General features: G+C 56.8%; 66 protein-coding genes, 5 tRNA genes and 1 pseudogene (2 of these 72 only partly in view). 16 read left to right on the top strand and 56 right to left on the bottom strand.

The annotated features are described in order from the left end of the window. The 6 genes from AC07Y9_RS00355 to AC07Y9_RS00380 all read right to left on the bottom strand — a co-directional run. Positions 1–533: the 5' portion of a helix-turn-helix domain-containing protein gene (locus tag AC07Y9_RS00355; protein ID WP_102680182.1), read on the bottom strand. It extends 328 nt beyond the left edge of the window; 533 of the gene's 861 nt are visible here — the first part of the coding sequence; the start codon lies at positions 531–533; the stop codon falls past the left edge of the window. Continuing rightward, positions 530–721, bottom strand: coding sequence for a hypothetical protein (locus AC07Y9_RS00360; protein ID WP_102680183.1), 192 nt, complete (start codon positions 719–721; stop codon positions 530–532). Before AC07Y9_RS00360 ends, AC07Y9_RS00355 begins: the two co-directional genes overlap by 4 nt. Beyond that, on the bottom strand, positions 718–978 hold the full coding sequence (locus AC07Y9_RS00365; protein WP_102680184.1) for a hypothetical protein: 261 nt from the start codon (positions 976–978) through the stop codon (positions 718–720). The genes AC07Y9_RS00360 and AC07Y9_RS00365 overlap by 4 nt, the downstream gene beginning before the upstream one ends. Then, a complete protein-coding gene (locus AC07Y9_RS00370) occupies positions 975–1,523 on the bottom strand; it encodes a hypothetical protein (RefSeq protein ID WP_146021773.1) in 549 nt (182 codons plus the stop codon). Before AC07Y9_RS00370 ends, AC07Y9_RS00365 begins: the two co-directional genes overlap by 4 nt. A 62-nt stretch (positions 1,524–1,585) precedes the next feature. Beyond that, positions 1,586–2,008: a phage regulatory CII family protein gene (locus AC07Y9_RS00375; RefSeq protein ID WP_102680186.1), complete on the bottom strand. Its 423-nt coding sequence runs from the start codon at positions 2,006–2,008 to the stop codon at positions 1,586–1,588. 123 nt (positions 2,009–2,131) lie between these two features. Next, on the bottom strand, positions 2,132–2,377 hold the full coding sequence (locus AC07Y9_RS00380; protein WP_016704879.1) for a transcriptional regulator: 246 nt from the start codon (positions 2,375–2,377) through the stop codon (positions 2,132–2,134). Between the two features lie 99 nt (positions 2,378–2,476). Here AC07Y9_RS00380 and AC07Y9_RS00385 point away from each other — a divergent pair, with 99 nt between their 5' ends. Further along, the gene (locus tag AC07Y9_RS00385) at positions 2,477–2,902 is read left to right on the top strand and encodes a helix-turn-helix domain-containing protein (RefSeq protein WP_102680187.1); all 426 of its coding nucleotides are present in this window, start codon (positions 2,477–2,479) and stop codon (positions 2,900–2,902) included. A gap of 51 nt (positions 2,903–2,953) precedes the next feature. Here AC07Y9_RS00385 and AC07Y9_RS00390 read toward each other — a convergent pair. The 5 genes and pseudogenes from AC07Y9_RS00390 to AC07Y9_RS00410 form a co-directional block, all read right to left on the bottom strand. Further along, positions 2,954–3,200 (bottom strand): annotated as a pseudogene (locus AC07Y9_RS00390) (helix-turn-helix domain-containing protein). A gap of 287 nt (positions 3,201–3,487) precedes the next feature. Next, positions 3,488–4,237 carry a zeta toxin family protein gene (locus AC07Y9_RS00395; RefSeq protein WP_102680189.1) on the bottom strand — a complete coding sequence of 250 codons (750 nt, stop codon included), beginning with the start codon at positions 4,235–4,237 and terminating at the stop codon, positions 3,488–3,490. A gap of 108 nt (positions 4,238–4,345) precedes the next feature. After that, a complete protein-coding gene (locus tag AC07Y9_RS00400) occupies positions 4,346–5,152 on the bottom strand; it encodes a phage antirepressor KilAC domain-containing protein (RefSeq protein WP_102680190.1) in 807 nt (268 codons plus the stop codon). After that, a complete protein-coding gene (locus tag AC07Y9_RS00405; RefSeq protein ID WP_102680210.1) occupies positions 5,149–5,460 on the bottom strand; it encodes a DUF3077 domain-containing protein in 312 nt (103 codons plus the stop codon). Before AC07Y9_RS00405 ends, AC07Y9_RS00400 begins: the two co-directional genes overlap by 4 nt. A gap of 74 nt (positions 5,461–5,534) precedes the next feature. Continuing rightward, the gene (locus AC07Y9_RS00410) at positions 5,535–5,708 is read right to left on the bottom strand and encodes an Arc family DNA-binding protein (RefSeq protein WP_146021774.1); all 174 of its coding nucleotides are present in this window, start codon (positions 5,706–5,708) and stop codon (positions 5,535–5,537) included. A gap of 120 nt (positions 5,709–5,828) precedes the next feature. On the opposite strand from AC07Y9_RS00410, the gene AC07Y9_RS00415 reads away from it, so the two are divergent. Continuing rightward, positions 5,829–6,308, top strand: coding sequence for an Arc family DNA-binding protein (locus AC07Y9_RS00415; RefSeq protein ID WP_102680191.1), 480 nt, complete (start codon positions 5,829–5,831; stop codon positions 6,306–6,308). 11 nt (positions 6,309–6,319) lie between these two features. Here AC07Y9_RS00415 and AC07Y9_RS00420 read toward each other — a convergent pair whose 3' ends face one another. The 3 genes from AC07Y9_RS00420 to AC07Y9_RS00430 form a co-directional block, all read right to left on the bottom strand. Next, positions 6,320–6,670, bottom strand: a complete 351-nt coding sequence (locus AC07Y9_RS00420; RefSeq protein WP_371858220.1) for a helix-turn-helix transcriptional regulator — start codon at positions 6,668–6,670, stop codon at positions 6,320–6,322. A 21-nt stretch (positions 6,671–6,691) separates the two neighbouring features. After that, a complete protein-coding gene (locus AC07Y9_RS00425; protein ID WP_146021775.1) occupies positions 6,692–7,693 on the bottom strand; it encodes a hypothetical protein in 1,002 nt (333 codons plus the stop codon). Between the two features lie 913 nt (positions 7,694–8,606). Further along, positions 8,607–9,197 (bottom strand): Nmad2 family putative nucleotide modification protein, encoded by a 591-nt coding sequence (locus AC07Y9_RS00430; RefSeq protein ID WP_102680194.1) that lies wholly within the window; start codon positions 9,195–9,197, stop codon positions 8,607–8,609. Positions 9,198–9,315: 118 nt separating this feature from the next. Here AC07Y9_RS00430 and AC07Y9_RS00435 point away from each other — a divergent pair, with 118 nt between their 5' ends. Continuing rightward, positions 9,316–10,545: a hypothetical protein gene (locus AC07Y9_RS00435; RefSeq protein WP_102680195.1), complete on the top strand. Its 1,230-nt coding sequence runs from the start codon at positions 9,316–9,318 to the stop codon at positions 10,543–10,545. 296 nt (positions 10,546–10,841) lie between these two features. On the opposite strand, the gene AC07Y9_RS00440 is transcribed toward AC07Y9_RS00435, so the two are convergent. The 4 genes from AC07Y9_RS00440 to AC07Y9_RS00455 form a co-directional block, all read right to left on the bottom strand. Beyond that, positions 10,842–11,213, bottom strand: a complete 372-nt coding sequence (locus tag AC07Y9_RS00440) for a hypothetical protein (protein WP_146021776.1) — start codon at positions 11,211–11,213, stop codon at positions 10,842–10,844. A gap of 19 nt (positions 11,214–11,232) precedes the next feature. Further along, positions 11,233–11,817, bottom strand: a complete 585-nt coding sequence (locus tag AC07Y9_RS00445) for a hypothetical protein (protein WP_146021777.1) — start codon at positions 11,815–11,817, stop codon at positions 11,233–11,235. Between the two features lie 347 nt (positions 11,818–12,164). Continuing rightward, positions 12,165–13,085, bottom strand: coding sequence for a BstA C-terminal domain-containing protein (locus AC07Y9_RS00450; RefSeq protein ID WP_102680196.1), 921 nt, complete (start codon positions 13,083–13,085; stop codon positions 12,165–12,167). Positions 13,086–13,410: 325 nt separating this feature from the next. Further along, entirely contained in the window at positions 13,411–13,614 is a 204-nt protein-coding gene (locus AC07Y9_RS00455; RefSeq protein ID WP_102680197.1) for a hypothetical protein, read from the bottom strand. Between the two features lie 322 nt (positions 13,615–13,936). Here AC07Y9_RS00455 and AC07Y9_RS00460 point away from each other — a divergent pair, with 322 nt between their 5' ends. Genes AC07Y9_RS00460 through AC07Y9_RS00475 form a run of 4 tightly spaced genes read left to right on the top strand, consistent with a single transcriptional unit; the run spans position 13,937 to position 16,186 of the window. Continuing rightward, a complete protein-coding gene (locus tag AC07Y9_RS00460) occupies positions 13,937–14,125 on the top strand; it encodes a hypothetical protein (protein ID WP_102680198.1) in 189 nt (62 codons plus the stop codon). A 28-nt stretch (positions 14,126–14,153) separates the two neighbouring features. Next, positions 14,154–14,696, top strand: coding sequence for a hypothetical protein (locus tag AC07Y9_RS00465; RefSeq protein WP_256580958.1), 543 nt, complete (start codon positions 14,154–14,156; stop codon positions 14,694–14,696). A gap of 39 nt (positions 14,697–14,735) precedes the next feature. Further along, positions 14,736–15,137 (top strand): hypothetical protein, encoded by a 402-nt coding sequence (locus AC07Y9_RS00470; protein ID WP_256580959.1) that lies wholly within the window; start codon positions 14,736–14,738, stop codon positions 15,135–15,137. Next, the gene (locus tag AC07Y9_RS00475; RefSeq protein ID WP_256580962.1) at positions 15,059–16,186 is read left to right on the top strand and encodes a tyrosine-type recombinase/integrase; all 1,128 of its coding nucleotides are present in this window, start codon (positions 15,059–15,061) and stop codon (positions 16,184–16,186) included. The genes AC07Y9_RS00470 and AC07Y9_RS00475 overlap by 79 nt, the downstream gene beginning before the upstream one ends. 69 nt (positions 16,187–16,255) lie before the next feature. Here AC07Y9_RS00475 and AC07Y9_RS00480 read toward each other — a convergent pair. From AC07Y9_RS00480 to thrS, 9 genes are all read right to left on the bottom strand, one after another. Further along, positions 16,256–16,332, bottom strand: a tRNA-Pro gene (locus tag AC07Y9_RS00480). Positions 16,333–16,423: 91 nt separating this feature from the next. Next, positions 16,424–16,780 (bottom strand): MerR family transcriptional regulator, encoded by a 357-nt coding sequence (locus AC07Y9_RS00485; RefSeq protein ID WP_007920509.1) that lies wholly within the window; start codon positions 16,778–16,780, stop codon positions 16,424–16,426. Next, the gene (gene ihfA, locus AC07Y9_RS00490) at positions 16,761–17,063 is read right to left on the bottom strand and encodes an integration host factor subunit alpha (RefSeq protein WP_002553164.1); all 303 of its coding nucleotides are present in this window, start codon (positions 17,061–17,063) and stop codon (positions 16,761–16,763) included. Before ihfA ends, AC07Y9_RS00485 begins: the two co-directional genes overlap by 20 nt. Before the next feature lie 3 nt (positions 17,064–17,066). Continuing rightward, the gene (gene pheT, locus AC07Y9_RS00495; protein ID WP_102680200.1) at positions 17,067–19,445 is read right to left on the bottom strand and encodes a phenylalanine--tRNA ligase subunit beta; all 2,379 of its coding nucleotides are present in this window, start codon (positions 19,443–19,445) and stop codon (positions 17,067–17,069) included. A gap of 36 nt (positions 19,446–19,481) precedes the next feature. Further along, complete coding sequence (gene pheS / locus AC07Y9_RS00500) at positions 19,482–20,498, bottom strand: phenylalanine--tRNA ligase subunit alpha (RefSeq protein ID WP_007920512.1); 1,017 nt, start codon at positions 20,496–20,498, stop codon at positions 19,482–19,484. A gap of 109 nt (positions 20,499–20,607) precedes the next feature. Beyond that, positions 20,608–20,964, bottom strand: a complete 357-nt coding sequence (gene rplT, locus AC07Y9_RS00505; protein ID WP_007905879.1) for a 50S ribosomal protein L20 — start codon at positions 20,962–20,964, stop codon at positions 20,608–20,610. Positions 20,965–20,994: 30 nt separating this feature from the next. Continuing rightward, positions 20,995–21,189 (bottom strand): 50S ribosomal protein L35, encoded by a 195-nt coding sequence (gene rpmI / locus AC07Y9_RS00510; protein WP_002553160.1) that lies wholly within the window; start codon positions 21,187–21,189, stop codon positions 20,995–20,997. Positions 21,190–21,249: 60 nt separating this feature from the next. Continuing rightward, a complete protein-coding gene (gene infC, locus AC07Y9_RS00515; protein ID WP_169914426.1) occupies positions 21,250–21,801 on the bottom strand; it encodes a translation initiation factor IF-3 in 552 nt (183 codons plus the stop codon). Then, positions 21,801–23,723, bottom strand: coding sequence for a threonine--tRNA ligase (thrS, locus tag AC07Y9_RS00520; protein WP_009043059.1), 1,923 nt, complete (start codon positions 23,721–23,723; stop codon positions 21,801–21,803). The genes infC and thrS overlap by 1 nt, the downstream gene beginning before the upstream one ends. A 383-nt stretch (positions 23,724–24,106) precedes the next feature. Here thrS and AC07Y9_RS00525 point away from each other — a divergent pair, with 383 nt between their 5' ends. Together AC07Y9_RS00525 and AC07Y9_RS00530 are read left to right on the top strand one after the other, a co-directional pair. Further along, positions 24,107–24,406 carry a hypothetical protein gene (locus AC07Y9_RS00525; protein ID WP_007920518.1) on the top strand — a complete coding sequence of 100 codons (300 nt, stop codon included), beginning with the start codon at positions 24,107–24,109 and terminating at the stop codon, positions 24,404–24,406. Positions 24,407–24,699: 293 nt separating this feature from the next. Then, complete coding sequence (locus AC07Y9_RS00530; RefSeq protein WP_003179963.1) at positions 24,700–24,912, top strand: cold-shock protein; 213 nt, start codon at positions 24,700–24,702, stop codon at positions 24,910–24,912. 73 nt (positions 24,913–24,985) lie between these two features. On the opposite strand, the gene AC07Y9_RS00535 is transcribed toward AC07Y9_RS00530, so the two are convergent. Beyond that, positions 24,986–25,297 carry an I78 family peptidase inhibitor gene (locus tag AC07Y9_RS00535; protein WP_087088489.1) on the bottom strand — a complete coding sequence of 104 codons (312 nt, stop codon included), beginning with the start codon at positions 25,295–25,297 and terminating at the stop codon, positions 24,986–24,988. Between the two features lie 161 nt (positions 25,298–25,458). After that, complete coding sequence (locus tag AC07Y9_RS00540) at positions 25,459–25,764, bottom strand: hypothetical protein (protein ID WP_007920522.1); 306 nt, start codon at positions 25,762–25,764, stop codon at positions 25,459–25,461. Between the two features lie 163 nt (positions 25,765–25,927). Between AC07Y9_RS00540 and AC07Y9_RS00545 the strand changes: the two genes are divergently transcribed. Beyond that, a complete protein-coding gene (locus tag AC07Y9_RS00545; RefSeq protein WP_101337363.1) occupies positions 25,928–26,140 on the top strand; it encodes a hypothetical protein in 213 nt (70 codons plus the stop codon). Between the two features lie 34 nt (positions 26,141–26,174). Here AC07Y9_RS00545 and AC07Y9_RS00550 read toward each other — a convergent pair whose 3' ends face one another. From AC07Y9_RS00550 to AC07Y9_RS00585, 8 genes are all read right to left on the bottom strand, one after another. Further along, positions 26,175–27,203 carry a nucleoside hydrolase gene (locus AC07Y9_RS00550; protein ID WP_007920524.1) on the bottom strand — a complete coding sequence of 343 codons (1,029 nt, stop codon included), beginning with the start codon at positions 27,201–27,203 and terminating at the stop codon, positions 26,175–26,177. A 40-nt stretch (positions 27,204–27,243) separates the two neighbouring features. Further along, on the bottom strand, positions 27,244–27,648 hold the full coding sequence (gene rbsD, locus AC07Y9_RS00555) for a D-ribose pyranase (protein ID WP_102680201.1): 405 nt from the start codon (positions 27,646–27,648) through the stop codon (positions 27,244–27,246). After that, the gene (gene rbsK / locus AC07Y9_RS00560) at positions 27,645–28,562 is read right to left on the bottom strand and encodes a ribokinase (RefSeq protein ID WP_053260357.1); all 918 of its coding nucleotides are present in this window, start codon (positions 28,560–28,562) and stop codon (positions 27,645–27,647) included. The genes rbsD and rbsK overlap by 4 nt, the downstream gene beginning before the upstream one ends. Before the next feature lie 22 nt (positions 28,563–28,584). Next, positions 28,585–29,604: a LacI family DNA-binding transcriptional regulator gene (locus AC07Y9_RS00565; RefSeq protein WP_007920529.1), complete on the bottom strand. Its 1,020-nt coding sequence runs from the start codon at positions 29,602–29,604 to the stop codon at positions 28,585–28,587. A gap of 3 nt (positions 29,605–29,607) precedes the next feature. Continuing rightward, positions 29,608–30,585: an ABC transporter permease gene (locus tag AC07Y9_RS00570; protein ID WP_053278214.1), complete on the bottom strand. Its 978-nt coding sequence runs from the start codon at positions 30,583–30,585 to the stop codon at positions 29,608–29,610. Continuing rightward, positions 30,582–32,135 carry a sugar ABC transporter ATP-binding protein gene (locus AC07Y9_RS00575; RefSeq protein ID WP_101337359.1) on the bottom strand — a complete coding sequence of 518 codons (1,554 nt, stop codon included), beginning with the start codon at positions 32,133–32,135 and terminating at the stop codon, positions 30,582–30,584. Before AC07Y9_RS00575 ends, AC07Y9_RS00570 begins: the two co-directional genes overlap by 4 nt. 57 nt (positions 32,136–32,192) lie before the next feature. After that, complete coding sequence (locus tag AC07Y9_RS00580; protein ID WP_087088497.1) at positions 32,193–33,149, bottom strand: sugar ABC transporter substrate-binding protein; 957 nt, start codon at positions 33,147–33,149, stop codon at positions 32,193–32,195. Positions 33,150–33,376: 227 nt separating this feature from the next. After that, positions 33,377–33,838 (bottom strand): hypothetical protein, encoded by a 462-nt coding sequence (locus tag AC07Y9_RS00585; RefSeq protein WP_087088499.1) that lies wholly within the window; start codon positions 33,836–33,838, stop codon positions 33,377–33,379. A gap of 323 nt (positions 33,839–34,161) precedes the next feature. Here AC07Y9_RS00585 and AC07Y9_RS00590 point away from each other — a divergent pair, with 323 nt between their 5' ends. The 3 genes from AC07Y9_RS00590 (at position 34,162) to AC07Y9_RS00600 (ending at position 36,416) form a co-directional block, all read left to right on the top strand. Next, complete coding sequence (locus AC07Y9_RS00590) at positions 34,162–35,250, top strand: asparaginase (RefSeq protein WP_007920539.1); 1,089 nt, start codon at positions 34,162–34,164, stop codon at positions 35,248–35,250. A 235-nt stretch (positions 35,251–35,485) separates the two neighbouring features. Next, complete coding sequence (locus tag AC07Y9_RS00595) at positions 35,486–35,722, top strand: DUF1654 domain-containing protein (RefSeq protein ID WP_087088501.1); 237 nt, start codon at positions 35,486–35,488, stop codon at positions 35,720–35,722. Positions 35,723–35,726: 4 nt separating this feature from the next. Further along, positions 35,727–36,416 carry an endonuclease gene (locus AC07Y9_RS00600; RefSeq protein ID WP_102680202.1) on the top strand — a complete coding sequence of 230 codons (690 nt, stop codon included), beginning with the start codon at positions 35,727–35,729 and terminating at the stop codon, positions 36,414–36,416. Positions 36,417–36,518: 102 nt separating this feature from the next. Here the strand turns inward: AC07Y9_RS00600 and AC07Y9_RS00605 are convergent, their stop codons facing one another. After that, complete coding sequence (locus AC07Y9_RS00605) at positions 36,519–36,875, bottom strand: penicillin-binding protein activator LpoB (protein WP_102680203.1); 357 nt, start codon at positions 36,873–36,875, stop codon at positions 36,519–36,521. Between the two features lie 267 nt (positions 36,876–37,142). Here AC07Y9_RS00605 and csrA point away from each other — a divergent pair, with 267 nt between their 5' ends. Both csrA and AC07Y9_RS00615 read left to right on the top strand, forming a co-directional pair. Further along, a complete protein-coding gene (gene csrA / locus AC07Y9_RS00610; protein WP_007920550.1) occupies positions 37,143–37,337 on the top strand; it encodes a carbon storage regulator CsrA in 195 nt (64 codons plus the stop codon). Between the two features lie 350 nt (positions 37,338–37,687). After that, positions 37,688–37,936, top strand: a complete 249-nt coding sequence (locus AC07Y9_RS00615; RefSeq protein WP_062823043.1) for a hypothetical protein — start codon at positions 37,688–37,690, stop codon at positions 37,934–37,936. Between the two features lie 64 nt (positions 37,937–38,000). Here the strand turns inward: AC07Y9_RS00615 and AC07Y9_RS00620 are convergent, their stop codons facing one another. From AC07Y9_RS00620 to AC07Y9_RS00650, 7 genes are all read right to left on the bottom strand, one after another. Continuing rightward, on the bottom strand, positions 38,001–38,462 hold the full coding sequence (locus AC07Y9_RS00620) for a DUF2214 family protein (protein WP_087088506.1): 462 nt from the start codon (positions 38,460–38,462) through the stop codon (positions 38,001–38,003). A 135-nt stretch (positions 38,463–38,597) separates the two neighbouring features. Beyond that, on the bottom strand, positions 38,598–40,004 hold the full coding sequence (locus AC07Y9_RS00625; RefSeq protein ID WP_219734950.1) for a carbohydrate-binding protein: 1,407 nt from the start codon (positions 40,002–40,004) through the stop codon (positions 38,598–38,600). Positions 40,005–40,121: 117 nt separating this feature from the next. Next, the gene (locus tag AC07Y9_RS00630) at positions 40,122–40,751 is read right to left on the bottom strand and encodes a lytic polysaccharide monooxygenase auxiliary activity family 9 protein (RefSeq protein WP_087088510.1); all 630 of its coding nucleotides are present in this window, start codon (positions 40,749–40,751) and stop codon (positions 40,122–40,124) included. 322 nt (positions 40,752–41,073) lie between these two features. Then, a complete protein-coding gene (locus tag AC07Y9_RS00635) occupies positions 41,074–41,424 on the bottom strand; it encodes a hypothetical protein (RefSeq protein ID WP_007920558.1) in 351 nt (116 codons plus the stop codon). 156 nt (positions 41,425–41,580) lie between these two features. Next, positions 41,581–41,943 carry an NUDIX hydrolase gene (locus tag AC07Y9_RS00640; protein ID WP_102680204.1) on the bottom strand — a complete coding sequence of 121 codons (363 nt, stop codon included), beginning with the start codon at positions 41,941–41,943 and terminating at the stop codon, positions 41,581–41,583. Positions 41,944–42,114: 171 nt separating this feature from the next. Then, the gene (locus AC07Y9_RS00645) at positions 42,115–42,591 is read right to left on the bottom strand and encodes a DUF3757 domain-containing protein (RefSeq protein WP_173679787.1); all 477 of its coding nucleotides are present in this window, start codon (positions 42,589–42,591) and stop codon (positions 42,115–42,117) included. 423 nt (positions 42,592–43,014) lie between these two features. Beyond that, positions 43,015–43,091: transfer RNA gene (locus AC07Y9_RS00650), tRNA-Val, on the bottom strand. Positions 43,092–43,274: 183 nt separating this feature from the next. On the opposite strand from AC07Y9_RS00650, the gene AC07Y9_RS00655 reads away from it, so the two are divergent. Then, positions 43,275–44,558, top strand: coding sequence for an NAD(P)/FAD-dependent oxidoreductase (locus AC07Y9_RS00655; RefSeq protein ID WP_102680206.1), 1,284 nt, complete (start codon positions 43,275–43,277; stop codon positions 44,556–44,558). Between the two features lie 209 nt (positions 44,559–44,767). Here AC07Y9_RS00655 and AC07Y9_RS00660 read toward each other — a convergent pair. The 11 genes from AC07Y9_RS00660 to AC07Y9_RS00710 form a co-directional block, all read right to left on the bottom strand. Continuing rightward, positions 44,768–44,844, bottom strand: a tRNA-Asp gene (locus AC07Y9_RS00660). Positions 44,845–44,945: 101 nt separating this feature from the next. Further along, positions 44,946–45,022, bottom strand: a tRNA-Asp gene (locus tag AC07Y9_RS00665). 59 nt (positions 45,023–45,081) lie between these two features. Continuing rightward, positions 45,082–45,157: transfer RNA gene (locus AC07Y9_RS00670), tRNA-Val, on the bottom strand. A gap of 159 nt (positions 45,158–45,316) precedes the next feature. Further along, complete coding sequence (locus AC07Y9_RS00675; RefSeq protein WP_219734949.1) at positions 45,317–46,084, bottom strand: SDR family oxidoreductase; 768 nt, start codon at positions 46,082–46,084, stop codon at positions 45,317–45,319. Positions 46,085–46,089: 5 nt separating this feature from the next. Next, positions 46,090–47,301: an O-succinylhomoserine sulfhydrylase gene (locus AC07Y9_RS00680; protein ID WP_007921971.1), complete on the bottom strand. Its 1,212-nt coding sequence runs from the start codon at positions 47,299–47,301 to the stop codon at positions 46,090–46,092. 34 nt (positions 47,302–47,335) lie between these two features. Continuing rightward, positions 47,336–48,841 (bottom strand): amidophosphoribosyltransferase, encoded by a 1,506-nt coding sequence (gene purF, locus AC07Y9_RS00685; protein WP_007921973.1) that lies wholly within the window; start codon positions 48,839–48,841, stop codon positions 47,336–47,338. Between the two features lie 41 nt (positions 48,842–48,882). After that, a complete protein-coding gene (locus AC07Y9_RS00690) occupies positions 48,883–49,440 on the bottom strand; it encodes a CvpA family protein (RefSeq protein ID WP_007921975.1) in 558 nt (185 codons plus the stop codon). 98 nt (positions 49,441–49,538) lie between these two features. Then, positions 49,539–50,216: an SPOR domain-containing protein gene (locus AC07Y9_RS00695; protein ID WP_102678870.1), complete on the bottom strand. Its 678-nt coding sequence runs from the start codon at positions 50,214–50,216 to the stop codon at positions 49,539–49,541. Continuing rightward, positions 50,200–51,507 (bottom strand): bifunctional tetrahydrofolate synthase/dihydrofolate synthase, encoded by a 1,308-nt coding sequence (gene folC, locus AC07Y9_RS00700; protein ID WP_102678869.1) that lies wholly within the window; start codon positions 51,505–51,507, stop codon positions 50,200–50,202. Before folC ends, AC07Y9_RS00695 begins: the two co-directional genes overlap by 17 nt. After that, positions 51,504–52,424: an acetyl-CoA carboxylase, carboxyltransferase subunit beta gene (gene accD / locus AC07Y9_RS00705; RefSeq protein WP_007921980.1), complete on the bottom strand. Its 921-nt coding sequence runs from the start codon at positions 52,422–52,424 to the stop codon at positions 51,504–51,506. The genes folC and accD overlap by 4 nt, the downstream gene beginning before the upstream one ends. 268 nt (positions 52,425–52,692) lie before the next feature. Beyond that, positions 52,693–52,770, bottom strand: the 3' end of a protein-coding gene (locus AC07Y9_RS00710) for a phosphoribosylanthranilate isomerase (protein WP_102678868.1). It continues 546 nt past the right edge of the window; only the last 78 of its 624 coding nucleotides appear in the window; the start codon falls outside the window, past its right edge; it ends in the stop codon at positions 52,693–52,695.

Raw genomic sequence — 52,770 nt, forward strand, 5'->3', positions numbered from 1 at the left:
GCACGCTTCGCCTTTCGGATTTTCAAGAAGTCCTTGGCAACCTGCTCGCTCAGGCCTGGCACTGTGGAAATCATTTCCTTCACACCGACCAAATCTTTCGTTTTGGCGCTTGCGCCAATCTCTTCAGGTTTACCTTCCAGGTTTAATTCCTGTTTTATAGGTCTGTGTGACCCTACCCTCAGGTCTGTGTGACCTGACCCCTCAGGTCTGTGTGAACCCACCCTAGGTTCACTGTGAACGGGGTAGGGTCTGTGTGACCCTACCCCCCTGTCGAGTAAAAGCAGGTATTGGTTTGGGATTTTCACCCCCTCAACAGACCGGTTTTCGACAACGAGATAGCCATCCTCCTCGAGCTGTTGAATGGCACGTTTAACGGTCGACTGGCTCATACCGCAGTCTTCCGCCAAGCGCTTGTGCGAGGGGTCGCAACGACCTGTGTCGTGGTTCGTACGGTTCGCCAGCATCAGCAGAACAAATTTCTCCCGAGTTGGCAGCTTTTGCTCTACGGCCCAGGCCATTGCTTGAAAACTCATGCTCTCCCCCTCCCCCCTTCAGCAGCCTGCTCACGAGCCTCTTTGACGAGAATGCTTACGTGAGCCATGAACACCTCATGGAGCTCGGGGGTGAGCCGGATAACAGGCTCACCTTTATCGGGATCACAGATCAGTACGACGCCATCTGTGACTTTGAGCTGGTAGGGGTAGCTGGTGATCGTGCTCATACAGACTCCTTGTTCGCCTGCTTCTCCAGCAGGCCCTGCAGTTCTTCTGCCCGATACATCAACTCACTACCAACGATCCGAAGCCCTTCAGCAATCCCACCTACGGTGTAACCATTGAGGATCTTTTCGACAGAGCAAGGAGCCTCTGCTGCCAGGTCGAGAAAGAGACGGCCAAGAGCGTCGACGAAGTAGCCTGTGGAGCGCATCGACTCGGCCTCATCAGCGATGCGTTTCAGGGGTAGGTTTTGCCGGCTCATTGGTTGTCCTCCTGCTCCGATGGTTCAAATCGGGCTTCTCCAGAGCGCATAGCCCGAAGACCAAGCACAGCCGCTCTTGCCACCGACTCTGCGAAACCAATTTCCAGACAGGTGCATCGCCCCGCCATACCCGTGATCGCGAACTCAATTGCGTAAAAGGCTTCCGTCTCGTCAAATGCCGCCAACGCACCTATCTCTGACTCAAAGAAACCAACCCCTTTCCCCCAATCAGCTGTTACCCCAGGGTTGTTGCGCGGCCAGTTGATCATGCGGCCCTGCTCATCGCGCGACGTGAAACTCAGGTCGTCACGCGTACGAGTTGGCGGAAAACTCACTGCCATTAATGAGCGAACTTGTTCACTACGGATTGCGTGTGCCATTATTAGGTGCCTCTTCGAGATGTGTTGTCCTGGTTGCACAGGACGATTGATGAACCCGGTTCCCGCCGGGTTTGTTGCTTTTTGGACCGGGCGAATCTCATCATCCACCCTTTTGAAATAATGCAAGTCCTGCTCTGCCGAGCTGTTTCTGATGGGCAATCTCATGGTCACTGATGCGTTGAATCAGTTGAGTATCAGCGCCGTTTAAGAATTTCCTCGGCCCTTGCTTAGGCCGCCTTCACCGACTCCTCGAGCACCAGCAAACACTGCCGAACATGGCCGATTTCTTTCTGGATTCCCGCCTTCTCGATCTGAGTGACACGGCCATCAGCCATAGCGTCGTGAACTGCGCGAGAGACATCGCCTGACTCAGCTGCCAGGTGCACCAATGCCTGAACCAGGCTGACCCCTTCCGGCCTCACCTGAGGCACCAGCACATAGCCCAGGGCACCGGCCAGAAGCTGCAGTGGCTCAGGGTTCTTGCTGTGCACCAGAATCTGTAGAAACTGCTCCAGGTTCAGCCGGTGCGAATCGTCGTTTGGATTGCTGCGATTGAGCAGCGCGGTATGGCTCATGCCCATCAGGTGAGCCAACTGCTTAGGCCCCGCTTCCAGCACTGCCTCATGAATCGCGCGGTGTACTTGTTCCATTCGGGAAACCTCTTTGTGGTTGTCGTGGCAGTGCTTTCGCTTGGTGAGCACAATGGGCTCACCACCGCGGGAAGACTTTTAATCAAGTTTAAAGATTGAGTTTCAGAGCCGTTTCCAACCGTTTCAGGCAGCTGACTGCTTGGCCTCAGCCAATGAGTTCCGCAGATACGCCCAGTCAACATCAGGTCTAAGCTCCTCACAGGTCACCGCCCTCCCCGACTCGCGTTCAAGCTTGATCGCAAGAGCTGGATTAGCTCGGCGTACGTTGTAAGCAACCTGCTTGAGTTGGCCCACGCTGGTATCGCAACGCTTAGCCAGGGCATCCAGCGAAACGGCGTCCAGGGAGCGCATGAATTCGATTAGCGTCATGGTCATTCTCCTAAGAGCCCTAAGATTACTCTTTGCTAATTCAATAAACAATAGCAATTTATAATTTACTGTTTGCTAACGCAGGGACACTATTCGTCTATGGATATGAAAACCCTTCGGGTCGAAGCGCTGCGGCGTGTCATCGGCCCACTCAGCCAGAAAGACTTCGCCGACCAGCACGATCTGGACGCTTCCTATCTGTCCCAGATCCTCAACGGGCATCGCGGCCTGGGCGAGAAAGCTGCGCTCAATCTCGAGCAGAAGATCGGCTTGGCGCCAGGTGTCCTGGTCAACCCGAGTGGCTACGGCTCAAACCTCATCGAGGGAGAGTTCACCCGCCATGAAGTTCGAGATCAGCCATCCCCTGCCTACAAAGCCCTGCAGCAAACCGCCTCGCCCAGAGCGATCGCCGTGATCGAAAAACTGGCCAGAGCCGCGGCAAAGGGCAAGCTCAAGGAGTCTGACTTAGTGCTGCTGGAGGGCATCGCAGGCCTGCTTGAGAAGGCCAACGCCGAAAAACCTTAAGCCAGATGCAAAAAGCCCGGCACTAGGCCGGGCTTATGGATAATCAACGCTTCAAACAGTGTTAAAACGCTCGACCATATCAGGGAAACGCTGGACCAGCTTAATCAGCAATGCTGCCTGGGCATTCGGCTTTGACTGCTCCCAATTCTTCAGTGTGTCCGGACTGGTGCGAATTTTCCTGGCGAACACTGACTGTGCCCTCCATCCCGTACTGACGAAGAATGATCTTCCCCTTCCGGTGCTCGCCCATCTCCTCCACACCTTGCATCAGCTCAGCGAACAGATCGCGCTTTTTCATTTCCCACCTCGCTCTCTCCAGTTCTCCACTATGGGGTGAGAAGAAACGAAAAAGCCCAGCGGGCAGGCTGGGCTTCTACTGGGTACTCAAAAAACTAGGCGCCTGGTTTTTTGTTACTACCAGAGTCACCAGTGGACAGTGAGCATTTGATTTTTGCCGCGTGTGCAACCACCTCACGCTGAGAGGCGCTTGCCTTATGAAGCACCTCCCTGAAAACCTCACGCTTGGTTTCATAGGAGGCATTACTGAAGAAATCAGCCAACAGGCTAGAGTCTTCGGTGTCAGTTTTACGCATGACGATCAGCCTCAGTCAGTAGCTCAATGAGCTGCTGGTAATCATAGGTCTCAGGAATTAGGGCGTCAATCTGCTCCACAGTTACCCCTTCCTCATAGAACTCCTCGGCGCAATCAGTGTTTTTTACAAGCAAATCTATGTGCAAATCCTGCCCATAGGACCGCCTCAGCTCAACAATATTCCTCCGCACCGCCAGGTACTGTTGAGCAAATTTTTCCATGGGAATATTTCTTCCCTCAGTTATTTCTCGCGCCTTCACAAACTCCCAGGCGAGCTCTGGGCGCTGATAGACATACATTACTTGGGCCACTCGGTTCCCATTCAGAACCCTATCGATATTCCGCTTTGCTACACCAAGGTTCGACATCGTCCCATCAAGGATGAACGAAACACGCTTTTCAAAAGCTCTGTCCAAGACTTTTTCGAGGATTTTTGTCACAGCACGCTGGAAAAGATAAGAGTTTCCGCCTGAGTACCCTGGAATAAGCTCTCGGAAGTCGTCAGGGTCAATTCGCAATACTCGACGTCCCCCAACCTCCTGACGCCCCTTCTCCAGAGCCTCCACCATTGCCTTGGAAACCTCTGTTTTCCCTGCACCAGGTGAGCCCGCCATAAAAACAGTGAGCGGAGCACGCTCAGGGATAAAAACATCGGTATCGACAATTTTCTTTGCGAGAGGACGACGGTGTGCAATGGCGAACTGAAAAGCCGCTTCTTCTAACTCTATTTCTTCAGGGGTCATTGGGAACTCGAAATCCGTTTTCCAAAAACTAACATTTAGCCCCGCCCTAAACCACACAGCTTTGGGACAAAGCAAAGAGCCCGGCGCTAGGCCGGGCTCTCTTCTCTACTACTCAAGCAAGTCCGCTTCCCTGCTCTGCCACATGGCCTGCAGCTTGGTCAGCCCCTTGCCGGTGATCAGCGTCGAGCACGTTGGGATCGTGCCCTGAGTCGGATGATCGAAGGTACCCAGCTTCACATCGAGCAACCCGGCCTCGATCTTCGCCTGGTACGGCTCATTGGCCCTGGTCACCCAACCTTTCTGCCGCATGAACTGCAACAACCTGGTACGGCCAGTACCGATGATCTTCGCAGCCTGGGCAGCGTTGTACGTCTTGTGTGACACCACAACCATGTCGTGGAAGGCCACCTTCGGCGCGTCCTGCTCCACCTTCACTTCCAGAAGATGGTTCTCTTTGGTCAGCTCAGTGTTGTCAGCCTCCAACGCGACAACCTTCGTCACGTTTTCGGTGAGCAGCGCCAGGAGAGTTCGAGGATCACTGAGTGCCGCGGCGTAGTCGAAAGCCGGCTTGGCTACCTGCTCTTCCAACTCTTGCCAGCGGTCGACCAGGCGCGCTGTGAACTCAGGGCAGAGCTGCGCGACGACAATGAAGCTGTCGCGCTTGCAAACGTGGTAGACGGATTCAGTCCGCGGCCGGCCAATCGAGTCACGGAATTGTTCATCCCCCATTGGGGGTTGGACGATTACACCGCGCTCTACCAGGCGATCGATGGATTGTTTGACCTTGTCATGGCGAGAATCCACTAGATCGGCGATCTCGCGAGAGGACATGGAGCTATGCGACACACCTTGTTGAGGCTGAAAATGTGTCGCGATACCGAGTGGCTGACTATGTTGGCTGGAGGAGATATTCATTGACCTTTCTCCAAGCCTTCTTGGACCGAGTCGATTACGGCCTTCGCCGAATCTACTGCTCGGTAAAACGACCAAGCGTTGATTGGCGGTATGGAGTCTCTCCCCATTGCCATGAACTCGAGCTGCCCTTTGAGCTCGCTGAGGATGCAAGACGCCTCGCCAAGCGCATCTATTACAGAAATGCCTGAGCAAACAGCGAACAGTTCCTGACGCTCGCTATTGCAACGGGTGAATGAACTCTCAACGGTGACCGGCACCTTGCTAGCGCCAGCATTGAGTTTTTCGGTTACTTCGGTATGCTTACCCATGACGATTTCTTCCTCGAAGTTGATCTCGTTTCCTGAAGTCCTGACGACTCTCACCTCGTCGGGACTTCTTCGTTTCAGGCTATTGCCTGCTTGCTTTGAATTTCCCGCCACTTGAAACCCTCCTCAATCAACAGTCCAAGCTCTGCGTTCAGGCTTCGACGATGAGCTACCGCGGCCTCTCTTGCCTTTGTCTTAAGCTGTTCATCAATTCTCAAGCTGAACGGGGCCACCTTGTGCACATCTTTCATATTTTGCTCCTTGTCGTTTGTGGACTCATATTAACTCACAACAAAAAAGAGTCAAGTTAACTCATTGAGTCTTTTTGATTCATTTCGCATACTGCCCTTAATACAAAATTCAGGTCAGTCATGAACGATCGACACGCGATATCTCCCTATCCCATACGCATGCCGAGCGAGCTCCGTCAGCGACTGGACGAAAGCGCCAGACAAGGCTCTCGCTCTTTGCATGCTGAGATTATTTCCCGCCTTGAAGAAAGCTTCGCATCACACCGCGCCAAACCAATGGGTATGGGTGAACTCGTTGACACCTTGATAGAAATAGGTCGGCAAAAAGGGCTTTCTGTTGAGGTGAGCATCAGACAAGACGATGAAATTAATGACGACAACAACCCTCCTCCAATGCGGATGACGACCAGCATCAACAAAGACGCTCTGCTCATGGGTCTTCATGAGACTCATCGAATGAAGGATGGGAGCCAAGCCAATGAGAAAATCGGCGAAGCACTGAGGCGAGCATTCCAAGCACTTGGAGAGCTTGATCAAATGGTTGGTTTTACTGCTGCCCCAAAGGGCCCCAAGCCTCGGAAGCGTTATCCAAAGGAATAACCCCATTCCTCTCAGCTATTCTCAAAATTCCTGTGTGTCCTAGGCACTCCCCTCATTGTCATACGCTGCCCCACCCACTCTTGGACCTCAGCCAAAACGAATCCGACAGGCGAGCCACGAGTATTGGCGTTACTTAGAGGAACAGGCCGTGGAAATGTTGGATCGGCTTTCAAGCGCTTGTAGATCGTTGAACGCGCTAGGCCTGTAATCTTCTCGACCTCAGGCATGCGAATGATGATGTTGGCTGGCTCTAATAGAACTTGATCTTTCAATTCGGACATATCTGTTTCCTGCCATTGATTGGGACTGGAAACAGATTGAGGCTCAAGGTCTGATGTCAGACAGCCCTGACATACTGACATGACACTATGTCAGGTTGTTGGTTAGCTTTTAGGAAGATCGTCAGGCTTGATGGCCGCGGCCAACTCGGCGAGCTTCCGAGCATTCTCTCCAGTGCGAGCAGCCAGGAATGTTGCTACCGTCTTTTGAATACCATAGGGGGCCGGCTTGGATCTATCGTGAGCCACCCAGTGAGCGAGTGCTGCATCACGCATGGCTTCTAGCTGTTTAGTGGCGTAGGGAAAGGTCAAACCAGTAGATGATTTCCCGTGCTGGTTTTCGGGTTGTTCGCGACCATGAAGCTTCCGCACCTCCTGTGTCAAAGCTTTAAAGGCTTTATCATTAGCGCGCTTGCTCTCGCTCAACTCTGTCAGTTGCCGATCCAAAGCTGCAACCATTCGCTCAGCCTGTTCTGCACGCTCTTGCATGCTCCTAAATTCTTCATCGTCATGCACAAGCATGTTTCTAATGTCGACTAGAGTTCTTTTGCCGTCCTCAGCACGTCGCTTTAGAAGCTCGGCTTCGACAGCCTCTCGAGCGCTTTTTTCCTGCTTGAGTTGCTGCCTCAGATCTTCTAGCCGAGCTGAATCAGGTTGCTCGGGAGCATCTGTAATCTTTGCAGCTAAGGCCTGAATGTCAGTAGGTTTGAAATACAACGGAAACCCTTCCTCATCCTCAGTAATCGCCTCCCAATATTCGTAATCAGCTCTAATGGCTATTTCACGATCTAACGGGTTTGGCTCATATCTGACGCCTTCAAGGCTGAGACTGCGTTTTTCAGGTTTCCCATTTTTTTTGTCAGCCTTTCTAATGGTTTCGGTGCCGAGAACTAGCTGGAAGCCGCGCCCGATTACCTCTACTTCGTGACCTTCGTCATTGATGTAATGGCCAGCTAAACCGAGCGCCTGAATGTAAACGTCACACTGCTTTGAGAAGACCAGCCTCGATAACTCTTTCTCACCTATTGGGGATCCAGTGAGAGTGCTGAGCCAATCCACAGCCTGCGCCATGTCGAGCCAATCCAGAAGACGATAAATACGTTCCATTTCTACGCCCTCCCAAGCGCTCAGTATCGAAATAGGTTGATGGATCAAACGGTGGGGGCCCGCTCTCTGTTCAGTCTGGCTAGGCCAAACAAGGTTTGAACGCTCACACACTGTCTATCCAACCAGCAATAGCACTCAGTCTATCGCCAGTTAGCAAAAGGTAACAGCCAGCGCAGCACAGCCCAAGGACACAGCCAGGATGCCGTAATGGCATGAGCCCATGAGGTGGGTTATCGTCAACCAACACCGAGCAATGATCATCAGGGAAGGAAAAATGGGGCTGTTCACAAAATGGAAGCTCGCCCGATACCTCCGTATTCAAGAAAGCGAAATTTCGTCCTTCATTGCCCAGCTTAGCCAGATGGACGCTGATGAGATTGGCCTAGTCGTGGCGCTTGCGGCAGACACTCGGAATCGATTGGAGGACGCAGGCTTCCTTCTGAGTGATCCAATTGGGGCTTACACAGTTCAGCCGGAAACCCCTTCAGCTCTCAATAGGATGATCAGAACCCTCCAAACCGAAGGACGCCTTCAGGAGGCCGCGGCAGTGATGGTTTGGCTTCATACTTCACGGGTCGGCGCACGGCTAGAGCTAAGGCTACTGGCAAGACAAATGTGGGGGCAACTTGAGCGAGGTTTTCCTCATGCCGAGGAGGCATCAATGGCACTCATGAGGATGCTCTTCCGACCGATTCGACTAGATGGTTACGACCAGTTTCCGAAAGGCCTTTCCCCAGATCCCCTATGACGCAAACACTGCGCACCAGGGAAAACACTGACTGGGGCTATGGCGGGGTGACCCCGATCGATTAAAGGGGGGTGAAGGCTTTCTAGAAACACTGGATTTAGGTTCCAGCGCCGCAAGGTGTAAGAGTTCGAGTCTCTTCGTCTGCAGCACCGATCAGAGCGAGCCTCAGCAAGAGCCACACGATCCTAAGCCGGAGACTTCGGCCTCGCCAACGACACCCAACTCAAACTGCGACAGCCACTTCTCCAAGCGCTCCATGACTTCAGGAGAGTCAGTGCACTTGTGACCAGGCCCAGCCTTTATGATCAGTTGCAGACTCTCAGGCAGATCACGGGCTTTACTACCGAAGTACCAGAACGACTTCGCTATCAGGACGTTCTTACCACTCAAATCACGATCCATATGTGAGCAGTCATGATGATCGCTTTCCCGCTGGAACCAATCACCCTCCTCGTCCTTGAAATACAGATTGTCTCCTTGACGACTTGCATCATCTCCACTCACTGAAGGCCGCTTGAGGACGTACTGTGGATCCCTACCGTACTCCTCGAGCGTCAGCACCTTATCGATCTTGGCGGCGTATACGAGCTTGCCTCTCAGGCCACGAGAAGCCGATCCCGTACCAACTAACCAGTCCCCCATTTTTGCTGTGCGCCGAATTACAGGCTTACAGGTGGCCAGAGTTAGAACGCCTCCATAGGGATTCGGGGCAAAGCCAGTGTCGTGGGTGATGACATAGCCGTAGATTCGAGTCATGAGTGGTGCTCCCTGCTTGCCCCTAAAAGAAGGAACCTGCTGTACCCGTTGCTAATGGTGTTACAAACACTCCGAATGATACGGTCGTTCTCCTCGCCCCGCCTGCAGAGATGAGAGCATGGCCGCACTCGAAAAGCGTCATCCCCGTGAGTCGTTCACTAAAAAGCTGATCCGGATCTGCCAGAGGCTTGATGAGCACTCCATCCGTAGCATCACACACAAGCACATTTACCGTGAGTTCACTTGTGAGCTCGAAATCACATCGATCTGGGTTGTGGGGTCCTACGCCCGTGGCGCAATGACGTGTGGTGACCTGGATCTAGTTATAGGGCTGCAAAATAAAGGTGTCGTACCCTCAACTAGGAGCTGGGCCAAGGCCTTCTTTGGCTCTCCGTCTCTCGTGCGCTACTACCCTGGCAATCCGAGCGAGAACGCATCAGGCGTGGCCTTCCCTGAAGCAATCCTGATCTGGTCAGGCCCAGGATCTGATTGGAAAGCCGCGATCGATGCAATCAAGCCAGACATCCACGCCGGCAGAGCTGCTCGCGAAACAGACGCTATCCCGCTGCGAGATGAACAACTGCGCACCTACCATAACGAGTATCACATCGCGGTTGATATGCAACGTGACGGACTCTGGGAGTGGAAGTTTGTAGAGATCGGGAAGCAGATGCTCACCCCGATTCCATCCGAAGAAGTTGCAGAAGATGAGCGGTACTTAATGCGATGCGCCTCGATGATGGGGCGCAAGTCTCAGGAGCTGATCCCGGCGATTATCAAACTGATGAGAGAACAGGAGCCATCCGGGGCATGGTCTTCTGCAGACAGTCATCGATCGAAGTTTAGGTGTGGTAGCTCTGAAGTGCATCTAGGGCGCCCAGCCCTCCCCATCGACTTCTTCGACTACTCGCCGTGGGTCCGCCAGTTGATCCTGATCCCCCATATCAGCGCCAGAGGACCAAATGGAGCCTGGATTATTCGCCGCGGCCCAAAGCATTCGGATCACCAAGCACTTGAGGGGAAGCACGCCTACTGCCTCATGAGCTCTGGGTGCCCAGATACCATTATCTATTGTGATCGTTCCCAGTACTGGGCCCCTACAGCAATAGAACTTCTCGCGACCCGTGAGGAGGCTCAGGACCTCGCCGCTCAGTATGTTGATGAGGATGAATTCGAAGCCCCTGAGGTAGGGAGCGCCGAAGGATGCGATTTGTTTTCCCTGCTTGGGCTTGTGGACATCATAGACGTCGGAGGCGAACAACTGGCTATGACATACGCTGGATCTTCCTACCTGGAGACAGACATTATCTCCCTTGAGGAGCTGGTTGCCGCTCTCCCCTCAACCTAAAGCAAAAAGCCCGCTCAGTGGCGGTGGAGCGACTTTCGTCTAGGGGGAAGAGAAAGGCATTAAATGTGGGCAATTAGTTACTGCCGATATCCACTCTCATCTATCAGGACCGGGTACCTGCCTTCATCGATCAATGAACGTAGCTGTTGTGAACTACTAGATTGTCTGGACGCAATCTCGTAATGCTGCTTAAGCAGCAGAAGCTCCATCTACTGGTAACTATACTGCTTATCGACATAAAGGCGCCCTTGAGGTGCTGCCTGTTAAATAACTCTAATGCTAGGGCCTAATGTTTTTTAATTGTTGCAGGAAAGAGTACCTGCAATAGAGCCCATTGGCAAAGCACAAAAACAATCATCACCCTCTCTCATCCCATTTGGAAGAACCCTCATTGGACAACTCCCAGCTTGAGTGTCGCATTGAGGTCTTTCACAGGCGCCGCATTCGCTATCTATTGTATAGGAACTTTTATTTTGAAAAACGAGACTCAAAACCCGAGAAAAATTGCAGCGTGGAGCGTCGTCCACCTCTTCATCACAGTTCTCCTTTATGATAGAGCGGCCAGAGCCTTCTTTTTTCATTGTAATCATTTCCTTAACATTGCAACTTGCATAGCTAATACTGGAAAAGGAAAGTATAAGTATCAGGATTAAGCTCTTATGAAACATGATTGCGTCCTTATAAGAGTTAGATTCCGGACTTGCAAGTCGCTGTTATTGTCGAAGTGTAGGTTCTAGGGCTGCCGGTGGCCTTGGGACATGTCTCACTTGTAATTGAAATTAGTTTATCTCCGCACATCCTTGTTAGCTTTGGCCGTGCATCCTGAGTTGCTTGGTCGCAACCCTCATTTTGCATTTGCTCATCAGTAGTGTAATTACTCCTAATTAGTGGCGCGCTACTACCTGTGACACTGACCTTAATTGGCTCGAATCTAGCGTTATCCATAAACTGTTGTATGGTTTTGCTTACACAGTCCACATAGATTTGAAAAACTGGGCCAATATACTCATCACTTTTCACTTGCCCTAGAGCCCCAGTGAGGTCTTTCTTTGCGACTTCAGTTTCAGCAGTAACTGCAGCCTCCTTCCAGCTTTTAATTGCGGCGTCGACTTTTACCTTCGCTGATGCAGATTCAATATTTCCTGCGCCACATAGACGTTGTATTCCTAAAATCTCCTCCTCAGTAGGTAACATTGCCGAATTCGCCGTTCCTTGAAACAAATACCATCCAGCAATAATTGTTGAGCTTATAAGTACTCTTAATGCTGTCATGATCACTCCTCCATGCTCGATAGCTTTAAGCTTCTGTGCTTTAGGTGAACGCTAGATCGGTGTTTGGCATTGTCAAGCCTTAAGGAACAGATAGGAGCCTTCACCAAGCGCGTGAAGGTGAATTCTGATGCTTGGCGTACCTCTATACCTAGGCTCTGGAAGGCAAGAAGAGCGTGTAAATCGATAGGAGGCCCACGAGAGTGAGCGTCGTGATCTTTCTGTTCATTTTTCGCCCTCTGCACAGAATGATGTACTGCATTGGAAGGTAGGGAAGAGAGAGTATCGAACTGGCCTTCTGGTGAGAGGCAAAAATGGAAAAAGCCCGGCGCTGGGCCGGGCTTTGGGAGTTATTTCTTACCTGGCAGCAATTCCGGCCTGTACATGCCGGCGATGGCTTTAGCTTCTTCTGTTCCACCTCTCAAGACCTTAGCCTTGGAAAGAATATACTTTGGAAATTTTGTCGGCAGATACTCCTCTCTGAACCAGTTTCTGAAGGTAGGAAGCGCCGCATCAGGATATGCGAAAGGGCGCTGTGGGTTGCTCATTGATTGGGGGTAATAATTTGGGTAATTATGCTCGTACTCTGTCCTTTCGCCGTAAAGCTCAGCCAGGCTATTTTCTCTCCAGTATTTCCCCCAAGTAATACCTACACTGATATCCGGGATCGTCTTATCGTTCACTGGCAAGTCTGCGTTAATTAGGTCCACAGCTAAGCCATTGATTTCTGAAAAAATAGTGAAGTGCCCGATAGGGGCCGTATTATTTAAAATGGAAACCCTGTCATTATGGTATTTCCACTTGTCTCCTGGAGTATAACCGAGCGAATCATAAATAAAGCGCTGCAAACCATATGTAGCAAATCTACGATAATTGTCAGACGCTGACTTACTTGGGGATCTGGACTCAAAAGCGTAATACTCCAATACTGCCATGCAGACTATATCGGGATACGCATAGTGAGGACTCCCGTCTCTTACGGTCTCAATATACAGTTTCCGCTCGTTGTATCCTTTCTCATTAAGGTATTGCTTAATGAAGGAAATCCGGTCTTTCGAGAGGACGACATCATCGTAGTGCTCCTCCCACTCCTGCGTTATGTCCTGTATCGCGCTACGGGGGGCGCCTGCTACAAGCGCTAAACCACGTTGAGTTAGAAATGGAATGCCATTTTCTAGAACCCCCATCTCGACGCCATTGACGTCGCGCTGGATCTCCACTCCTAGGTCGAGCGCGAACTGTCTTGGGGTGGCCTTCAATAAACCCTTCATTTAATCTAACTCCTTGAAATAGAAAGAAATATAGGCGGCCTTCAAGCTCGCTTTTTAGCGAGCGATCCTATCGTAGTATTGCTTTAGAGACACGGCTACCCTTCATCTTATCCGCGCACGGCATAGAGCTGGTTCAGCACTATCAGCTCAATAACAGCCACCATCACGCAGAATGCAACAAAGCCTCGCGTGAAGACCCTGCGAGGCTTTTCGTAAGGCTGGAGATTAGCAAGACCGCCGAGAAGGTCGGATAAAAATCGAGCAGCCCCATCAACCATCAGCCTCACTATTTATGCACCCAGCCTTCAGCTGGGGCGTGTACGTTTCAATGAAGAACCCTGCGGCTCTCTCCAATCCTTATCCGATCTAGCGCCCGGTTTAGTGCGTCCAGGGCGTTAAGCAGGGCTTGCGCCTCAGTCTCTCGCCCATCGCCCCAGAGCCGCTCAGCCATTTTGTTGAGGGCCTGGATTGATCGCTCGATATCAGCAGCAGTCGCTGCTTTGGTATCTGCCGGCTGTTTCTTTGCCATTCAATAACACTTCCGCGGCGCTGGATGATCAGCGCGAACAACGCATTCAGAACATAGGTCGCCATCAAGCCTGACAGCCTTGAAGCAGGCCCCAACACGAATTCTTCGATACGAAATTTAGCACCATTACTTCGCCACTACGATTAGCAACGTCCCTGCCCTGCCGAGCTCAAAAATTAGCAAATTAAAATTTAGCAAAATGCATTGCATAAAAATTACATTATGCTAATTTAGCTAAACGCCAACCAAGGCGCTGAACCACCCCATCCATTTTTGCGAAAGCCAACAACGCGGCAGGCCCTCGGCTTGCCTGGAGAAAAGCATGCCTACATCCACGACCCCTTCTCAAGGGAATGAGTTCGCCAACCTTGGCGCTCGCCTGATTCGCTTCGGCCAGGCGCTACAAGAAGGCTCGACAACCGTCGGTGAACTCACCTCCCTGGCAGCAGCATGCGGTATCAGCTTCAAGCTGAAAGCTACTGCGGAACAGGGAGAGCCCCAGAATGGCTAGAACACTCCTTCGGGTCCGAAGTAAGGGAGTGGCCTTCTACCTGAACTCTGAAACCTCATCCCCCAATACCGGGCACCGGAATCGCTACCGCCTGTTCAAGACGGAGAACTACGGCCGCGAAAAGTCGGGCTGGATTCAAGTGGGTTCGATTGCTGGTAGGGAGTTGATGGCGATTCAGGGAGAGACAGCCTTGCTCGAAGCTTGTGAGGCGCTATTCAGCAGCAAGAAACCTCACCGCTATGACCGCCATGGTGCGATACGTGGCAAACCGGGCAAGTGGGAGGGAGAGGCATTCCCTTATCGGATGGACATGCCCATCAGCAGCTCAGGAGGAGTCCGCCACAGCCCACCGGAAAGTCGACGGATAGTCAGGACAACGGACTGGGCGAACGACTCAACGATAGCCGCGCGCAACGCCGGTAACTATCAGAGCTTTCCAAAATTCCCGCGCCCGAAATCTGAATTGGCGCTCGTCCCGGCCAGCACATTCGCCCCTTTACAAGTGCGCTGGGCCGGTCGAGCGGCGCAACTCTACAAACTGTCGCGACAACTGTCCCGAACACAATTCTGAATAAACCTGAAGCCTGCTGACCGCGGGCGAGGACACCCCATGGCAAATGCCACAGCAGCCAAGGTCACCAGTATTCAGCCGCGCTTCATTCGCTTCGGTGATGCGCCTGGCTACCTCGGCATGTGCAAGGACGAATTCAACAAAACGGTCAGGCCGAACGTGCGCGAATTCCCGATCGGGAAACAGGGCGTTGGCTTCGACCGGATCGAGCTCGACGAATGGGCAGACGCCTACATCGAGAGCAAGTCGATTGAAAAAGCAGCCAATCAGGACAACAATCGGCCTCGCAGCGAGCGCCAAGGAGCAACACAATGGCGCGAAAAACGATCTCCGGTCTCTACCAGAAAGGTGGCATCTGGCAAATCGACAAGGTCTTCCGGGGCGAGCGACTTCGAGAAAGCACTGGAACTGGTGACCGGCAAGAAGCAGAGCAGTACCTGATTCACAGGCTTGAAAAGTTACGCCAGGAGCGCGTTTACGGTATTCGCCGTACACGCACCTGGGAGGAAGCAGCGACGCGATTCCTGCTTGAGTACAAGGACCAACCCTCAATCAAGCTTTCGGCACACCACCTCACGCACCTTCATCCCTATCTGAAGGATCTGCCGTTGACTCACATCGACGACCAGGCACTTGAGGAGTTTGTGGCTGATCGATTGAACGGGATGGTTCTACCGTGCGGTAAGCAGCTGAAGCCAGTTGCACCTCGCACAGTGAACATTTCCATTGAGCGGGTGATCCGGATTCTGTCGCTTTGCGCAAGAAAGTGGCGGGATGAAGAGCGCAGGCCCTGGCTCGACTCGGTGCCGATGCTGACAAAGCTCGATTTGAAGAAGAAGGTGCGGCTGCCCTACCCAATGACTTGGGACGAGCAGTCGATCCTCTTTGGAGAGCTGCCGACGCACCTGCAGAAGATGGCCCTGTTCAAGGTGAACACGGGTTGCCGGGAGCAGGAAGTCTGCAAGTTGAGATGGGATTGGGAAATCCAGGTACCGGAACTGGGGACCAGCGTTTTTCTGATCCCTTCCGACTTCGGCGGCCGTAACGAGCGATCCGGCGTGAAGAATGGCGACGAGCGCCTGGTGGTGCTCAATGCCGTGGCCAAATCGGTTATCGACAAGCAGCGCGGCATCAGTAGGGAGTGGGTTTTCCCCTACAACGGAACCGCGATGCATCGCATGAACGATTCGGCCTGGAAAAAAGCACGGGCGAGAGCGGCGAAACTCTGGCAGGAGGAAAACCTTCGCCCCGCTCACCCAGGGTACGCATCCATCAGGGTGCATGATTTGAAACACACGTTTGGTCGTCGCCTTCGGGCGGCAGGCGTAACCGAGGAAGATCGCAAGGCCTTACTCGGCCACAAGAACGGCAGCATCACCAGCCACTACTCCGGCGCGGAGCTTGAGAAGCTGATCGACGCTGCAAATAGGGTATCAGCCACGGACTCACGCGGGCCTGTACTGACGATTTTGAAGAGGAGGACAGGATGAAGTCCCGAAAATCTCCCCACAAATGAAAAAGCCCAACCTGTGAAGATTGGGCTAAGTCATTGAATTATATGGTCGGGACGGAGTGATTCGAACACTCGACCCCTAGCACCCCATGCTAGTGCGCTACCGGACTGCGCTACGCCCCGACTAGGCGTGTTACTGGGTTTGCTTCTTAACGAAGCGTTCAAGAATATATCGCAAGCTTTTGAAATATGGAAGTATTTTAAAGACTGAAAATTATTTCTTGAGTACTACCAGAACGTCCTCCAGTTCGGAGATCATCTGACGGATCAATTGCTTGTACTGGGTGGTGTCGTCTTTGGCTTCATCACCGGAAAGGCGCAGGCGTGCTCCGCCGATGGTGAATCCCTGATCATACAGCAACGCGCGGATCTGCCGGATCATCAGCACATCCTGACGCTGATAATACCGGCGATTTCCGCGGCGCTTGACGGGGTTGAGTTGAGGAAACTCCTGCTCCCAATAACGCAGCACATGCGGCTTGACCGCACAGAGCTCGCTGACTTCACCGATGGTGAAGTAGCGCTTGCCCGGAATGACCGGGAGCTCGTCGTTATGACTTGGTTCCAGCATAAGCCTCAACTCGGGCCTTCAACTTCTGCCCTGGACGAAAGGTGACCACACGGCGTGCCGTGATCGGGATTTCTTCACCCGTCTTCGGGTTGCGGCCAGGTCGCTGGCGTTTATCCCGAAGATCGAAGTTACCGAAACCGGACAATTTGACCTGTTCGTTATCTTCGAGAGCGTGCCTGATTTCCTCAAAAAACAGCTCAACCAATTCCTTGGCCTCACGTTTATTCAGGCCCAGCTCTTCGTAGAGACGTTCGGCCATTTCAGCTTTCGTCAGAGCCCCCATACGTCACTTCCTTAACGTGGCGTTCAACCTTTGTTCGAGCGAGGTGAGGATATTTTGCGTCGTGGAGTTCACCTCATCGTCATTAAGAGTGCGCGATGGATGCTGCCAGGTCAAGCCAACTGCAAGGCTTTTTCTATGAGGATCAATGCCTTTACCTTGGTACACGTCAAACAACCTGAGGTCTGTCAGCCATTCGCCTGCATTCTCACGGATTACATCCAGTACCGCACTGGCAGCGACATCGCGATCAGCCAGCAAGGCCAAGTCACGACGCACTTCAGGAAAGCGCGACAACTCACGGAATTCAGGCATTTTTCCCGAGGCTACTTCGGCCAGAACCAGCTCGAAAACGAAGACCGGACGGTCGAGACCGAGGGTTTTCGACAATTCAGGGTGGATAGCGCCAATATAACCAACCAGACGACCTTCACGCTCGATGCGCGCGGTTTGACCCGGGTGCAACGCAGGGTGCTTGCCAGGCACGAAAGTGAACGCATCGAGTGCACCGGCAAAACCCAGCACCGCTTCCACGTCGGCCTTGACGTCGAAGAAGTCCACGACATCGCGACCTTGTGCCCAGCCTTCCGGCAGACGAGTACCGCATACCACACCGGCCAGCATCGGCTCTTGCTTCAAGCCTTCCAGTTGACCGACGAAACGCAGGCCGCTCTCAAACAGACGGACACGGTCCTGCTGGCGGTTCAGGTTGTGCTGAAGCGCCTTGACCAGCCCCGGCCACAGCGAGGAACGCATGGCAGCCATGTCGTTGGAAATCGGATTAGCCAGCAACAACGGCTCGACACCTGGATTAAACAACTCGAACTGTTTCGGATCGATGAAGCTGTAAGTAATAGCTTCCTGATAACCGCGGACCACCAGCAAACGACGCAGCTCAGGCAGATCGCTACGAGCTTCGGCCTTGGATTGTGGAGCCAGGCGCGCCTGAGGGTAGCGAACCGGTAGGCGGTTGTAACCGTACAGGCGAGCCAGTTCTTCGATCAGATCGACTTCCAGGCTGATGTCGAAGCGATGGCTTGGCACTTCAACGCGCCACTGCCCTGCTCCATCGGCGGAAATCTTCAGACCCAGTGCGCCGAGCAGACGCTCGACTTCTGCCGCTTCGATTTCCATGCCCAGCATCTGGGTGATGCGCTCGGCACGTAGAGTGACCGGAGCGATCGACGGCAGGTGCTGCTCGCTGACTGCTTCGATGATCGGGCCAGCTTCGCCACCAGTAATCTCCAGCAGCAAGCCGGTGGCGCGCTCCATGGCTTCACGGGCCAATTGCCAGTCCACACCACGCTCGTAGCGATGCGAGGCGTCGGTGTGCAGGCCATAGGAACGGGCTTTACCAGCGACAGCGATCTGGTCGAAGAAGGCACTTTCCAGGAAAACGTCACGGGTAGTTGCCGTTACGCCGCTGTGCTCGCCGCCCATGACACCGGCAATCGCCAGGGCACGGGTATGGTCGGCGATAACCAGGGTATCGCTGCGCAGGGCCACTTCCTGGCCGTCGAGCAAGACCAGCTTCTCGCCCTCTTCGGCCATCCGCACACGGATGCCACCGTTGATTTCGGCGAGGTCGAAAGCATGCAGCGGTTGCCCCAGCTCCAGCATCACGTAGTTGGTGATGTCTACGGCCGCATCGATGCTGCGTACATCAGCGCGACGCAGACGCTCGACCATCCACAGCGGGGTCGGCTTGGACAGGTCGACATTGCGGACAACTCGGCCCAGATAACGCGGGCAGGCAGCAGGCGCCAGCACTTCAACCGGACGCACTTCGTCGTGCGCAGGTGCCACGGATAGCACCACCGGACGGGCGACAGGCGCTGCGTAGAGCGCGCCTACTTCACGGGCGAGCCCCGCCAGCGACAGGCAATCACCACGATTCGGGGTCAGGTCGACCTCGATGCTGGCGTCGTCCAACTCCAGGTACTCACGGAAATCCTTGCCTACCGGCGCATCCACCGGTAGCTCCATCAGACCGTCATTGCCCTCTCCCACCTGCAGCTCTGCCTGGGAGCACAGCATGCCGTTCGACTCGACGCCGCGCAGCTTGGCCTTCTTGATCTTGAAGTCGCCAGGCAGCTCCGCGCCGATCATGGCGAAAGGGATCTTCAGGCCCGGACGCACGTTTGGCGCACCGCACACGACCTGGAAGGTTTCCGCGCCATTGCTGACCTGGCAAACACGCAGCTTGTCGGCATCAGGGTGTTGCTCGGTGCTCAGCACCTCGCCCACTACCACACCACTGAAAACACCGGCGGCCGGTGTTACGCTATCGACCTCAAGACCGGCCATCGACAGACGAGCAACCAGCTCGTCGCGACTTACCTGCGGACTTACCCAGCCACGCAGCCATTGTTCACTGAATTTCATCCTGCTCTCCTGAAAGATTCGTTACGGGCGTGCGACCTAGCGAAATTGCGCGAGGAACCGCAAGTCGTTGTCGAAGAACAGGCGCAAGTCATTCACGCCGTAACGCAGCATGGCCAGACGTTCGGCGCCCATGCCGAAGGCAAAACCCTGGAACTCTTCCGGATCGATCCCGGACATGCGCAGCACATTCGGGTGAACCATGCCGCAGCCCATGACTTCCAGCCAACCGGTCTGCTTGCAGACACGGCAGCCCTTGCCGCTGCACATCACACATTCCATGTCGACTTCGGCGGACGGCTCGGTGAACGGGAAGTACGAAGGACGGAAACGCACCGCCAGTTCTTTTTCGAAGAACACCCGCAGAAACTCTTCGATGGTTCCCTTGAGGTCGGCGAAATTAATGTCGCGATCGATCAGCAGGCCTTCGACCTGGTGGAACATCGGCGAGTGAGTGATATCCGAGTCGCTACGGTACACACGGCCTGGGCAGACGATGCGGATCGGCGGCTGCTGCGATTCCATGGTGCGGACCTGTACCGGCGAGGTATGGGTGCGCAACAGCATGTTCGCGTTGAAATAGAAGGTGTCATGCATCGAACGGGCCGGGTGGTGGCCTGGGATGTTGAGCGCCTCGAAGTTGTGATAGTCGTCTTCGACCTCAGGGCCTTCGGCGATGCCGTAGCCGATATGAGTGAAGAACTGTTCAATACGTTCCAGAGTCCGGGTCACAGGATGCAGACCGCCGGAGACCTGGCCACGGCCAGGCAGGGTCACATCGATGGACTCAGCGGACAGTTTGGCAGCCAGCTCGGCTTCTTCAAACAAAGCCTTACGCGTATTGAGAGCCTCTGTAACACGCTCCTTGGCAACGTTAATCAGGGCGCCGACTTGCGGGCGCTCCTCTGCCGGCAAATTCCCCAGGGTCTTCATCACCTGAGTCAATTCACCCTTCTTGCCAAGGTACTGAACCCGGATTTGCTCCAGGGCATTGATGTCTTCAGCGCTTTGCACAGCCTCTAGTGCTTGAGAGACCAGCGCATCCAGGTTTTCCATGTACAGACTCCAGATACAAAATAGGGGAAGAGCTTGTAGGCTCTTCCCCTATTTATGACGTTTAACACCTGAGCCCACAGAGGTGAGCCCGGGTGACTGTCGGGGGTACTTAAGCCAGAGTGGCTTTAGCTTTCTCGACAATCGCAGCAAACGCCGCTTTTTCGTTCACTGCCAGATCAGCCAGAACCTTACGGTCGATCTCGATGGACGCTTTTTTCAGGCCGGCGATGAAACGGCTGTAGGACAGACCGTTGATACGAGCACCAGCGTTGATACGAGCGATCCACAGAGCGCGGAACTGACGTTTTTTCTGACGACGGTCGCGGTAGGCGTATTGGCCTGCCTTGATTACCGCTTGCTTGGCAACACGGAATACGCGGGAGCGTGCGCCGTAGTAGCCTTTAGCAAGTTTCAGAATTTTTTTGTGACGTTTACGGGCAATGACGCCACGCTTTACACGAGCCATGAGTTACTTCCTCTATTCTTGATCCAAAAATTAACGAAGGCGCAGCATGCGCTCGACTTTTGCCACGTCAGACGGATGCAGCAAGCTGCTACCGCGCAGTTGACGCTTACGCTTGGTCGACATTTTGGTCAGGATGTGGCTCTTGAAAGCGTGCTTGTGCTTGATACCGTTAGCAGTTTTCAGAAACCGCTTAGCAGCACCACTTTTGGTTTTCATCTTTGGCATGTTCGGATACTCCGCATTCAGTTGATAAACATAATCAGAAGGCCTGCCGTGCCCTGTTGATTACTTCTTCTTTTTCGGGGCGATGACCATGATCAGCTGGCGTCCTTCCATCTTAGGATGCTGTTCGACCGAACCGTACTCTTGCAGGTCAGCTTCAACCCGCTTGAGGAGTTCCATCCCCAGCTCCTGGTGGGCCATCTCACGGCCGCGGAATCGCAAGGATACCTTGGCCCTGTCCCCGTCACTCAGGAAACGTACCAGGTTGCGCAGTTTTACCTGGTAATCCCCTTCCTCCGTCCCTGGACGAAACTTGATTTCTTTTACCTGAATCTGCTTCTGGTTCTTCTTCGCCGCGGCAATCTGCTTCTTCTTCTCGAAGATCGACTTGCCGTAGTCCATCACACGACAAACCGGTGGGACTGCGTCGGCGGAGATTTCCACCAGATCAAGCTTGGCTTCTTCAGCAATACGAAGCGCTTCATCAATCGAGACGATGCCAATCTGCTCGCCGTCAGCGCCAATTAACCGAACCTCGCGTGCCGAGATATTCTCGTTGATCGGGGCTTTCGGTGCAGCTCGTTTATCTTGTCTCATTTCACGCTTAATAATAATTACTCCGAATCTGGGCGACCACGCCGGGAAACCGCTTGTGCAAGGAACTCCGAGAATTGGGCGACGGGCATGGAGCCCAGGTCAGCACCTTCACGGGTACGCACAGCGACAGTCTGCGTCTCGACTTCCCGATCTCCAATAACCAAGAGATAGGGAACCTTGAGCAAAGTATGCTCGCGGATTTTAAAGCCGATCTTTTCATTTCTCAAGTCAGACTTGGCACGAAATCCGCTTTGGTTGAGGGTTTTTTCCACTTCGAGGGCAAAATCTGCCTGTTTATCAGTGATATTCATCACTACGGCCTGGGTCGGAGCCAGCCACGCAGGGAACGCCCCTTCGTAATGCTCGATCAGAATCCCGACGAAACGCTCGAAGGAGCCGAGGATCGCCCGGTGCAACATCACCGGATGTTTACGGCTGTTATCTTCGGAAACGTATTCGGCACCCAGACGGATCGGCAGGTTGAAATCGAGCTGCAAGGTACCACACTGCCAGACACGACCCAGGCAGTCTTTCAGCGAGAACTCGATTTTCGGACCGTAGAACGCCCCTTCGCCCGGTTGCAGGTCATACGGCAGGCCGGCGCTATCAAGCGCGGCAGCCAAGGCATTTTCAGCGCGATCCCACAACTCGTCGGAACCCACACGCTTTTCAGGGCGAGTGGAAAGCTTCATTTCGATGTCCTTGAAGCCGAAGTCGGCATAGACATCCATGGTCAGCTTGATGAACGCGGCGGATTCAGCCTGCATCTGCTCTTCGGTGCAGAAGATATGCGCATCGTCCTGGGTGAAGGCACGCACACGCATGATGCCGTGCAATGCACCGGACGGCTCGTTACGGTGGCAAGCACCGAACTCGGCCAGACGCATCGGCAGCTCGCGGTAGCTTTTCAGGCCCTGATTGAATACCTGCACGTGGCACGGGCAGTTCATCGGCTTGATGGCATAGTCGCGGCTTTCCGACTCGGTGGTGAACATGTTTTCGGCGTAGTTGGCCCAGTGCCCGGATTTCTCCCACAGGCTGCGATCGACCACCTGCGGAGTCTTGATCTCCAGGTAGCCATTGTCGCGCTGCACCTTGCGCATGTACTGCTCGAGCACTTGGTACAGGGTCCAGCCGTTCGGATGCCAGAACACCATGCCCGGTGCTTCTTCCTGGGTATGGAACAGGCCCAAACGCTTGCCGATCTTGCGATGGTCGCGCTTCTCGGCTTCTTCGATACGCTGGATATAAGCCGCCAGCTGCTTCTTGTCCGCCCAGGCAGTGCCATAGACGCGCTGCAGTTGCTCGTTCTTGGCATCGCCGCGCCAGTAGGCACCGGACAGCTTGGTCAGTTTGAAGGACTTGAGGAAGCGAGTATTCGGCACATGCGGACCACGGCACATGTCGACGTATTCTTCGTGGTAGTACAGGCCCATGGCCTGTTCGTTCGGCATGTCCTCGACCAGGCGCAGCTTGTAGTCTTCGCCGCGAGCCTTGAACACTTCGATCACTTCGGCGCGCGGAGTGACCTTCTTGATGACGTCGTAATCTTTCTCGATCAGCTGCTGCATGCGCTGCTCGATGGCCGCCAGGTCGTCCGGAGTGAAAGGACGCTCGTAGGCGATATCGTAATAGAAGCCTTCATCGATCACCGGACCGATAACCATCTTCGCTGTCGGATACAGCTGCTTGACCGCGTGGCCAACCAGGTGAGCGCAAGAGTGGCGAATGATCTCCAGCCCCTCTTCATCCTTTGGCGTGATGATTTGCAGGGTCGCGTCGCTGTCGATCAGATCGCAGGCGTCGACCAGTTTGCCATTGACCTTGCCGGCCACGGTGGCCTTGGCCAGACCTGCACCAATGGATGCGGCGACCTCGGCTACGGAAACCGGATGATCGAATGAGCGTTGACTGCCGTCGGGAAGAGTAATAGTGGGCATGGCGCCTCCTCTCCTAGTGGTGACCCCTACCAAAGGTCACGTGGGTTGGGATGAGCCAGTACGCGGTTCGGTCCAGGCCGTTCGTGACGAACGCCTGCCTCACAGTGGCAGGAGCCTTGCGGCCAACCGGTAAAACGAACCAGAGTGACTGGAGTTCAAATCAAAAAAAAGAGGCATAGACCGCGGTGGGCTTGAAACTCGCCCAGAGCCTGAAAACACCCAAGCCGGGCATGCTAGCACAGATGAACGGTCATCGCGCCGTACTTCCCACCGGGACCAGCGTATCCGCGCTTTCTTTCGAGAAAGTGAACTTGGTGTGTACGCAAGGTCTCAAATACACCGAGAATTGCCATTCTTGTACCAATCCCAGGAGAGCTCGACTCATGCGCCTCACCCAACTATTCGCCCTTGCCGCCCCTTTCGCCCTGCTGCTGCCACTGAGCGCGCAGGCCGCCTGGCCAGCCGGGGTACGTGCCGAATACATGAAGGATTGCACGGCTGCCGCCAGTCAGAGCGTTGATGTGAAAAGTGCGGAAAAGCACTGCGCCTGTGGTGCGGACAAGCTCAATGAGAAATTCACTACAGACGAAATCAAACAGCTCATGAGCAAGCAGACTCAACCGGATCCGGCGCTGAGAGCCAAGGCCCTGGACGCTATTGCCGCTTGCCGGGTGGTGAAATAAGTCTTTAATGCGCGAGAGACGGTCCTGCTTCAGGCTCGATGCGATCTGAAAACCGGCCTTTTTTCACAATTTACGCAGCTTTTACGGCTTTTTTTATCACCGAATATTTTCGGTGAAAGCCCCTTAAACCGGGGCCTTCAGCCGATCGGAGCAACAAAACGGACTCAACCACCTGGGAATCGGCACGTCCGGGGGGCTCCCAAGTCGAACATTTCGACTATGATAGCCCGGTGTGCCCAGTTGGCCTGAGCAGCACAGTACTACTGAAAATATATGTTTCTTGGAGATACACCATGTCTAATCGCCAAACCGGCACCGTAAAATGGTTCAACGATGAAAAAGGCTTCGGCTTCATCACTCCTCAAGGTGGCGGTGACGACCTGTTCGTACACTTCAAAGCTATTGAAAGCGACGGTTTCAAAAGCCTGAAAGAAGGCCAGACCGTTTCCTTCGTGGCTGAGAAAGGCCAAAAGGGTATGCAAGCTGCACAAGTTCGTCCTGAGTAATTTCTCAGCGAGCTAAAAAAACCCCGTCCATGTGACGGGGTTTTTTATGCAAGGTGCAAAAGCGCTGACGCGATCAGCCGCAGTTGACCCGGGTGACCACCAGATTGGTATCGGTGTTTAGGTTCAGCCGATCGGAACGGTATTCCAGGGTGATCATGTCGTTCGGCTTGAGAATACGGGCGTTCTGCGCACCTGCGCGAGTACGCGCCTGTTCCAGCAGCTCAGGCGAAGCTTTTTTGCCGATGGCGAATTCCGCCGCCTTAGCCTCACAGCGGCTATGGCCGCTCTCGGTCGCTACCGGCCCCTTATCCGGCGAAGAAGTGCTGCACCCCGTCAAAACGACTGCAGCCAACAAGGTACCGAATGACGCGAGCTTCCAAGGCATGAAGCCTCCTTTTCAAAAATAAGCAGAGATAGTGCGACAACCGCTCTGACTATTGGTTTCACAAACGGACTGGCCAATGGCCTCTTGGCCAGGTAGCGGGCAAGTCTGCATCAGGTACGGCCACGTTTTCATGCAGCAATCGTGACCGGATATGAACAGCCTCAGTAAATATCGATGTAATCGAATGGTGGCTTCGGCCAGTTCTGTTTCAACGCGTTAAAAATCTGCGTCACCCAGACCTCATCGCTGGCCGCTACCCGCCCGACATAACCAGAACCGGCGGCCCAGGTCTCCAGCCTGAACAGCAGGCCGTCGATGTCCGCGCCACCGACCACGCCCGACGAGATATAGGCAATGCCCGCCTTGGTCACTCGCAGCTGGGTATGCACATCGTCACTGGCCGACGCCAGCAACTGGCGCACCGCCTCGAAGGTCAAGGCATCAGGGTTGTTCAAATCGATCTGCACACTGGCACCCTTTGAAAACAGACAATGACCAAGTGTCGCACAGCCCTCCCCTCATGCCTAAGTCGGAGTGCGAAAAGCCCGCCAAGGTGTTTAACTCTACAAGACCGGAAGCCCTCGACAAGCGCCTGTCCGGCCCCATCCTTTCCGAGCTCGCGAGACTTCCATGGCCACCGTGACGATCGACGCCGACATCAAAGCCAAATGGCCCGAAGGCCACTGCTCCTACAGCCCCGGCAGCCCCGAAGAGCTGGCGATCATCGGCATCGACTTACTGATCAGGGAGCTGGGCACCGAAGCGGCCCAGACATTCATCGAGCAGATATTCGAGAAGTATCCCGGCGAGCACTCCGGCACGCCGGGTACAGAGAAGGCGTAACGCCCTACAGGCTGGCACCTGCCGGGAATATCACTTATTTCAGGCGAGCCAGACGCTCGGTCAGCAGATCGAAGAAACCCTGGGCATCGCCATTCTCCACCCAGAACACGTTCTTCTCCTGCTTCAGGCCGTCGTACCAATCGACGATGGTCTGGCCGAAGGTCGGCCCTTCACGGCTGTCGATCACCATGTTGGCCTGGCGCCCGCTGAACAGTTCGGGCTTGAGCAGGTAAGCAACGACGGTCGCGTCATGCACCGGGCCACCCGGGATGCCGTAGTGCTCCATGTCACCCTTGACGTATTCGTTGAGGATATCGCCCACCACCTTGCTGGCATTGTTGTTCAAGGCTGCGATTTTCTGCAGGCGCGCATCGCTGGTCAGCACCTTGTGGGTAACGTCCAGCGGCAGGTAAGTCAGCTTCACGCCGCTCTTGAGCACCACCTCGGCGGCCTGCGGGTCGGCGAACAGGTTGAACTCCGCCACCGGGGTGATATTGCCGCCGTTGAAATGCGCCCCGCCCATGACCACCACTTCCTTGATGCCTTGAGTGATATCCGGTGCCTGGATCAGCGCCAGCGCCAGGTTGGTCTGCGGCCCCAGCATGGCGATGGTGATGCTGTGGGGCTTGGCGGCGCGCAGGGTGTCGATCAGGTAATTGATCGCACTGCCCTCGGCCAGGCCCTTTTTCGGCTCATGCACCGTGACCCCGGAAATGCCTTCCTTGCCGTGAATATTCTCGGCATAGATCGGCGTGCGCAGCAGCGGCTTAGGCGCGCCGGCGTACACCGGCACCTCTTCGCGCCCCGCCCACTCACGGGCCAGGCGCGCATTACGCGAGGTCTTGTCCAGGCGCACGTTGCCGGCCACCGTGGTCAGCGCGCGGATCTGCAGTTCTTCCGGCGACGCCAGGGCGAACAGCAACGCAACCACATCATCGGCACCCGGATCGGTATCGATGATCAGATCGATTTTTTCTGCCGCATGGGCGCTGGTAGCAGTGAACAGGGACACGAGCAGAACACTCCGGATCAGGTGTTTCAATAGCTGAGCATAGCGGTGCATGGCGCACTCCTTTGCGTGGTTGAACAGAGAGGGGCAACGCTCAGAACGTCACCCCGGCAATCAAAGCGATGTTGCAATAAGGCTGACACTCCCCGGTGCGAACGATTGCCCGCGCCTGGCGGCTGAGCACCTTGAACTCATCGTGGCTCAACAGCTTGCGCGCGCCCAGCGCCCCCTCGACGCTTAACGCCTCGAGCGCTTGCAGGGTCGGGGATTGTCGATCCAGGATCTCCTGCGCCAGCACATGGCCTTCCACCTGCATCTCGCAAAGCACCACCTGCAAGGTGCTGAGGAAATCCGGAATACCCTGGGTCAAGGCCAGGTCGATCAATTCGACGCCCGGCGGTACAGGCAGGCCGGCATCGCCGATGACCACGATATCGCCGTGCCCCAGGGAGGCAATCAGTCGCGACAGGGCGACATTGAGCAAGGGTGTTTTTTTCATGCGGGAGAGAACGCCTGTACGTCGGACAACGTGGGAATGGAAGGTTGCGCACCTGGGCGGGTCACCGACAGCGCTGCCGCGACCTGACCGAAACGAATCGCCTCGGCCTCGTTCTTGCCGGCGGCCAGGGCGGCGGCAAAACCACCGACGAAGGTATCGCCGGCGGCCGTAGTGTCGACCGCCTTGACCTTGGGCGCCGGGAAATGCTCGAAGCTCGTGCCATTGGCGAACAGCGAGCCTTGGGCGCCGAGCGTGATGATGACCTTGCCGGCCCCGGCGGCGATCAAGCGGGCGGCCGCGGCTTCGGCGCTCGCCAGGGAATCCACCGGCAAGCCGCTGAGGGCCGCGGCCTCGCTTTCGTTGGGAATCAGATAGTCGATGGACGCGTACCAGTCCGCCGGCAACGGGCCACTGGCCGGTGCAGGGTTGAGGATCACGGTCTTGCCCAGTTCACGGCCGCGCTTGAGGCTATGCCCCACAGTGGGCAGCGGCACTTCGAGCTGGCAGATGATTACATCGGCCGCCTGCAGCACCTTGTCGAAGCCGCTGACCACTTCTGGCGTGAGCCGACCATTGCCACCGGCCACGATCACGATCGCGTTCTGACTGCTGTCGTCCACCACGATCAAGGCGACGCCACTGGAGCCAGAGACAGCGGTGACGGCCTGGCAATCGATCCGTTCGGCGAGCAACGCCGAGCGCAATTGCTCGCCGTAGGCATCATCACCGACGCACCCGATCATCGACACCTGGGCACCCAGGCGGGCCGCCGCCACCGCCTGGTTCGCCCCCTTGCCACCGGAAACCGTGGCGAACGACTGGCCGATCAGGGTTTCACCGGCACGCGGCAGCCGCTCGGCCCGGGTGACCAGGTCCATATTGAGGCTGCCTACTACCACTACTTTTGCTGGCATACATCGATACTCACAATTCGATTCAACGGTACTCGGCGAATGCGCCGGCCACAGGCGCCGTCGACTCACGCAGGACAATGCTTGGGGTGACGATACGCTGGTCGGTCGGCAATCCAGGGGTGGCAATGCGGCGCAGCAACAGCTCCGCCGCCTGCTCGCCCAGCTGCAGGATCGACTGGCCAACTGTAGTCAGCGCCGGATACACATAACGACTCATCTGGATATCGTCGAAGCCGATCACCGACAGTTCGCTCGGCACCCGGATATTGCGCTCCGCCGCCGCACGCAGCACACCGATGCCCATCATGTCGTTGCCGGCGAAGATCGCGCTGGGCCGGTTGCGCTCCAACAGCTGGGCCGCCGCGTGATAACCGCCGGTACTGGTGAAGTCGCTCTGCAGGATGCGCTGCGCAGGCACCTCCACGCCGGCTTCGCGCAACGCCCGCTGGAACCCCGCCAGACGCAATTGCGCCACGCTGGTGTAGTCCGGGCCGCCGATGCAGGCGATATCGCGATGGCCCAACTCGAGCAGATGACGGGTAGCCAGATACGCACCGTATTCGTGGTCGATACGCACCAGGTCCGCATCCACCCCTTCCAGCCCGCGGTCGACGATCACCATCGGCGTGCGCACGGCGGCCAGGCCCTTGGCCAGCCCGCCGTCGCCACCGGCCGAGGTCACGATCAGGCCGTCGATACGTTTTTCCAATAGCACCCGTAGGTAGCTGCGCTGTTTTTCCGGGTCGTCGTCGGAGTTACAGAGAATCACGCAGTAGCCGTTGCGCTCGCAATAATCCTCGATCCCTCGGGCCAGCTCGGCGAAATACGGGTTGAGGCTGTTGGGCACCAACAGGCCGATGGTCGCCGTGGTCTTGGCCTTCAGCGAGCGCGCCACGGCGCTGGGCACGTAGTCGAGCTGCTGGATCGCCGCCTCGACCTTGATCCGCACTTCCTCGCTGACCGGACGCGTCTTGTTCAGCACGTGGGAAACCGTGGTGTAGGAAATCCCTGCGAGCGCCGCCACATCTTTGATCGTTGCCATGACTCAGCTCCGCCGGCTTGCGCGTTGGCTGCGATAAGTATCCAGTACCACCGCAATCACGATGACCGCGCCGGTGATGATGCGTTTGGTCGGCTCGGTCGCGCCGATCTGCGCCAGCCCCGCGGCCAGCACCGAGATAATCAATACGCCGAAAAAGGTGCTGATCACCGACCCGCGCCCGCCCATCAGACTGGTGCCGCCAATCACCACGGCCGCGATCACTTGTAGCTCCAGGCCGGAACCGGCATTCGGGTCCGCAGCCTCCAGGCGGGAAATCTGGAACAGCGCGGCGATGCCCGCCAGCAGCCCCATCAGGCTGAACACCAGGATCTTGTAGGGTTTGGGGTTGATGCCCGCCAACCGCACCGCCTCCTCGTTGGTGCCGATGCCGATCAGGTAACGGCCGAACACCGTGCGCGTCAGCACTGCCTGGGCGATGAAGATGATCAGCAAGGCAATGATGAACGATGGCGAGATACCGAAGGCGATCGGGTTCGACAACCAGGCGAAGGCATCACCGATATAGGCGGTGCGCGAGCCGGTCATCTGGTAAGCCACGCCGCGGGCCATTTCCAGCACACCGAGGGAGACGATGAACGAAGGAATACGCCAGGCGACAGTGATAGAACCGGTGATGGTCCCGGCCAATGCCGCGCAGCCCATGCCCAGCAATGCCGCCGGAACCACGCTCCAGCCCCAGCCGAGAATCGCCACGCTGACGGTCGAGGCCGCCAGGGCCAGCACCGAGCCGACAGACAAATCGATGCCGCCGATGATCAGGACAAAAGTCATGCCTACCGCCAGCACCATCAGGTCCGGGATCTGGTTGGCCAGGGTGCTGAAGGTGTCGTAGGAAAGAAAGTGGCTGCTCAGTGTCGAGAACAGCGCAATCATTGCCAGCAAGGCACCGGCCAGCCCCAGGTAGGTGCCGAGGCCGTAATAGTTGCCGCCACGTTTGCCGGCCGAAGATGCAGTTGTCATGGAAGATCCCTAGGCGCCGCTTCGTTGAGCAACGCATCACGTTTTTGATAGCCGGCGAAAGCGGCGGCAAGCAGTTCATCCTGGGTCCAGCTGTCGCGCTCGAAGGTATCGATCAGGCGCCCGGCGGACAGCACGCCAATCCGATCGCAGATCAGCATCAGCTCCCGCAGGTCGCTGGAGACCACCACCAGCGCCTTGCCCTGGCGGGTCAGTTCGCCAAGCAGGCCATAGATATCGAATTTGGCGCCGACATCGATGCCCCGGGTCGGCTCGTCGAACAGCAGCACCGCGCAATCGCGCTCCAGCCAGCGGCCGATGACCACCTTCTGCTGATTGCCCCCGGACAGTTCGGACACCAGCTGCGCGGGCCCCGAACTGCGAATGCGCATGGCATCGATCTGCCGCTGCGCCAATGCCGATTCGTCACGACCATTGACCAGGCCGCCACTGGAGATCTCCGGCATGTTGCCCAGGGCGATATTGGCGCTGATGGATTGCGTCAGCAGCAGACCTTCACCCTTGCGGTCCTCGGTGATCAGGGCAATGCCGTGGGCCACTGCATCGACCGGCGAACGGATATTCGCCACCTGCGCCGGATAACCCAGGGCCACCGTGCCGCTGTCAGCCTTGTCGGCGCCGAAGATCAGTCGCAACAGTTCGGTGCGCCCCGCCCCGATCAACCCGGAAATACCGAAGATCTCACCGCTGCGCACCTCGAAAGACACGTCCAGAACCTTGTCGGAACGACTCAGGCCGCTGACCGTCAGGGCCGGCGCGCCAATCTTGCGCGGGCCGAGATCGATGTGTTCGCCCAGCTCGCGCCCTACCATCAGGTTGACCAGTTGCTCGCTGTTGTAATTGGCCATCGGCTCGACACAGACCAGGCAACCGTCGCGCAGCACCGCAATGCGCTGCGCGACCCGGGCCAGCTCTTCCAGGCGATGGGAGATATAGATGATGGCCACGCCACGGGCCTGTAGACGAGTGATCTGTTCGAAGAGCAACTCGACTTCGCGAGCCGTGAGCATCGCGGTCGGCTCGTCGAGGATCAGCACATGGCAGTCGCCGATCAGGTTGCGCGCGATCTCCACCATCTGCTGGTGGCCAATCCCCAGTTCGCCGACCAGAGTATCGGGGTCGATGGCCTCCAGGCCGACCTGGGCCATAGCTTCGATCGCCGCCTTGCGCAACTGCTTGCGACTGATCCAGCCGCCGAGGCTGGGCAGGTTATCGAGGAACAGGTTCTCGGCCACCGACAGCGTCGGCAACAGGTTGAGTTCCTGCATGACCATACGGATGCCCAGCTCTTCGGCCTGGGTGCGACTGCCAGGACGGTAAGCCTGGCCGTTGAAGCGCATCTCGCCGGTGGTCGGGGTCACCAGGCCACCAATGATTTTCGACAGGGTGCTTTTGCCCGCGCCGTTTTCCCCGGTCAGCGCCAGCACCTCCCCGCGCATCAGCGTCAGGTCGATGCCAGTCAATACCGGTTGCGCATAGGTCTTGCCGATACCGCTGACCGAAAGGACAGCGTTCACAGCGGAAACTGACATAAGAAACTCTCCATGCGCCCGCCTGTTTAGGCGGGCGCCGTTGCGCCGCCAGAAAGATTACTGGGTGACCAGCTCAACCGGAGTTTCGATCACGCCATTGGCGCCACCGTCCACCTTCTCGCCCTTGAGGATCTTCAGCGCCGTTTCGATCCCGAAGACCGCCTGCTTGGCGGCGAACTGGTCGGCGGTCGCCAGCACGCGACCGTCCTTGAGCATCGGCTTGATGGCATTGATGTTGTCGTAGCCGACCACCTTGACCTTGCCGGCCTTGCCCGCCGCGCGCACCGCCGAGACGGCACCGACGGCCATGCTGTCGTTGCCGGCCAGCAGCGCCTTGAGGTTCGGGTATTCGCTGAGCATGGCGGCGGCGACGCGGTTGCCGGCATCGATTTCCCAGTCGCCGGATTGCAGCGAGACCACCTTGATCTGCGCGGCCTCCATCGCATCCTTGAAGCCTGCGGTGCGCTGCTGGGCGTTGGTGGTGGTCGACACGCCTTCGATGATGCCGACTTCGTCCCCGGCCTTCAGGTCCTTGGCCAGGTACTCGCCCACCAGGCGCGCGCCCTTGCGGTTGTCGGGGCCGACAAAAGGCACGCTGATGTTTTTGCTTTTGAGTACGGCCGGATCCAGCTGGTTGTCGATGTTGATCACGGTGATACCGGCGTCCACCGCCTTCTTGATCACCGGCACCATGGCCTTGGAGTCCGCCGGGGCGATCACCAGCGCGTTGACCTTGGAAACGATCATCTGCTCGACGATACGGATCTGGTTGGCGGTGTCGGTTTCATCCTTGATGCCGTTGGAAACCAGGTCGAAATCGGCGGCATGGTCTTTTTGATAAGCCTTGGCGCCGTCTTCCATGGTGAGGAAAAATTCGTTGGCCAGGGATTTCATGACCAGGGCGACCTTGGGTTTTTCCGGGGCCTCGGCGAATGCCGAAGAGAGGGGAAGCGTAGCGGATGCGGCAGCCAGAACAGCGACAGCGAGAAGACGTCCAGCGAATGGCAGCTTCATGGATTCACTCCGATCTTATGATTATTGTGAGCAACGCTTGCGCCGGAGTACGCTCGACAACCTTCAGACCCCGATTAACGCGGCTTGAAGCGAACCTGAGAGGTGTATGACTTTTATCGCCCAGGGCCTGCGCAAACGTTTGCGTAAAACGAACTATGCGAACCCTGCCGCTATTTGTCAACGGGGAAGCCAAGCCCCATGAGCCGCCCCGTCACAACATCACACAATCATGCGGTGGTACTGACCAGTGCGCCTGACGAAGCGTCCTTGCTCAGCTCCTTACTCAGTTCCTTGACCAGCTTCCCCGCCACTTCCTGCAGCGCACCGTTGGTACCGGCGATCTGGCCTTGAATCGCCATCACCATGGTCGCCTTGGCTTCAGGGGTCGGATAACTCGCCGCCTGGGCAGCGGCCAACTGCTGCTGTTGCTCCTGCAATTGGGCCTGCAGTTCTTTCATGCGCTTGAGCAGCATTTTCACCACCAGGCTTTGATTGTCCCCTTCGGAGTCTTGAGTCTCGGCCTTCTCGGCCTCGGAACCGGACGCCACTCGCAGCTTGCCCTCTTCATCGATCCCCAGGACTTGCGCAGCGCTATCGGCGGCGCCCTGGCTCAGAGCCTCGATAGTGGCCGGTGATTTACCGTTGATAGTGATGGCCCCGGCAGCGGGAAAACCGACAGAAATAGACATGTGAGCTCCATAAAGAAACGATCCTTGAAGGGCATCGGCTGCAAGGACCATCTCTTTAATTCAGCTTTTTCCTCATGAAAATCAGAACTGTCGGACAACCGAACGTAAATCTTCCGAGCATTCGGAAAACCGGACAACGAAACGGCCATCGAATCCGATAACTAAAAATAAGTTGATATAAATCATTAAGTTAAAAGAGTTTTGCGACCACAGTCCGGCTGGTACAGATCCTGCTGTTCCCTTTCGCCCGCGGCATTCAGATCTGTCTCGGGTGTATCTAGATGAACCTGCACCAGCACCGTCTCACTACTAGAGAGAAAATAATGAAATCTGCTTTCAACACCCTTGTTCCGGGCGCTTTGGCCCTCCTCTTGCTCCTTCCGACTGCATTGCAGGCCAAGGAAGTCGAAACCAAACAGAAGCTGGCCAACGTGGTCGTGCTCGCTACCGGCGGCACCATTGCCGGCGCTGGCGCCAGTGCCGCCAACAGCGCCACCTACCAGGCCGCCAAAGTCGGCATCGAGCAGTTGATCGCCGGGATCCCCGAGCTGAGCCAGGTCGCCAATGTGCGTGGCGAACAGGTCATGCAGATCGCCTCTGAAAGCATCACCAACGAAAACCTGCTGCAACTGGGCCGTCGCGTCGCCGAACTGGCCGACAGCAAAGACGTCGATGGCATCGTCATCACCCACGGCACCGACACCCTGGAAGAAACCGCTTACTTCCTGAACCTGGTGGAAAAGACCGACAAGCCCATCGTAGTGGTCGGATCCATGCGTCCGGGCACCGCCATGTCCGCCGACGGCATGCTCAACCTGTACAACGCCGTCGCCGTCGCCGGCAGCAAGGAAGCCCATGGCAAGGGCGTGCTGGTCACCATGAACGACGAGATCCAGTCGGGTCGCGACGTCAGCAAAATGATCAATATCAAGACCGAAGCCTTCAAGAGCCCATGGGGCCCACTGGGCATGGTGGTGGAAGGTAAATCCTACTGGTTCCGCCTGCCGGCCAAGCGTCACACCCTGGATTCGGAATTCGACATCAAGACCATCAAGAGCCTGCCTGACGTCGAAATCGCCTATGGCTACGGCAACGTCAGCGACACCGCCTACAAGGCCCTGGCCCAGTCCGGCGCCAAAGCCATCATCCACGCCGGTACCGGCAATGGCTCGGTGTCTTCCCGCGTAGTGCCGGCCCTGCAGGAGCTGCGCAAGAATGGCGTACAGATCATTCGTTCGTCCCACGTCAATGCCGGCGGCTTCGTACTGCGCAACGCGGAACAGCCTGACGACAAATACGACTGGGTCGTGGCCAACGACCTGAACCCGCAGAAAGCCCGCATCCTGGCCATGGTCGCTCTGACCAAGACCCAGGACAGCAAGGAACTGCAGCGGATGTTCTGGGAATACTGATTGGCCCGCCCGACCTGTTCTGGTCGGGCACCGCTCTACCCCACACTCGCCCGCCCTGGGCGAGTGCTCCGCCCCGGTTGGCCTGCCCTCTTCTTTATCCCGCAGATAAAAAACTCAATCGTTTTGCAGCAATCCGCGGATATCGCTGTCAGAAGAACCTCTTGAATTTTAAGCGGTTGCGAAATTCCCTACAGTAAAATACTGTACGCGCATACAGCTTAATAAGGAATGTTCCGTGCCCACCACAGCACCACCAAGCTCTTATGAACGCCTCGGTTTGCGCGTTCAGAAAATCATCAATTCGCCCAATGCACAAAAAGCCAAGGCCGCCCTGATCTTCCGTCAGCCCGACGAAGCGGTCGACGAGTGGGAGCGCCTGCTCGAAGAAATCGCCGAAAACGACAACGTCACCCTCGCCTATCGCGATGACGGCGGTGTGCAGATTTTCTGGGTTGTGCCGAAGGAAGACTGAGTCGATGATTGCCCGCTGTTTTGCTGTACTGCTGTTTTGCGTTGCCCTGAATGCCCACGCCGATGCGCCCCGTACCTTCAACGAAGCGAAGAAAATCGCCTGGAAGCTGTACGCCCCGCAATCCACCGAGTTCTACTGTGGCTGCAAGTACAGCGGCAATAGGGTCAACCTCGCCGCCTGCGGCTATGTCCCCCGCAAGAACGCTAATCGCGCCGCGCGCATCGAATGGGAGCACATCGTTCCTGCCTGGCAGATCGGCCATCAGCGTCAATGCTGGCAGCAAGGCGGACGCAAGAACTGCACGCGCCACGACCCGATTTATCAACGCGCCGAAGCCGACCTGCACAACCTGGTACCGAGCATCGGCGAGGTCAATGGCGACCGTAACAACTTCAGCTTCGGCTGGCTGCCGGCGCGGTCCGGCCAGTACGGTTCGTGCCTGACGCAGGTCGACTTCAAGGCCAAGAAGGTCATGCCGCGCCCATCCATTCGCGGCATGATCGCCCGGACCTACTTCTATATGAGCAAGCAATACAACCTGCGCCTGTCGAAACAGGATCGCCAGTTGTACGAAGCCTGGAACAAGACCTATCCGGTACAACCCTGGGAGCGCCAGCGCAATCAGAACGTGGCTTGCGTGATGGGGCGTGGCAATGAGTTCGTCGGCCCGGTCAACCTGAAGGCCTGCGGCTGATATCCGTCCGGGTTGCCGATAAACGTCCGGGGCATGGACAGCCCCCTCAAGATGATTGAGCGCCGGCAAGACTGGCCTTGACCCGGCACCCAAAAGAACGGCTTATTGCGCGACGCGGTGCTCGATCACCTGCGGCTCGATATTGCGCTTCTTGGCCTTGGTCAGCTTCTCGACCAACTCGGCTTTCTTGGCTTCGGCTTCGGCCTGGGAATCGAACGGGCCGATCAGCACCCGATCCTTGCCATCTTCGACGACGACATAGGAAATGATCCCGTGTTCGATCAGCCAGCCGGCCAGATCGCTCGTCGCCTGAGGCAGGGTGCCGGCGACCAGCACATCCCATTGCGGCGTCGTGGCGGCCTGCGGCGGCTGCGCCTGGACAACCGGTGCCACCTTCTTGTCCACCTCGGCATACTTGCCTTCACCGCATCCCGCCAATGCCAGGACCGCCATCATCATCGCTACTGTGCGCACAACCTACCCCTTGAAAGTCTGAGGCGGCGATTTTAGCACCCCAATCCCCTGCACAAACGCCACAAAATCAGCGCAAAACAAGGAGAATGATATTTATCGCCTCTGTATAGTTGCACCTCGGGAATTAATACAGCGTCTGCGCGTCAGAAAGAGGCACCCACACAGTGGTACTTCGCAGTAATCTATACGCACTACTACCGACATCTGCACTGTCTGAATCAGGTGCCCTACTAAGCAATCAAGGAGAAGATCATGCTGATACTCACCCGCAAGGTCGGTGAAAGCATAAATATCGGTGACGACATCACGATCACCATTCTGGGCGTTAGCGGCCAGCAAGTCCGGATCGGCATCAATGCCCCGAAAGACGTCGCAGTCCATCGCGAAGAAATCTACCAACGGATCCAAGCCGGCCTCACCGCCCCGGACAAACGCGAAACACCTTGAGCGCCATGAGCGGCCAGCCCTTTGTCTCATCACAATGGCTGGCGCAGCGTCATCGTTGATTGATTCCCCGCAGCATCCTCCCCCTCTTCAAATGGCAGCGGCGCAGTTCAGGCCGCCAGCGCCAGCCCTGGCAAAAGTGCACTACCCAAGCTCTTCACTGATAGCGCTCCATCCCGGCAATCTGTCGATACGACTCGGCCGGGAGAAAGCCCTTCCTCGTTTTTGTATAAATACTCAGTAGCGTGGCAATGAGCAGGAGGAGTAATTTCAAGACCTACCGCCTCCGCGAACCCGCCGAGGCTCCCCCCCCCTTGCCATCGGCAGATGCTTTACGAACAAGGAGCGGTCATATGCAAGAGTTCGCTTACCTTCTGATCACCAACGACCTGAATGCGATTCGGACCATTGCCGCCTGCTCGACGGAGGGGCTCTACGAAGTCAAACGCGGAATATTCACCTTCCGCTCCGAGGCCAACGTCGACTACCTGCACCGCGTGCTGGCTATCGTCAGCGACGAGTTCGGCATCATTCCCGTGCAGCAGGCCGAGTTCAAAACCAACCGGGCCACCATCAGCAAGGCTTTCAGCCAACTCTGCTAGAGCGCGCGGTGCTCGATGACGCGCAACAGCCCGCAGCGAGCCCGAGGACACGCGACTCCTCACCTCATGACTGGCCGAGCATGACCCCACGCGCCATGCCACTGGCCGCCACTACTATCAGCACAATCAGCAGCGCCTGCAGGTGGCTGATGCGCGCAAACAGCGTGGCGCGACCGGTATCGATCGACGCCCCGCGCCCCAGGGCGATTCGCCATTTGATCAGCGCAACCATTGGCCATATTTCGAGCAACAGGATGATGACGAACAAGGTCATCTTGATGTGAAACAGCGGCTGGTGCAGGTAGTAGTCCGTGCCTTTTTCGTAGCCAGCGAAGGCACGCAGCAAGCCGGTGATCAACAACACCGCGGCGGCCAGCCCCCAGCCATTGTCGGCCAGCAGAGCCCGGCGCACATCCGCCCCTTCGGTGACCACGCGGCGCAACGCTGTACCGCGATTGAGCACCGCCGCAAAGGCGACAGCAAAGGCCAACAGGTGTACGGCTGCGAGAAACCAGTGCATGAGCATCGCTCCACTCTCCATTGACGGATGACAAAAAACGGCCTGTGAGTATTAGCCCATAACCCGCAGCTTTGCCTTGCCCGACACCCAATAAAAAAGGCGCCCGTCATCGGGGCGCCTCTGTACTGCTCCTAGCCGCGCTCACGCACGACGCTGAACCGCCACCTTGGCCCAAAGGGTGAAGGCGACATCCGGAGTCCAGCCGGCATTCGAGGTGTGCTCTTGAAAGCACAGATACAGATTGCCCTGATAAGTCACACCATCATCTTTGCGATAGTGATGATTCAACTGCCATTCCGGGTATTGCGGGTCAGGCACCCCGCCAGCGGTCTTGATGTTCAGGCTGGTACTGGGCAGCGACTGATTACCCTGGGCGTCCGTGGCGCTGACAAAGTAGCTGTACAGCGTATCGGTTTTCAGCCCCTCGTCCTTCAAGGTCAGCGAGGCCGTCTGGGCCACCGGCTTGCCATCGCGAAACAGGGTGTAGAACTCGATCGGACGAACACCGTGGGCAGCACTCCAGCTCAAGGTCACGCTGTTCTCTGTCTGCGCGGGAGAAAACAGGTTGCCCGGCGCCGAAGGTCGCTCCTCGCCGCTGCCGCCATGGATCAGCGGCGCATAACGATCACGGAACTCCCAGTTGTAACGGACGCCGTACTTGTTGAGGCCGTCATCCCAATTGACCGACCAGGTCATCAGGCCCTTGATCGACAATCCGGCACGATCCAGACGCTTGAAGGCATTGCTCACCGCCGCAGGATCGATGACATACCCGGTCGCTGCCGCGTCGACGTTGGCCGGCAGACCGATCACGAACTTGTCGGCAGGGATGGCGATATAGCCACGCGTACCGGTGACCAGGCTCTCGGTCAGATAAAACAGAAAGTCTTCCTTCAGCGCGTCGTTGTTCTGGGCAATCCAGGCACCCTGCCCGCCGTTGGCTTCCTGGACCCACAGACCGTCGCCGCCCTGGTTGTAGTATTGCGGCGCGATGAAATCGTAGTAGCCATCCAGCGCCTGGATATAACCGACGTATTTGCCGCCTGTGGCGAGGTAGGGAAACTCCGGCGCCATGCTGATGATGAAGTGCTTGCCCTCGCCTGCGTAGTGATCCTTCACCAGTTTGAGCGCCGCCGGCAGCACGATCTTGTTGTCGGCAAAATCGATGGCGCTTTGCTCGAGGTCGATGTCCAGCCCGTCGAAACCATAGGTTTCCACCAGACGGATGATTTCGTGGGCCAGCGCTTGCTCGTTGCCCTTGTGCAACTCGATATGAGCGTCCGCACCGCCAAGGGAAATCAACACCGCCCGCCCCTGGCTGTTGAGCACGCCAACCTGACGCCGGAACTCCTCGTCCGACAGGTTGTAGGGCTTGAAGGTGGGAATGCCATTGCCCTTCATGAAGGCTACCGCCACCACGTTGTATTCCCTGGGTACATCCACCAGGTCGAGGTTGGCGAACTGCCCCTGCTGGTAGCCGTCACTGGGGCCTGCCGGCCAGTTGTGCCAGAAGCCCATGAGGATCTTCTTGCCTGCGATCGACGGCATCAACGATGCCGAATCATTCGCCTGAGTCTTTACCGCTGCAAAGTTGATCTTGTTCACGTTCTAATCCTTCAGAACCATTTAAAGAAAATGACAACTTCTGCTGTTATTCAAAGTCGACTATTTGAAGTCGACGTCGAACGCCTGATAGAACGCATTGCCAGTGTTGGCGACAATCCACGCCAGAACAATCACGTGGTGGCCTTTCTTGTTCTTGGGCAGTGTCACTTGATGTTCGACCTTGGCCTTCATTTCATCGCCGTGCTGGTCATACGGAACTTGTGTGTAGAAGTCCTTGAAGAAAGCCTGCGGCTCCAGTTGCGCACGGCTGATACGCTGTCTCGTGTCCCAGCCATCTTTGGTGATGAACCAGCTGTAACCGCGGGTCACATGAGGAGCGGTGTACTCCCACTTGACCTGAAACACCTGCCCCGGATTGACGTTGAGCAACGGCCAGGAGAACGAACGCCCAAGCTTCCTCGACATTTCTTCATTGGTGAAGTTGAGACAGTCACGCTCGTCGGTCTTGCCGCCGCTGAGGATATACCCATCAGCCGGTGGCACAACGCTGGCGACGTCGCTCTCGTATGGTTTCTGAAAAGGTCCGCCCACCAGGGCCGGGAAATTTTTACCGCCTTCCATCTCATTGACCTGCCAGGTGCCGAGCAGCCCCAGCTCGACGGCGACAGCACCACGACTGGAGGGGGATACGACACGCCCGTGTTTCGGTTGAACTAATGGCTTATTCATTATTTTTCACTCCTTTGATTAAATGAATCTCCTTCTTGAGGAGAACTTTAAACTAGTCCAAATCAGTGTTTTGTCTACTGATCTCCGCATACAAAATGCCGAGCAAATTGTTGCACCTCAACAAAGCCGGGACATCAACGAATAATTACAGCGCAAACCTACAGAAAGAAAGGCAAATAACTTACACAAGCTAATAAATGAGTATTCAACTAGCCTCTTGTTAACCAACCCTTCAGGAAAAACAATGGAAATCTTCAATAAACCATAAACCCGGCAAGAGCCGGGTTCATGATCTGTTTACTGGATAACGTTTAAAAAGGAATTACAGGCAAGTCGCCAATGCGGCCAGTCTACGCTTGGCGACCCAGTTGTCCTGGACCGCGTAATAATTGACGGTGGTACCCGAAGCCTGCCCCCGAATATCGGCAAAGGACTCCGCCGAACGGGTATAGACCGTGTATCCACCCACCTTGGCAGACTCCAGATAGGCCGACGCATCCACACCGAACACAGCTTCGTCCTGCCAGGCAAACTGCACACACTGCGCCACGATTTGCTCCGCCTTGGCCGACGAGAGCACCTTGTAGGGGCTCTTCGAACGCGCCTCATTCATCGCCGAGCCGGCACATCCCGCCAGCAACGCCACGACCATTACCGCCATCAACACCCGCATCACGCTACCTCGCCGTAAAAACGCGACTGTATCACTCACATGCCAAGCCATTGGCACTCGGCTGCGAGAAAACCGCTCGCAGACCATTTCGCGCACTGGCCGGAAAAACAAAAACCCGCGCAAGGCGGGCTTCTTCATGAATCGATAACACCTCGGTTAAAGGCGGCGTAAAAACGAGCTCACAATACTCTTGGTGGCGGCCGTTGCATCCAGCTCACTGGCAGCCCCATAGGCATGCCAAGCGATGGCCGCAATTTCATTCAAGGGCCGGGCATCCTCGGCATTGGCCACAGCAACCTCGAATACGTGATGCCGTACATTGCCGGCGTCGAACTCCAGGATGTAAAGAGGCTCACTGGCATCCAGCCCTGTCTCCTCACGCAGCTCACGTATCGCGGCAGCAGCGAGAGACTCCCCAGGCTCGACCTTGCCGCCCGGTAAAGACCATTTTGCGCGATCCTTGCGGACAAAAAGAATTTGCCCTCCATGCGCACAAATCACCGTCGCTCTACTCTTCATACCTGCACCCTACCCGACCACATCCTGCCCGTATTGCGCAGGGAACGTGCATACAGACCGAAAACTGACTTAAAAGTGTCATAAAAATGTCATGAAATGCATAAGCATTAAGGATGCCAAAAAGACAACGGCATAGCCTGGAACAAAACCCATCCATACAGACGGACACATTCACTTCAAATAAAAACTGCATGCATCTCTATAGGTATCCGTGCATTCCAGGATTGTTGATGAGGAGAAGTCTCGAGACTCTTTCCATGACAATGAGTTTCCAATCCACATGACCTGTTTGTAATGACCGCCGAGATCAAGATGCATATTCAAATATCGGCCACCGGAGGTTACATAGATACAGCTATTTATAAAACCAACTTTATCGACACCTTGGTGAGTCAATACAAAATAGCTTTTCTCGAAGTTGGTAACAGCTTCCATGGCACCGTCAACCAGCACACCCACCCATTCAGCACCCTCACTTTTAGCTGGCGCGCTAAAAATGCCCATCATGCCCTTGATATCTCGCGGCGAAGGACATGATTCCTGATCACCCGGCCAGTCAGGGATATTGAGGTAATTACTAACAGGCGCGGCATGCACGAATGTAAATAGCTGCGAACACAGCAACACCCAACCCAACAATCTAGACACGTTCCATTCCTTCGTAAATATCAGAAGGAAGGTTCTATCAACTAGAACAATTTTAGAATGTAGGACGATTCCTAAAATATTAGATTTTTCTCTTAAGACCAGCAGTCTCTACATCGGAGCGCCCGCTCTTGGTGGTCAGTTGCAAAGTGCAGTCACAACGACGCCCCTGACTAAAGCGTGCTATCCACCTGGACCAGGCCAACCTCCAACGCCGCGAAGATCGCCAGCTTTAAGTCATCGGTGGACCTTGAAAGAACACTATCAGGAAGGGCACGCCGCAAAAGGAGATCGTGTACCTGGAGGCAGGTGCCGACTTGGCCTTTTGAGTGGTGGCTTTGCAAAGGTTTTGAAAACCGCGGACAACAAAAAAGGGCCCACCTTTCGGTGGGCCCTTCCAGACCGCCCAGCAGAGCGGATTTTGTTTGGTAGGCGCGATTGGACTCGAACCAACGACCCCCACCATGTCAAGGTGGTGCTCTAACCAACTGAGCTACGTGCCTGCTGTGAGGCGGCATTCTACGGAATTCCGGAGGGGTGTCAACACCTTTTTTGCAGCTAACCCTCTGAATATGCGAATTTTTATTTTTTGAGCCTGCCAAGAAGATTTTTCGATGGCTGGTAGGCGTTTTTCAACTCAGGTAGGATCCACGCAATCGTCAAGAATATTAAACAGAGGTTGCAGGATGGCGAACACACCTTACCCACAGTCGTATTACTCGGCGTCAGCCAACGCGGCTCCAACCCGCCCGCTGCTGCAAGATGATGTGGAAACCGATGTCTGCGTTATCGGTGCCGGCTACACCGGCCTCTCCAGCGCCCTGTTCCTACTTGAGAATGGTTTTAAAGTCACCGTCCTGGAAGCGGCCAAGGTTGGCTTCGGCGCTTCCGGGCGTAACGGTGGACAGATCGTCAATAGCTATAGCCGCGACATTGATGTGATTGAACGCAGTGTCGGCCCCAAGCAAGCTCAACTGCTTGGCCAGATGGCCTTCGAAGGCGGCAGGATCATCCGTGAGCGGGTCGCCAAGTATCAAATCCAGTGCGACCTGAAGGATGGCGGAGTGTTCGCCGCCATCACCAGCAAGCAGATGGGTCACCTGGAGTCGCAGAAGCGCCTGTGGGAGCGCTACGGCCACACCCAGCTGGAATTGCTGGATCAGCGCCGCATTCGCGAAGTCGTCGCTTGTGACCTGTACCAGGGCGGCATGCTCGACATGAGCGGCGGGCATATCCACCCACTCAATCTGGCCCTGGGTGAAGCGGCAGCCGTGGAATCTCTGGGTGGCATTATCTACGAGCAGTCCCCGGCGGTACGCATCGAACGCGGTGCCAATCCGGTGATACATACCCCTCAAGGCAAGGTCAGGGCCAAGTTCGTCATAGTCGCGGGCAACGCCTACCTGGGCAACCTGGTGCCGGAGCTGGCCGCCAAGTCAATGCCGTGCGGCACCCAGGTCATCACCACTGAACCATTGAGCGATGAGCTAGCAAAAAGTCTGCTTCCCCAGGACTACTGCGTCGAGGACTGCAACTATCTGCTGGATTACTACCGTCTTTCCGCCGACAAGCGCCTTATCTTTGGCGGCGGCGTAGTCTACGGCGCTCGCGACCCGGCAAATATCGAAGCCATCATCCGACCGAAGATGCTCAAGGCCTTCCCGCAACTCAAGGATGTGAAGATCGACTACGCCTGGACCGGCAACTTCCTGCTGACCCTGTCGCGCCTGCCGCAAGTCGGACGCCTGGGGGACAACATCTATTACTCCCAGGGCTGCAGCGGCCATGGCGTCACCTATACCCACCTGGCCGGCAAGGTACTGGCAGAGGCCCTGCGCGGCCAGGCAGAGCGTTTTGACGCCTTTGCCGAGCTACCGCACTACCCCTTCCCTGGCGGCCAGCTGTTGCGCACCCCATTTACTGCAATGGGCGCCTGGTATTACAGCCTGCGGGACAAGCTGGGATTCTGATAACCTGCCCCTCTGCAAATAAAAAACCGCCTATAAGGCGGTTTTTGGGGCTTTGCAGAGAGGCAATATCGACTGCCTGAGCAGTATCGAAAAAGCCGGATTCCGAAAACAAAAAACCCCGGTCTTTCGACCAGGGTCTTTGCTATCGATCCGAAGAGCTTGCGGCTTCTTCGTCACTTGAAGGCGTTCAGTGTTCCTTCAAGTAGATATGGCGCAGCGGACGGGACTCGAACCCGCGACCCCCGGCGTGACAGGCCGGTATTCTAACCGACTGAACTACCGCTGCGTATCGCTTGGACTTGCGTCCATGTAAACCGTTTAAATCATCTGACTGAAAAACTTCTAGGCTTTTCAATCTCAGAGCAGGAATACCTGATCTGTAAAATATGGCGCAGCGGACGGGACTCGAACCCGCGACCCCCGGCGTGACAGGCCGGTATTCTAACCGACTGAACTACCGCTGCGCGTCGGTTGGATGCTTCCGTGGAAGCCTCCGCCTTTCTTTCGAAAGACACTCAAGAAGTGGTGGGTGATGACGGGATCGAACCGCCGACCCTCTGCTTGTAAGGCAGATGCTCTCCCGGCTGAGCTAATCACCCTTTGCTTCGTTGAGGCCGCGAAATTTACGCAGATACCGATGCTAAGTCAATACCCTGCTTGAAGTTTTTCTGAAAAAGACAAAATCACGACAACGCCTGAAAAAGGAATCAACAACACCGACGACCTAAAGCCGTGCTCGTTGCGCCCTCCATACCCCATCAGTCGCGATAAATCATTTTTTTGCTCATGCCGCCGTCGACCACGAACTCCTGACCAGTGACAAAACCGGAGTTCTTCGACAACAGCCACGCCACCATCGCCGCCACATCCTCGACCGTCCCTACCCTGCCCGCCGGATGCTGGGCATGATCGGCATCGCTCAGGGGTTCGGCCCGACGCGCCGCCGGGTCCCGAGCGTCGATCCAGCCGGGGCTGACCGCATTGACCCGGATCTCCGGCCCCAGGCTCATGGCCAATGCATGGGTCAAGGCCAGCAGACCGCCCTTGCTCGCCGCATAGGCTTCAGTGTCCGGTTCCGATTGCCGGGCACGGGTAGATGCCAGGTTGACGATGGCTCCGCCATGAGCGCGCAGATATGGCGCACAGTGCTTGGCCAGGAGCATCGGACCGCTGAGGTTCACCGCCAGCACCCGATTCCAGTAAGCCAGGTCGAGGCTTTCCAGGGTGATGTTGCGCGGGTCAGCGACTGCTGCGTTACACACCAGCGCATCGAGGCGCCCGAACTGCCCCAGCACTTCGGCGACTCCCAGGGCGACCTGCGCTTCATCCGCCACATCCATGCCAATGAACCAGGCACTATCACCCAGGACCTTGGCCACCTGGGAGCCGCGTACGCGATCCAGATCGGTCAGCACCACCTGCCAGCCTTCGCTGATCAGCCAGGCAGCGATGCCCAGGCCGATACCGCGTGCCGCGCCAGTCACCAGCGCGACGCGGCCGTTGGCAACGCTCTGCTGTTCGGACAACTCGATCACAAGGCTGCCAACCCGCGCGCCAGGTCGGCTTGCAGGTCCACCACATCCTCAAGGCCGACAGCGATACGAATCAGGCTGTCACGAATGCCCGCCGCTTCACGTTCTTGCGGCGCCAGACGGCCGTGAGAGGTGGTGCTCGGATGAGTGATGGTGGTCTTGCTATCGCCCAGGTTGGCGGTAATGGAAATCAGGCGAGTAGCGTCGATAAAACGCCAGGCCCCGTCCTTGCCGCCCTTGACCTCAAAGCTCACCACCGCACCGAAACCACGTTGCTGACGCTTGGCCAGTTCGTATTGCGGATGGCTTGGCAGACCGGCGTAGTGCACCTTCTCGATACCGTCCTGCTGCTCCAGCCATTCGGCCAGGGCCTGGGCATTGGCACAATGGGCGCGCATCCGCAGATTGAGGGTTTCGAGGCCCTTGAGGAAGATCCAGGCGTTGAACGGACTCAGGGTCGGTCCCGCGGTACGCAGGAAACCCACCACTTCTTTCATCTGTTCGCTGCGGCCAGCCACCACACCGCCCATGCAACGACCCTGGCCATCGATGAACTTGGTCGCCGAGTGCACCACCACGTCTGCGCCCAGCTTCAGCGGCTGCTGCAACGCCGGAGTACAGAAACAGTTGTCGACCACCAGCATCGCGCCCTTGGCGTGAGCGATTTCGGACAATGCAGCGATATCCACCAGCTCGGCGAGCGGGTTGGACGGCGATTCAACGAACAGCAACTTGGTATTGGCCTTGATCGCCGCATCCCAGCCGGACAGGTCCGCCAGGGGCACGTAATCGACCTCAATACCGAAGCGCTTGAAATACTTTTCGAACAGGCTGATGGTCGAGCCAAACACACTGCGCGAAACCAGTACATGGTCGCCCGCGCTGCACAAACTCATGACCACCGAGAGAATCGCCGCCATGCCAGTGGCCGTGGCCACAGCCTGCTCGGCGCCTTCCAGGGCGGCGATACGCTCTTCGAACGCCCGCACGGTCGGGTTGGTGTAGCGGGAATAGACATTGCCCGGCACCTCGCCGGCGAACCGCGCGGCCGCATCGGCGGCCGTGCGGAACACGTAGCTGGAGGTGAAGAACATCGGATCACCGTGCTCCCCTTCCGGGGTACGGTGTTGGCCGGCGCGCACGGCCAGGGTGTCGAAAGCTACGCCATCAAGGTCGCTGTCCAGCCGACCGGCATCCCAATCCTGACTCATGCCGCCTACTCCTTATGTCTTCTAATGCTCTAGATCAGTTGTTGTACAGGTCGATGATCGCACTGACCGCCTGGGTCTTGGCCTTGGAGGCATCGTTACGTGCGTTTTCGATCTTGTTCAGGTAGGCCTCGTCGACGTCACCAGTGACATATTTGCCGTCGAACACCGCGCAGTCGAAGTTCTCGATCTTGATCTTGCCGCCACCGACCGCCTCGATCAGATCAGGCAGATCCTGGTAGATCAGCCAGTCGGCGCCGATCAGATCAGCCACATCCTGAGTCGAACGATTGTGTGCGATCAGTTCGTGAGCGCTCGGCATGTCGATGCCGTACACGTTCGGGAAACGCACGGCAGGCGCCGCGGAGCAGAAGTAGACGTTCTTCGCGCCGGCTTCACGGGCCATCTGGATGATCTGCTTGCAGGTGGTGCCGCGAACGATCGAGTCATCCACCAGCATCACGTTCTTGCCGCGGAACTCCAGCTCGATGGCATTGAGTTTCTGGCGCACGGATTTTTTCCGCGCGGCCTGGCCCGGCATGATGAAGGTCCGGCCGATGTAGCGGTTCTTCACGAAGCCTTCGCGGAACTTGACTCCCAAGTGGTTCGCCAGCTCCAGCGCCGCGGTACGGCTGGTATCCGGAATCGGGATGACCACATCGATATCGTGATCCGGACGCTCGCGCAGGATCTTCTCGGCCAGCTTCTCGCCCATGCGCAGGCGCGCCTTGTACACCGACACACCGTCGATGATCGAGTCCGGACGCGCCAGGTAGACATGTTCGAAAATGCACGGAGTCAGTTTCGGATTGGTCGCGCACTGACGGGTGTGCAGCTTGCCGTCTTCAGTGATGTAGACCGCTTCGCCCGGCGCCAGGTCGCGAATCAGGGTGAAGCCCAGCACATCCAGGGACACGCTTTCAGAGGCGATCATGTATTCGACGCCTTCGTCGGTGTGACGCTGACCGAAAACGATCGGGCGAATACCGTGAGGGTCGCGGAAGCCAACAATGCCATAACCGGTGACCATGGCGACTACCGCATAACCGCCAACGCAACGGTTGTGCACGTCGGTCACGGCGGCGAATACGTCTTCTTCGGTCGGTTGCAGCTTGCCGCGCTGGGCCAGCTCGTGAGCGAAGACGTTGAGCAGGACTTCCGAATCGGAATTGGTGTTGACGTGGCGCAAGTCAGACTCGTAGATCTCCTTGGCCAGCTGTTCAACATTGGTCAGGTTACCATTATGCGCCAGGGTGATGCCGTAAGGCGAGTTGACGTAAAACGGTTGAGCTTCGGCCGAAGTCGAGCTGCCAGCGGTCGGATACCGCACATGGCCAATACCCATGTGACCGACCAGGCGCTGCATGTGCCGTTGATGGAAAACGTCACGGACCAGGCCGTTGTCCTTGCGCAGGAATAACCGGCCATCATGGCTGGTCACGATACCGGCAGCGTCCTGGCCGCGGTGCTGGAGGACGGTTAGCGCGTCATACAGCGCCTGATTGACGTTCGACTTACCGACGATACCGACGATGCCACACATGCGACGCAACCCCTACTTAATGAAACTGAACTGAACACATCTTACTGAGGCGTTTTGGCCGGTAAGAGTTGTTCCTTGAACGGTATTTCAGCGGGTACGCTGATACCGCTGGCCAGCCACTGACTGCTCCACCCCAATATGAGGTTTTTTGACCAGTCTGCAACCAATAGAAATTGTGGCACCAGTCGCGACTGCTGCCACCAGGAATCCTGTTGTACCGGCCCCAGGCTCAACAGCCCGACCGCCACGACCACCAGCAACGCGCCACGCGCCGCGCCGAAGGCCATGCCGAGGAATCGATCGGTCCCGGATAGCCCGGTGACGCGAACCAATTCGCCGATAAGATAATTGATCATTGCGCCCACGATTAAAGTGGCGACAAACATGATGGCACAGCCCGCGATCACGCGAGCCGAGGGAGTCTCGATGTATCCGCTGAGGTATTCGGACAGAGAGCCACCAAACATCCAGGCAACGACTCCTGCGACGATCCAGGTAAGCAGCGACAGCGCTTCTTTGACGAAGCCGCGACTCAAACTGATCAAAGCGGAGATGGCGATGATTGCAACGATCGCCCAGTCAACCCAGGTAAATGGCACAGTGCAGCCTACAGACGGATAAGGCGGCGCATTTTAACAGAGCGCATGGCCGTCGGTAAGCTGCGATTCACTGTGCTTTGCAAATCAAGGCGATAGCCTTAACCGCGCTCAGGCTGGAAGCGCACGACAAAACCCTTGAGGTTCTGCTGACGGCTCAGCAAATCACGCAGGCGGTCTGCCTCGGCCCGCTCGATCAACGGACCGACGAATACCCGGTTCTTGCCATCGGCGGAACGGATATAAGCGTTGTACCCCTGGCTGCGCAGGGTTTTCTGCAGGTTCTCGGCGCTTTCCCGACTGGACAGGCTGGCCAGTTGCACCGACCAACTGACCGACAGGCCGTTTGCATCGACACGGCTTGGGGTTGCATCGGGCTTGGCTGGCGCTGCGGCAATCGGCTGGGCCGGAGCCGGCTTGGGGGCTGGCGCCGGAGGTGGAGTCACGGGCTTGCTCGCGGCGACTGGCGGTGCCACCGGGACTGGAGCCGGAGCAACCGGAGCGCTTGGCCCAATCGGCATCGAAGGCGCGGCCTGCTGGGCCACGTCTTCATCGGTGGGTACCGGCTCCTGTGGCAGCGCCTGCGGCTCTGGCACCACCACAGGCTCGACTTGCACCTGGGTTACAGCAGGCGCCTGAGGCACTGCTGGCGCCTCGACATTGACATGCCGCTGCTCATCTTCGCGGGAAAACAGCATCGGCAGGAAAATCACCGCCAACGCCACCAAAACCAGGGCCCCAACCATTCGCTGCTTGTAGACGTTATCCAGCATAGCCATGTGCAGCTTCCTCCGTGGAGCGCCGAGCGAGCCACTCGAGCGCCTCGGCAACACAATAAAAAGATCCGAACAGCAGAATCTCGTCTTCGGCCGTAGCCTGCGCACACTGCCCTTCCAAGGCTGCGGCGACACTTTCATAAGACGCTACCGAAGCCCCAAGGTTCTGCAGTGCCGCCTGCAAGTCCGCAACGGGACGCGCACGGGCAGAATCCAGCGGCGCCACCGCCCAATGCTCGACACAGGCATCCAGGCGGGCAACCACGCCCTCCAGATCCTTGTCCGCCAACAGGCCGAATACCGCCAGGCGCTTGCCCGCCACTGGTCGGCGCATCAGGCGCTCGGCCAGATACTCCGCTGCATGGGGGTTGTGCCCGACATCCAGCAACAGGTTCAGGCGCTTGCCCTGCCATTCGAACTGACGGCGATCCAGGCGCCCGACCACTCGTGTCTGCTGCAAGGCTTCGGCGATGCGTTCGGCCTGCCAAGGCAGCCCCAGCAACAAATAGGCCTGCAAGGCCAGCGCGGCGTTCTCCATGGGCAGATCGAGCAGCGGCAAGTCGCGCAGCTCGACAGCATTGCCCCGCGCATCGAGACCACGCCACTGCCAGTTCGCCTCGGTGATCCCCAGGTCGAAATCACGACCGCGCAGGAAGAACGGGCAGTTCAATTCACGCGCCTTATCCAGCAAGGGCTGAGGGGGATTCAGGTCACCGCAGAGCGCAGGCGTGCCCTGACGGAAAATTCCGGACTTCTCGAAGGCCACGGACTCACGGGTGTCACCCAGGTAATCGGCATGGTCGACGCCGATACTGGTGACCAGCGCCAGATCCGCATCCACCAGGTTGACCGCATCCAGGCGCCCACCCAGGCCGACTTCCAGCACCACGGCATCGAGACCGGCACGCTGGAACAGCCAGAAGGCCGCCAGGGTACCCATCTCGAAATAGGTCAGGGAAATTTCACCGCGTCCGGCTTCGACCGCGACAAAGGCCTCGCACAGCTCGGCATCGCTGGCTTCGACGCCATCGACCTGCACGCGCTCGTTGTAGCGCAACAGATGGGGAGAATTGTAGACACCGACCTTCAGCCCCTGGGCTCGCAGCAAGGACGCCACGAACGCACAGGTAGAACCCTTGCCGTTGGTACCGGTCACCGTGATGACCCGAGGCGCCAGCCTGCCCAATCCCATGCGGGACGCTACTTCTTGCGAGCGCTCCAGCCCCATGTCGATGGCTGACGGATGCAACTGCTCAAGGTAGGCAAGCCAGTCGCCAAGGGTACGCTCGGTCATATGTTTGCAGGCACCGGTGGCACCACGATCGCCTCGACAGGCGCGGCCACGAACTCAGGCGTCGGCAAGCCCATCAGTTGAGCCAGCAGGTTACCCAGGCGCGGACGCAGCTCCTGGCGCGGGATAATCATGTCGATAGCGCCATGCTCCAGCAGGAACTCGCTGCGCTGGAAACCTTCCGGCAGTTTTTCACGCACGGTCTGCTCGATCACGCGAGGACCGGCGAAACCGACCAGGGCCTTGGGTTCGGCGACAATCACGTCACCCAGCATCGCCAGGCTGGCGGAAACGCCACCGTAGACCGGGTCGGTCAACACGGAAATGAATGGCAGGCCTTCTTCACGCAGACGCGCCAGCACCGCGGAGGTCTTGGCCATCTGCATCAGGGAGATCAGCGCTTCCTGCATCCGCGCACCGCCGGAAGCGGAGAAGCAGACCATCGGGCAACGCTTTTCCAGCGCGTAGTTGGCAGCACGCACAAAACGCTCGCCAACGATGGCGCCCATGGAGCCGCCCATGAAGGAGAACTCGAACGCTGATACCACCACCGGCATCCCCAGCAGGGTACCGCTCATGGAAATCAGCGCGTCCTTTTCACCGGTCTGCTTCTGGGCCGCGGTCAGGCGATCCTTGTACTTTTTGCCGTCGCGGAATTTCAGACGGTCTACCGGCTCCAGGTCGGCGCCCAGTTCGGCACGGCCTTCAGCGTCGAGGAAAATGTCGATACGGGCGCGAGCGCCGATACGCATGTGGTGGTTGCACTTGGGGCAGACGTCCAGGGTCTTTTCCAGCTCCGGACGATACAGCACCGCCTCGCAGGACGGGCACTTGTGCCACAGACCTTCAGGCACCGAGCTTTTCTTCACCTCGGAACGCATGATCGAAGGGATCAGTTTGTCTACTAACCAGTTGCTCATGCTTTCTTTCTCCAGTACCGGCGGCCCGAACGCTCTGGTTCGCGGCCCCGCGTATGCCCTTGAGCTAAATTCATGTGTGCGGCGATGATCTGTTCGCTACCGCGGTCAGCGCGAGCTTGACCTGCCTGTACCGAACGGCTCCTCAGCCATCCCGACAACCCCCGGATAGAGCGGCTGCCACTTCGATTTCGGCCCGCCCAGCGACGGTGCCGGCCTGTTTTGTACAGTGGTGTTATGGACGGCGGCAGACTGCCAGCCGTCACATCGACTAACAGCTGCCGCGAACGGCCTGCATAAATGCGCGAATCTTTGCGTGATCCTTGATGCCCTTGCTCTGCTCCACCCC

It is taken from the genome of Pseudomonas sp. GW456-L12 (genome assembly GCF_059424045.1).

Excerpts from the sequence above, each read along its gene's own strand:
- AC07Y9_RS00360 (WP_102680183.1), bottom strand. The coding sequence starts at position 721 with ATGAGCACGATCACCAGCTACCCCTACCAGCTCAAAGTCACAGATGGC.
- AC07Y9_RS00365 (WP_102680184.1), bottom strand. The coding sequence starts at position 978 with ATGAGCCGGCAAAACCTACCCCTGAAACGCATCGCTGATGAGGCCGAG.
- AC07Y9_RS00370 (WP_146021773.1), bottom strand. The coding sequence starts at position 1,523 with ATGAGATTGCCCATCAGAAACAGCTCGGCAGAGCAGGACTTGCATTAT.
- AC07Y9_RS00375 (WP_102680186.1), bottom strand. The coding sequence starts at position 2,008 with ATGGAACAAGTACACCGCGCGATTCATGAGGCAGTGCTGGAAGCGGGG.
- AC07Y9_RS00380 (WP_016704879.1), bottom strand. The coding sequence starts at position 2,377 with ATGACGCTAATCGAATTCATGCGCTCCCTGGACGCCGTTTCGCTGGAT.
- AC07Y9_RS00385 (WP_102680187.1), top strand. The coding sequence starts at position 2,477 with ATGGATATGAAAACCCTTCGGGTCGAAGCGCTGCGGCGTGTCATCGGC.
- AC07Y9_RS00395 (WP_102680189.1), bottom strand. The coding sequence starts at position 4,237 with ATGACCCCTGAAGAAATAGAGTTAGAAGAAGCGGCTTTTCAGTTCGCC.
- AC07Y9_RS00400 (WP_102680190.1), bottom strand. The coding sequence starts at position 5,152 with ATGAATATCTCCTCCAGCCAACATAGTCAGCCACTCGGTATCGCGACA.
- AC07Y9_RS00405 (WP_102680210.1), bottom strand. The coding sequence starts at position 5,460 with ATGGGTAAGCATACCGAAGTAACCGAAAAACTCAATGCTGGCGCTAGC.
- AC07Y9_RS00410 (WP_146021774.1), bottom strand. The coding sequence starts at position 5,708 with ATGAAAGATGTGCACAAGGTGGCCCCGTTCAGCTTGAGAATTGATGAA.
- AC07Y9_RS00415 (WP_102680191.1), top strand. The coding sequence starts at position 5,829 with ATGAACGATCGACACGCGATATCTCCCTATCCCATACGCATGCCGAGC.
- AC07Y9_RS00420 (WP_371858220.1), bottom strand. The coding sequence starts at position 6,670 with ATGTCAGTATGTCAGGGCTGTCTGACATCAGACCTTGAGCCTCAATCT.
- AC07Y9_RS00425 (WP_146021775.1), bottom strand. The coding sequence starts at position 7,693 with ATGGAACGTATTTATCGTCTTCTGGATTGGCTCGACATGGCGCAGGCT.
- AC07Y9_RS00430 (WP_102680194.1), bottom strand. The coding sequence starts at position 9,197 with ATGACTCGAATCTACGGCTATGTCATCACCCACGACACTGGCTTTGCC.
- AC07Y9_RS00435 (WP_102680195.1), top strand. The coding sequence starts at position 9,316 with ATGGCCGCACTCGAAAAGCGTCATCCCCGTGAGTCGTTCACTAAAAAG.
- AC07Y9_RS00440 (WP_146021776.1), bottom strand. The coding sequence starts at position 11,213 with ATGTTTCATAAGAGCTTAATCCTGATACTTATACTTTCCTTTTCCAGT.
- AC07Y9_RS00445 (WP_146021777.1), bottom strand. The coding sequence starts at position 11,817 with ATGACAGCATTAAGAGTACTTATAAGCTCAACAATTATTGCTGGATGG.
- AC07Y9_RS00450 (WP_102680196.1), bottom strand. The coding sequence starts at position 13,085 with ATGAAGGGTTTATTGAAGGCCACCCCAAGACAGTTCGCGCTCGACCTA.
- AC07Y9_RS00455 (WP_102680197.1), bottom strand. The coding sequence starts at position 13,614 with ATGGCAAAGAAACAGCCGGCAGATACCAAAGCAGCGACTGCTGCTGAT.
- AC07Y9_RS00460 (WP_102680198.1), top strand. The coding sequence starts at position 13,937 with ATGCCTACATCCACGACCCCTTCTCAAGGGAATGAGTTCGCCAACCTT.
- AC07Y9_RS00470 (WP_256580959.1), top strand. The coding sequence starts at position 14,736 with ATGGCAAATGCCACAGCAGCCAAGGTCACCAGTATTCAGCCGCGCTTC.
- AC07Y9_RS00485 (WP_007920509.1), bottom strand. The coding sequence starts at position 16,780 with ATGCTGGAACCAAGTCATAACGACGAGCTCCCGGTCATTCCGGGCAAG.
- ihfA (WP_002553164.1), bottom strand. The coding sequence starts at position 17,063 with ATGGGGGCTCTGACGAAAGCTGAAATGGCCGAACGTCTCTACGAAGAG.
- pheT (WP_102680200.1), bottom strand. The coding sequence starts at position 19,445 with ATGAAATTCAGTGAACAATGGCTGCGTGGCTGGGTAAGTCCGCAGGTA.
- pheS (WP_007920512.1), bottom strand. The coding sequence starts at position 20,498 with ATGGAAAACCTGGATGCGCTGGTCTCTCAAGCACTAGAGGCTGTGCAA.
- rplT (WP_007905879.1), bottom strand. The coding sequence starts at position 20,964 with ATGGCTCGTGTAAAGCGTGGCGTCATTGCCCGTAAACGTCACAAAAAA.
- rpmI (WP_002553160.1), bottom strand. The coding sequence starts at position 21,189 with ATGCCAAAGATGAAAACCAAAAGTGGTGCTGCTAAGCGGTTTCTGAAA.
- thrS (WP_009043059.1), bottom strand. The coding sequence starts at position 23,723 with ATGCCCACTATTACTCTTCCCGACGGCAGTCAACGCTCATTCGATCAT.
- AC07Y9_RS00525 (WP_007920518.1), top strand. The coding sequence starts at position 24,107 with ATGCGCCTCACCCAACTATTCGCCCTTGCCGCCCCTTTCGCCCTGCTG.
- AC07Y9_RS00530 (WP_003179963.1), top strand. The coding sequence starts at position 24,700 with ATGTCTAATCGCCAAACCGGCACCGTAAAATGGTTCAACGATGAAAAA.
- AC07Y9_RS00535 (WP_087088489.1), bottom strand. The coding sequence starts at position 25,297 with ATGCCTTGGAAGCTCGCGTCATTCGGTACCTTGTTGGCTGCAGTCGTT.
- AC07Y9_RS00545 (WP_101337363.1), top strand. The coding sequence starts at position 25,928 with ATGGCCACCGTGACGATCGACGCCGACATCAAAGCCAAATGGCCCGAA.
- AC07Y9_RS00550 (WP_007920524.1), bottom strand. The coding sequence starts at position 27,203 with ATGCACCGCTATGCTCAGCTATTGAAACACCTGATCCGGAGTGTTCTG.
- rbsD (WP_102680201.1), bottom strand. The coding sequence starts at position 27,648 with ATGAAAAAAACACCCTTGCTCAATGTCGCCCTGTCGCGACTGATTGCC.
- rbsK (WP_053260357.1), bottom strand. The coding sequence starts at position 28,562 with ATGCCAGCAAAAGTAGTGGTAGTAGGCAGCCTCAATATGGACCTGGTC.
- AC07Y9_RS00565 (WP_007920529.1), bottom strand. The coding sequence starts at position 29,604 with ATGGCAACGATCAAAGATGTGGCGGCGCTCGCAGGGATTTCCTACACC.
- AC07Y9_RS00570 (WP_053278214.1), bottom strand. The coding sequence starts at position 30,585 with ATGACAACTGCATCTTCGGCCGGCAAACGTGGCGGCAACTATTACGGC.
- AC07Y9_RS00575 (WP_101337359.1), bottom strand. The coding sequence starts at position 32,135 with ATGTCAGTTTCCGCTGTGAACGCTGTCCTTTCGGTCAGCGGTATCGGC.
- AC07Y9_RS00580 (WP_087088497.1), bottom strand. The coding sequence starts at position 33,149 with ATGAAGCTGCCATTCGCTGGACGTCTTCTCGCTGTCGCTGTTCTGGCT.
- AC07Y9_RS00585 (WP_087088499.1), bottom strand. The coding sequence starts at position 33,838 with ATGTCTATTTCTGTCGGTTTTCCCGCTGCCGGGGCCATCACTATCAAC.
- AC07Y9_RS00590 (WP_007920539.1), top strand. The coding sequence starts at position 34,162 with ATGAAATCTGCTTTCAACACCCTTGTTCCGGGCGCTTTGGCCCTCCTC.
- AC07Y9_RS00600 (WP_102680202.1), top strand. The coding sequence starts at position 35,727 with ATGATTGCCCGCTGTTTTGCTGTACTGCTGTTTTGCGTTGCCCTGAAT.
- AC07Y9_RS00605 (WP_102680203.1), bottom strand. The coding sequence starts at position 36,875 with ATGATGATGGCGGTCCTGGCATTGGCGGGATGCGGTGAAGGCAAGTAT.
- csrA (WP_007920550.1), top strand. The coding sequence starts at position 37,143 with ATGCTGATACTCACCCGCAAGGTCGGTGAAAGCATAAATATCGGTGAC.
- AC07Y9_RS00615 (WP_062823043.1), top strand. The coding sequence starts at position 37,688 with ATGCAAGAGTTCGCTTACCTTCTGATCACCAACGACCTGAATGCGATT.
- AC07Y9_RS00620 (WP_087088506.1), bottom strand. The coding sequence starts at position 38,462 with ATGCTCATGCACTGGTTTCTCGCAGCCGTACACCTGTTGGCCTTTGCT.
- AC07Y9_RS00625 (WP_219734950.1), bottom strand. The coding sequence starts at position 40,004 with ATGCCGTCGATCGCAGGCAAGAAGATCCTCATGGGCTTCTGGCACAAC.
- AC07Y9_RS00630 (WP_087088510.1), bottom strand. The coding sequence starts at position 40,751 with ATGAATAAGCCATTAGTTCAACCGAAACACGGGCGTGTCGTATCCCCC.
- AC07Y9_RS00635 (WP_007920558.1), bottom strand. The coding sequence starts at position 41,424 with ATGCGGGTGTTGATGGCGGTAATGGTCGTGGCGTTGCTGGCGGGATGT.
- AC07Y9_RS00640 (WP_102680204.1), bottom strand. The coding sequence starts at position 41,943 with ATGAAGAGTAGAGCGACGGTGATTTGTGCGCATGGAGGGCAAATTCTT.
- AC07Y9_RS00655 (WP_102680206.1), top strand. The coding sequence starts at position 43,275 with ATGGCGAACACACCTTACCCACAGTCGTATTACTCGGCGTCAGCCAAC.
- AC07Y9_RS00680 (WP_007921971.1), bottom strand. The coding sequence starts at position 47,301 with ATGAGTCAGGATTGGGATGCCGGTCGGCTGGACAGCGACCTTGATGGC.
- purF (WP_007921973.1), bottom strand. The coding sequence starts at position 48,841 with ATGTGTGGCATCGTCGGTATCGTCGGTAAGTCGAACGTCAATCAGGCG.
- AC07Y9_RS00695 (WP_102678870.1), bottom strand. The coding sequence starts at position 50,216 with ATGGCTATGCTGGATAACGTCTACAAGCAGCGAATGGTTGGGGCCCTG.
- folC (WP_102678869.1), bottom strand. The coding sequence starts at position 51,507 with ATGACCGAGCGTACCCTTGGCGACTGGCTTGCCTACCTTGAGCAGTTG.
- accD (WP_007921980.1), bottom strand. The coding sequence starts at position 52,424 with ATGAGCAACTGGTTAGTAGACAAACTGATCCCTTCGATCATGCGTTCC.